Source organism: Streptomyces nogalater (assembly GCF_039532885.1).
GTDB lineage: Bacteria > Actinomycetota > Actinomycetes > Streptomycetales > Streptomycetaceae > Streptomyces > Streptomyces nogalater.
Window position 1 is genome coordinate 167,769 of the sequence record NZ_BAAASM010000075.1, and the last position, 55,318, is coordinate 223,086.

Annotated in this window: 53 protein-coding genes and 2 pseudogenes (1 of these 55 running past the window's edge); 24 read left to right on the plus strand and 31 right to left on the minus strand. The window is 73.0% G+C overall.

The window, feature by feature from the left end; translation table 11 throughout:
- Positions 1-411: the end of an L-glyceraldehyde 3-phosphate reductase gene (gene mgrA, locus ABD350_RS36855; protein ID WP_344353624.1), read on the plus strand. Its footprint begins 582 nt before the window's first position; the window shows 411 of its 993 coding nt (coding positions 583-993); the start codon falls outside the window, past its left edge; the stop codon is at positions 409-411.
- 147 nt (positions 412-558) lie between these two features.
- Here mgrA and ABD350_RS36860 read toward each other — a convergent pair whose 3' ends face one another.
- Positions 559-957: a nuclear transport factor 2 family protein gene (locus ABD350_RS36860; RefSeq protein ID WP_344353626.1), complete on the minus strand. Its 399-nt coding sequence runs from the start codon at positions 955-957 to the stop codon at positions 559-561.
- Positions 958-1,305: 348 nt separating this feature from the next.
- Between ABD350_RS36860 and ABD350_RS36865 the strand changes: the two genes are divergently transcribed.
- Positions 1,306-1,716, plus strand: coding sequence for a hypothetical protein (locus tag ABD350_RS36865; RefSeq protein WP_344353628.1), 411 nt, complete (start codon positions 1,306-1,308; stop codon positions 1,714-1,716).
- A gap of 171 nt (positions 1,717-1,887) precedes the next feature.
- The gene (locus tag ABD350_RS36870; RefSeq protein WP_344353630.1) at positions 1,888-2,343 is read left to right on the plus strand and encodes an ATP-binding protein; all 456 of its coding nucleotides are present in this window, start codon (positions 1,888-1,890) and stop codon (positions 2,341-2,343) included.
- A gap of 139 nt (positions 2,344-2,482) precedes the next feature.
- Here ABD350_RS36870 and ABD350_RS36875 read toward each other — a convergent pair whose 3' ends face one another.
- A complete protein-coding gene (locus ABD350_RS36875; protein ID WP_344353632.1) occupies positions 2,483-3,373 on the minus strand; it encodes an RNA polymerase sigma factor SigF in 891 nt (296 codons plus the stop codon).
- A gap of 296 nt (positions 3,374-3,669) precedes the next feature.
- Between ABD350_RS36875 and ABD350_RS36880 the strand changes: the two genes are divergently transcribed.
- The 4 genes from ABD350_RS36880 (at position 3,670) to ABD350_RS36895 (ending at position 6,380) form a co-directional block, all read left to right on the plus strand.
- On the plus strand, positions 3,670-4,059 hold the full coding sequence (locus ABD350_RS36880; protein ID WP_344353634.1) for a helix-turn-helix domain-containing protein: 390 nt from the start codon (positions 3,670-3,672) through the stop codon (positions 4,057-4,059).
- Positions 4,060-4,236: 177 nt separating this feature from the next.
- Positions 4,237-4,743 carry a VOC family protein gene (locus ABD350_RS36885; RefSeq protein WP_344353636.1) on the plus strand — a complete coding sequence of 169 codons (507 nt, stop codon included), beginning with the start codon at positions 4,237-4,239 and terminating at the stop codon, positions 4,741-4,743.
- Between the two features lie 103 nt (positions 4,744-4,846).
- Entirely contained in the window at positions 4,847-5,641 is a 795-nt protein-coding gene (locus ABD350_RS36890) for a VOC family protein (RefSeq protein ID WP_344353638.1), read from the plus strand.
- Positions 5,642-5,675: 34 nt separating this feature from the next.
- Positions 5,676-6,380 (plus strand): ribonuclease H family protein, encoded by a 705-nt coding sequence (locus tag ABD350_RS36895; protein WP_344353732.1) that lies wholly within the window; start codon positions 5,676-5,678, stop codon positions 6,378-6,380.
- Here the strand turns inward: ABD350_RS36895 and melC2 are convergent, their stop codons facing one another.
- Entirely contained in the window at positions 6,381-7,202 is an 822-nt protein-coding gene (gene melC2, locus ABD350_RS36900; protein ID WP_344353639.1) for a tyrosinase MelC2, read from the minus strand.
- Positions 7,203-7,236: 34 nt separating this feature from the next.
- Positions 7,237-7,341: pseudogene (locus ABD350_RS38125) on the minus strand (tyrosinase family oxidase copper chaperone); the annotation flags it as partial.
- Between the two features lie 394 nt (positions 7,342-7,735).
- Here ABD350_RS38125 and ABD350_RS36910 point away from each other — a divergent pair.
- The 6 genes from ABD350_RS36910 (at position 7,736) to ABD350_RS36935 (ending at position 13,908) form a co-directional block, all read left to right on the plus strand.
- Positions 7,736-8,932: an FAD-dependent monooxygenase gene (locus ABD350_RS36910; protein ID WP_344353643.1), complete on the plus strand. Its 1,197-nt coding sequence runs from the start codon at positions 7,736-7,738 to the stop codon at positions 8,930-8,932.
- A 206-nt stretch (positions 8,933-9,138) separates the two neighbouring features.
- The gene (locus tag ABD350_RS36915; RefSeq protein ID WP_417801509.1) at positions 9,139-9,696 is read left to right on the plus strand and encodes a lipase family protein; all 558 of its coding nucleotides are present in this window, start codon (positions 9,139-9,141) and stop codon (positions 9,694-9,696) included.
- 99 nt (positions 9,697-9,795) lie between these two features.
- Positions 9,796-10,683, plus strand: coding sequence for a LysR family transcriptional regulator (locus ABD350_RS36920; RefSeq protein WP_344353645.1), 888 nt, complete (start codon positions 9,796-9,798; stop codon positions 10,681-10,683).
- Positions 10,684-10,771: 88 nt separating this feature from the next.
- A complete protein-coding gene (locus ABD350_RS36925) occupies positions 10,772-12,316 on the plus strand; it encodes an AMP-binding protein (protein WP_344353647.1) in 1,545 nt (514 codons plus the stop codon).
- Positions 12,317-12,366: 50 nt separating this feature from the next.
- Positions 12,367-13,350, plus strand: coding sequence for an aldo/keto reductase (locus tag ABD350_RS36930; protein WP_344353649.1), 984 nt, complete (start codon positions 12,367-12,369; stop codon positions 13,348-13,350).
- 69 nt (positions 13,351-13,419) lie between these two features.
- On the plus strand, positions 13,420-13,908 hold the full coding sequence (locus tag ABD350_RS36935) for a DUF6328 family protein (protein ID WP_344353651.1): 489 nt from the start codon (positions 13,420-13,422) through the stop codon (positions 13,906-13,908).
- 43 nt (positions 13,909-13,951) lie between these two features.
- Here ABD350_RS36935 and ABD350_RS36940 read toward each other — a convergent pair whose 3' ends face one another.
- Positions 13,952-15,985, minus strand: a complete 2,034-nt coding sequence (locus ABD350_RS36940) for a DNA/RNA helicase domain-containing protein (protein WP_344353653.1) — start codon at positions 15,983-15,985, stop codon at positions 13,952-13,954.
- Positions 15,986-16,116: 131 nt separating this feature from the next.
- Here ABD350_RS36940 and ABD350_RS36945 point away from each other — a divergent pair, with 131 nt between their 5' ends.
- Positions 16,117-17,085 carry a protein NO VEIN domain-containing protein gene (locus tag ABD350_RS36945; RefSeq protein WP_344353655.1) on the plus strand — a complete coding sequence of 323 codons (969 nt, stop codon included), beginning with the start codon at positions 16,117-16,119 and terminating at the stop codon, positions 17,083-17,085.
- Between the two features lie 188 nt (positions 17,086-17,273).
- Here ABD350_RS36945 and ABD350_RS36950 read toward each other — a convergent pair whose 3' ends face one another.
- The 6 genes from ABD350_RS36950 to ABD350_RS36975 form a co-directional block, all read right to left on the minus strand.
- Entirely contained in the window at positions 17,274-17,702 is a 429-nt protein-coding gene (locus tag ABD350_RS36950) for an SsgA family sporulation/cell division regulator (RefSeq protein ID WP_344353657.1), read from the minus strand.
- A gap of 106 nt (positions 17,703-17,808) precedes the next feature.
- Positions 17,809-18,780 carry an LLM class F420-dependent oxidoreductase gene (locus ABD350_RS36955; RefSeq protein ID WP_344353659.1) on the minus strand — a complete coding sequence of 324 codons (972 nt, stop codon included), beginning with the start codon at positions 18,778-18,780 and terminating at the stop codon, positions 17,809-17,811.
- Positions 18,781-18,829: 49 nt separating this feature from the next.
- Complete coding sequence (locus tag ABD350_RS36960; protein WP_344353661.1) at positions 18,830-19,003, minus strand: hypothetical protein; 174 nt, start codon at positions 19,001-19,003, stop codon at positions 18,830-18,832.
- An 842-nt stretch (positions 19,004-19,845) separates the two neighbouring features.
- Positions 19,846-20,805: a threonine/serine dehydratase family protein gene (locus ABD350_RS36965; protein WP_344353734.1), complete on the minus strand. Its 960-nt coding sequence runs from the start codon at positions 20,803-20,805 to the stop codon at positions 19,846-19,848.
- Between the two features lie 198 nt (positions 20,806-21,003).
- On the minus strand, positions 21,004-21,681 hold the full coding sequence (locus ABD350_RS36970) for an AIM24 family protein (RefSeq protein ID WP_344353663.1): 678 nt from the start codon (positions 21,679-21,681) through the stop codon (positions 21,004-21,006).
- Positions 21,682-21,752: 71 nt separating this feature from the next.
- Positions 21,753-22,997, minus strand: coding sequence for a serine hydrolase domain-containing protein (locus ABD350_RS36975; RefSeq protein ID WP_344353665.1), 1,245 nt, complete (start codon positions 22,995-22,997; stop codon positions 21,753-21,755).
- A 311-nt stretch (positions 22,998-23,308) separates the two neighbouring features.
- Between ABD350_RS36975 and ABD350_RS36980 the strand changes: the two genes are divergently transcribed.
- The gene (locus ABD350_RS36980) at positions 23,309-25,093 is read left to right on the plus strand and encodes a M4 family metallopeptidase (RefSeq protein ID WP_344353667.1); all 1,785 of its coding nucleotides are present in this window, start codon (positions 23,309-23,311) and stop codon (positions 25,091-25,093) included.
- Positions 25,094-25,165: 72 nt separating this feature from the next.
- Here ABD350_RS36980 and ABD350_RS36985 read toward each other — a convergent pair whose 3' ends face one another.
- From ABD350_RS36985 to ABD350_RS36995, 3 genes are read right to left on the minus strand one after another with little or no spacing between them, the layout of a single operon-like run.
- The gene (locus tag ABD350_RS36985; protein ID WP_344353669.1) at positions 25,166-25,516 is read right to left on the minus strand and encodes a UBP-type zinc finger domain-containing protein; all 351 of its coding nucleotides are present in this window, start codon (positions 25,514-25,516) and stop codon (positions 25,166-25,168) included.
- Positions 25,513-26,964 carry an ATP-binding protein gene (locus ABD350_RS36990; RefSeq protein ID WP_344353671.1) on the minus strand — a complete coding sequence of 484 codons (1,452 nt, stop codon included), beginning with the start codon at positions 26,962-26,964 and terminating at the stop codon, positions 25,513-25,515. Before ABD350_RS36990 ends, ABD350_RS36985 begins: the two co-directional genes overlap by 4 nt.
- Positions 26,961-28,637 carry an FAD-dependent oxidoreductase gene (locus tag ABD350_RS36995; protein WP_344353673.1) on the minus strand — a complete coding sequence of 559 codons (1,677 nt, stop codon included), beginning with the start codon at positions 28,635-28,637 and terminating at the stop codon, positions 26,961-26,963. The genes ABD350_RS36990 and ABD350_RS36995 overlap by 4 nt, the downstream gene beginning before the upstream one ends.
- Before the next feature lie 156 nt (positions 28,638-28,793).
- Between ABD350_RS36995 and ABD350_RS37000 the strand changes: the two genes are divergently transcribed.
- A complete protein-coding gene (locus tag ABD350_RS37000) occupies positions 28,794-29,660 on the plus strand; it encodes a universal stress protein (RefSeq protein WP_344353675.1) in 867 nt (288 codons plus the stop codon).
- A gap of 50 nt (positions 29,661-29,710) precedes the next feature.
- On the opposite strand, the gene ABD350_RS37005 is transcribed toward ABD350_RS37000, so the two are convergent.
- From ABD350_RS37005 to ABD350_RS37015, 3 genes are all read right to left on the minus strand, one after another.
- Entirely contained in the window at positions 29,711-30,946 is a 1,236-nt protein-coding gene (locus ABD350_RS37005; RefSeq protein WP_344353677.1) for a DUF4032 domain-containing protein, read from the minus strand.
- 57 nt (positions 30,947-31,003) lie between these two features.
- Positions 31,004-31,756 (minus strand): MBL fold metallo-hydrolase, encoded by a 753-nt coding sequence (locus tag ABD350_RS37010; RefSeq protein WP_344353679.1) that lies wholly within the window; start codon positions 31,754-31,756, stop codon positions 31,004-31,006.
- Positions 31,757-31,841: 85 nt separating this feature from the next.
- Positions 31,842-32,471: an alpha-ketoglutarate-dependent dioxygenase AlkB gene (locus ABD350_RS37015; protein ID WP_344353680.1), complete on the minus strand. Its 630-nt coding sequence runs from the start codon at positions 32,469-32,471 to the stop codon at positions 31,842-31,844.
- A gap of 146 nt (positions 32,472-32,617) precedes the next feature.
- On the opposite strand from ABD350_RS37015, the gene ABD350_RS37020 reads away from it, so the two are divergent.
- Both ABD350_RS37020 and ABD350_RS37025 read left to right on the plus strand, forming a co-directional pair.
- On the plus strand, positions 32,618-33,247 hold the full coding sequence (locus tag ABD350_RS37020) for a TetR/AcrR family transcriptional regulator (protein ID WP_344353683.1): 630 nt from the start codon (positions 32,618-32,620) through the stop codon (positions 33,245-33,247).
- 113 nt (positions 33,248-33,360) lie between these two features.
- Positions 33,361-35,034: an FAD-binding dehydrogenase gene (locus ABD350_RS37025; protein WP_344353685.1), complete on the plus strand. Its 1,674-nt coding sequence runs from the start codon at positions 33,361-33,363 to the stop codon at positions 35,032-35,034.
- Between the two features lie 60 nt (positions 35,035-35,094).
- Here the strand turns inward: ABD350_RS37025 and ABD350_RS37030 are convergent, their stop codons facing one another.
- A complete protein-coding gene (locus ABD350_RS37030; protein WP_344353686.1) occupies positions 35,095-35,445 on the minus strand; it encodes a DUF488 domain-containing protein in 351 nt (116 codons plus the stop codon).
- A 169-nt stretch (positions 35,446-35,614) separates the two neighbouring features.
- On the opposite strand from ABD350_RS37030, the gene ABD350_RS37035 reads away from it, so the two are divergent.
- Both ABD350_RS37035 and ABD350_RS37040 read left to right on the plus strand, forming a co-directional pair.
- On the plus strand, positions 35,615-37,048 hold the full coding sequence (locus tag ABD350_RS37035) for a M1 family metallopeptidase (protein WP_344353688.1): 1,434 nt from the start codon (positions 35,615-35,617) through the stop codon (positions 37,046-37,048).
- Between the two features lie 121 nt (positions 37,049-37,169).
- Positions 37,170-37,619 (plus strand): DUF6098 family protein, encoded by a 450-nt coding sequence (locus ABD350_RS37040; RefSeq protein ID WP_344353690.1) that lies wholly within the window; start codon positions 37,170-37,172, stop codon positions 37,617-37,619.
- 76 nt (positions 37,620-37,695) lie between these two features.
- Here ABD350_RS37040 and ABD350_RS37045 read toward each other — a convergent pair whose 3' ends face one another.
- On the minus strand, positions 37,696-37,950 hold the full coding sequence (locus ABD350_RS37045; RefSeq protein ID WP_344353692.1) for a WhiB family transcriptional regulator: 255 nt from the start codon (positions 37,948-37,950) through the stop codon (positions 37,696-37,698).
- 250 nt (positions 37,951-38,200) lie between these two features.
- A complete protein-coding gene (locus tag ABD350_RS37050) occupies positions 38,201-39,088 on the minus strand; it encodes a LysR family transcriptional regulator ArgP (RefSeq protein WP_344353694.1) in 888 nt (295 codons plus the stop codon).
- A 66-nt stretch (positions 39,089-39,154) separates the two neighbouring features.
- Between ABD350_RS37050 and ABD350_RS37055 the strand changes: the two genes are divergently transcribed.
- Positions 39,155-39,769, plus strand: a complete 615-nt coding sequence (locus ABD350_RS37055; protein ID WP_344353696.1) for a LysE/ArgO family amino acid transporter — start codon at positions 39,155-39,157, stop codon at positions 39,767-39,769.
- 84 nt (positions 39,770-39,853) lie between these two features.
- Positions 39,854-41,155, plus strand: a complete 1,302-nt coding sequence (locus ABD350_RS37060) for an MFS transporter (protein WP_344353698.1) — start codon at positions 39,854-39,856, stop codon at positions 41,153-41,155.
- Positions 41,156-41,176: 21 nt separating this feature from the next.
- Here the strand turns inward: ABD350_RS37060 and ABD350_RS37065 are convergent, their stop codons facing one another.
- Positions 41,177-41,635, minus strand: coding sequence for a cyclic nucleotide-binding domain-containing protein (locus ABD350_RS37065; RefSeq protein WP_344353700.1), 459 nt, complete (start codon positions 41,633-41,635; stop codon positions 41,177-41,179).
- Positions 41,636-41,907: 272 nt separating this feature from the next.
- Entirely contained in the window at positions 41,908-42,150 is a 243-nt protein-coding gene (locus ABD350_RS37070; RefSeq protein ID WP_344353701.1) for a hypothetical protein, read from the minus strand.
- Positions 42,151-42,481: 331 nt separating this feature from the next.
- Here ABD350_RS37070 and ABD350_RS37075 point away from each other — a divergent pair, with 331 nt between their 5' ends.
- On the plus strand, positions 42,482-43,336 hold the full coding sequence (locus tag ABD350_RS37075) for an RNA polymerase sigma factor SigF (RefSeq protein ID WP_344353702.1): 855 nt from the start codon (positions 42,482-42,484) through the stop codon (positions 43,334-43,336).
- 4 nt (positions 43,337-43,340) lie between these two features.
- Here ABD350_RS37075 and ABD350_RS37080 read toward each other — a convergent pair whose 3' ends face one another.
- From ABD350_RS37080 to ABD350_RS37100, 5 genes and pseudogenes are all read right to left on the minus strand, one after another.
- The gene (locus ABD350_RS37080; protein ID WP_344353705.1) at positions 43,341-45,587 is read right to left on the minus strand and encodes an FUSC family protein; all 2,247 of its coding nucleotides are present in this window, start codon (positions 45,585-45,587) and stop codon (positions 43,341-43,343) included.
- 63 nt (positions 45,588-45,650) lie between these two features.
- Positions 45,651-45,791 (minus strand): annotated as a pseudogene (locus ABD350_RS37085) (DUF4287 domain-containing protein); the annotation flags it as partial.
- 4 nt (positions 45,792-45,795) lie between these two features.
- Complete coding sequence (locus tag ABD350_RS37090) at positions 45,796-47,172, minus strand: NAD(P)/FAD-dependent oxidoreductase (RefSeq protein WP_344353707.1); 1,377 nt, start codon at positions 47,170-47,172, stop codon at positions 45,796-45,798.
- 214 nt (positions 47,173-47,386) lie between these two features.
- On the minus strand, positions 47,387-47,821 hold the full coding sequence (locus ABD350_RS37095; protein ID WP_344353709.1) for an ATP-binding protein: 435 nt from the start codon (positions 47,819-47,821) through the stop codon (positions 47,387-47,389).
- Positions 47,822-47,963: 142 nt separating this feature from the next.
- Positions 47,964-49,859: an AMP-dependent synthetase/ligase gene (locus ABD350_RS37100; protein WP_344353711.1), complete on the minus strand. Its 1,896-nt coding sequence runs from the start codon at positions 49,857-49,859 to the stop codon at positions 47,964-47,966.
- A gap of 149 nt (positions 49,860-50,008) precedes the next feature.
- On the opposite strand from ABD350_RS37100, the gene ABD350_RS37105 reads away from it, so the two are divergent.
- Complete coding sequence (locus ABD350_RS37105) at positions 50,009-50,242, plus strand: DUF6480 family protein (RefSeq protein WP_344353713.1); 234 nt, start codon at positions 50,009-50,011, stop codon at positions 50,240-50,242.
- 19 nt (positions 50,243-50,261) lie between these two features.
- Here ABD350_RS37105 and ABD350_RS37110 read toward each other — a convergent pair whose 3' ends face one another.
- From ABD350_RS37110 to ABD350_RS37125, 4 genes are all read right to left on the minus strand, one after another.
- Entirely contained in the window at positions 50,262-51,350 is a 1,089-nt protein-coding gene (locus ABD350_RS37110; protein ID WP_344353715.1) for a glutamate--cysteine ligase 2, read from the minus strand.
- 94 nt (positions 51,351-51,444) lie between these two features.
- On the minus strand, positions 51,445-53,646 hold the full coding sequence (glgB, locus tag ABD350_RS37115; RefSeq protein ID WP_344353718.1) for a 1,4-alpha-glucan branching enzyme: 2,202 nt from the start codon (positions 53,644-53,646) through the stop codon (positions 51,445-51,447).
- Between the two features lie 3 nt (positions 53,647-53,649).
- On the minus strand, positions 53,650-55,014 hold the full coding sequence (locus ABD350_RS37120; protein WP_344353720.1) for a maltokinase N-terminal cap-like domain-containing protein: 1,365 nt from the start codon (positions 55,012-55,014) through the stop codon (positions 53,650-53,652).
- Positions 55,015-55,046: 32 nt separating this feature from the next.
- Positions 55,047-55,318 (minus strand): alpha-glucosidase C-terminal domain-containing protein (locus ABD350_RS37125; RefSeq protein ID WP_344353722.1); only part of this gene is annotated, 272 nt, incomplete at its 5' end.

The window sequence follows — 55,318 nt, forward strand, 5'->3', positions numbered from 1 at the left end:
TACTCGATGCTCGACCGGCGCCCCGAGGAGGAGGGCCTGCTCGACGCCCTGGACGAACTCCAGGTCGGTTCCATCGTCTACTCCCCGCTGGAGCAGGGCCTGCTCACCGGCCGCTACCTCGACGGCATCCCCGAGGACTCCCGGGCCGCGAGCGACAGCCCGTTCCTGAACTCGGACGCGGTCACCGAGGACCTGGTCGCCCGGCTGCGCGCGCTGGACGAGCTGGCCAAGTCCCGCGGCCAGACGCTCGCCCAGCTGGCGCTGGCCTGGGTGCTGCGCGGCGGCCGGGTGACGTCCGCACTGGTCGGCGCGAGCAGCCCCCGCCAAATCGAGGACAGCGTGGCCGCCATCGGGAACCTGGAGTTCGACGCCGGGGAACTGGCGCGGATCGACGCCCTCGTCAACCCGTGACGTCCTGTCCTGACCGAGTCGTACCCGGCTGAGCCGTACTCGATCGAGCCGTCTCGACCGAGCCGTACGCGACCGAGTCGCGCTCCGCTGAGCCGCACGAGCCCGGCCGCCCGTACCGGCGGCCGGGCTCGCCGCGTCCGCGCCTCCTCAGGCGTCGGCGGGCACCCGGTCGAGGAAACCGAGCACGGAGCGGATACGGCCGTCCGCGTCCAGCGTGATCACATCGGAGCCGGCGACCGGGGCGGACCCCTCCCCGGAGGCGTCCCCGGCCTCGTGCACCAGCTCCCAGGAGAAGCGGGCGGTGTCGTGGTGGCCGTCCACGGAGCCGAGGGGACGGAAGACGAAACCGGGGAACCGCTCGTGGACGGCGGCGATGACGGCAGCGATCCCGTCGTGCCCGCCGGCGTCGACCAGGGGATCGGTGTAGCGGCCGTCCTCGGTCCAGGCGGCGGCCACCGCCTTCGCCGTCCGCTCGGGCCCGGCCGCGTTCCAGGCGTCGAAGTAACGGGCCACGGCGGTCTGGTAGCGGTCGGTGGTCGCGGACATGGGCGATCGCCTCCATCGAGGATCGGAACTGGTCAGGGCCCGGATCCCCGCTGGGGTGACCCGGTAGCGCAACCATGCCCGGCGCGGCCCGGGACCGTCGATTACCCGCGGGGTCATGGCCGGCTGCCCCCTGTGCCGAGGGCCGTCACCGCATCGCCCGGTTCCGGCCAGGACGTGCGCGGAATATGCCCGGAGACTGGCCGGAAAGACATGGTGACAGTGGTTCAGTAGTGAACATACTCGACTGTGCGGGCTTCACTTCCAGCGAGGTCCCGATCACGCACCGCACACGAGCCGCAGCGAAAGCGAGGCCGGCCCGCAGGCGAACGACGCGACGGGGGAGTGCGCATGCACGACGAGTTCCTGTGCCATGTCACCGCATACGGCACCTGCGGCGGACAGCGCATCGGAGTACCGCTCGGCACCTACCGGGCCCCCACGCTCGCGCTCGCCCTGTGGTGGCTGCGCGACCGGGCGAGCTGGATCGCCGACCGGCTCGACCCCCGGCCCGAGGCCGCGCACTTCCCGCCCGGCGCGCTGGTCCCCGTCGCGGACACCGTGCCCGACGTGCCGGCCGTCCTGCGCGCCTGGTGCGGCGCCCCGGACCGGCAGGAACTGGCCGCCGACCACCTGGCCGCGGGCAGGCTGGTGCGGATCGCGACCGGCGACGACACCACCGAGTACGAGCTGCTCGCGGAGTCCGTCGACGCGGTGCGCATGCAGCGGACCATACCGGCGTTGGCCGCCCCCGTCGCCTGACCGTCCGGCGCGCCGCGGGCGGCGGGGCGCCCCCCGGCACGAGGCCGCGCCGCGACCGGTGCCCTGTGCGCGGTCGGCGAACGCAGCGGAGGGACTGCCGGGCCGGGCTCGGGGTACGAGGACTGGAGCGACGGCGACCGGCCGCACCGGGCCTTTCCGAGAGAGAACAGCATGACCGAGCACCTGGGCGGGGCAGTGATACCGACTGGCTTCGACGTACCCGTGGAGCCGCTGCGGCGCGCGGCGCACTACACCGGCGCACCGGGCTGCATCGCCGAGGCACGTGCTTTCGCCGCCCGGTTCCTCCAGCAACTGCGGACCGAGTGGTGCGCGGGCGTCGACGACCGCGCCGACGGCGAGCTGCTGCTGGTGGTGAGCGAACTGGTCACCAACGCCGACCAGCACAGCAAGGGGCCCTACATCCTGGAGCTGGAGGGCACGGACAGCTCGGTCGTGGTGTCCGTGTACGACAGCAGTACGGCCCTGCCCCGCCGTTTCCCGAAGAATCCCGAGCGTGTCGGGCGGCACGGGCTGGAGATCGTGCACGCGCTGGCCACCGAGGTCACCGTGGAACGCGTCCCCGTGGGCAAGCGGGTACGGGCCGTCTTCCCCCTGGGCCGGGGCTGACCCGGCCGGGGCCCATGCTCCGCCGCCGGTTGCCACCGTCGTTTGTCGTTGGTCACTGTTTTCGTTCCGGCCGAGCCCTCACCGCGGCCTCGGCCTACGGCGGGAGCCGGCCGGAACGTGATCCGGTCCCCGGATGTCGTCAGGCGCAGCCCAGTTCGCCGAGCATCCCCTGGCGCAGTCGGGTGATGATCCGCTTGATCAGCCGGGAGACGTGCATCTGGGAGCAGCCCAGCCGCTCCCCGATCTCGGCCTGGGTGGCCTCCTCCACGAACCGCAGGTGGATGATCTGCCGGTCGCGTTCGCTCAGTTCCGCCATCAGTGGGGCCAGCGCGTGGAAGTCCTCCACGAGCCGCAGCCCTTCCTCCTCCACGCCGATGAAGTCGGCGAGCACCGCCTCGCCGTCCTCGGGGCCGTCACCGGTGAGCGCGGCGTCCAGGGAGGCGGAGTTGTAGCCGTTCGAGGCGAGCTGGGCCTCGACCACCTCGTTCTCGGAGAGGTTCATCAGCGTGGCCAGCTCCGCCACCGTCGGATCCCGGTCCAGCCGGCTGGACAGCTCCTCGCGCGCCTTGGCCAGCTCCACCCGCAGCTCCTGGAGCCGGCGCGGCACATGGACGGCCCAGGTGGTGTCCCGGAAGAACCGCTTGATCTCGCCGACGATGTACGGCAGCGCGAACGACGTGAACTCGACCTCGCGCGACAGCTCGAACCGGTCGATGGCCTTGATCAGGCCGATCATGCCGGTCTGGACGATGTCCTCCATGTCGTCGCCGCGGCCCCGGAACCGTCCGGCCGCGAACCGCACGAGCGACATGTTCATCTCGATGAGTGTGTTGCGCGCGTACTGGTACTCGTGCGTTCCCTCTTCCAGCTCGGCCAGACGGCGGAAGAACTGCCGGGACAGCTCGCGAGCGTCGCGCGGGGCGACGGACGCCGGGTCCGTGATGCCAGGCAGTGACCCTTCGCCCGTGCTGCCCTGCTCGGTCTGCTCGACGACCTCGGCTTCCGAACGGATCCCGGCGGCGGTGTTCATTACCTCTCCCACGAAAGTCACGGTTCGACGTCTCCCTGTACGCGGCCTGCGAGCCGGCTCCGGGTGGTGCCGGGTCCAGTGTTTCAGGCGGCGCCTTCGGCGGGTACCCGCAACCCGGCGGATCATGCCTGCCCGCGGAGCCGCTCACGGCGCGGGTACCCATGGTGACGCCTCGCATGCCCCCGCCGCGGCGCACTGGCGGGAAACGACCGGTCGCGCGGGGTCCGGCCGGCGATTTCCCTCAGGGCGCAACGCCCGGTCCTTGCCCCGGACGGCACCGCTCCTAGGCTGACGGGATGACCAACCCGGTGAGCGACGAAGCCCGAGTGATCCCCCTGCGACCGGCGCCGGCCCGCCCCAAGGCGCCGGAGACCGAGCCCGCCCCCAGGGAGCCCCTGTGGCGTGATCTGGTCGGCGAGGTGCTGCGCCGCGAGCGGCGGGCGCAGCGGCGCACCCTGAAGGACGTGGCCGACACGGCCCGGATCTCGCTGCCGTACCTGTCGGAGGTCGAGCGGGGCCGCAAGGAGGCGTCGTCCGAGGTCCTCGCCGCCGCCGCGCACGCCCTCGGCCTGAGCCTCGGCGACCTGCTGGCGCGGGCGCACGGCGAGCTGTCCCGCCGTACGGCCGGCCACCGGGCGGCGGCCCCCCGTCACGGTTCGTACCGCGGCCTCTGCCTCGCCGCCTGAGCCCGGCACCGGGCGCGCCGGGGCCCGCCACGCGGCCCGGCCCCGGCGCCCGGGAATCTTTCACCTGTTCGAATGAACCGGTGGCCGGGCCGATGAGATGCGCGGCGCGGAGCGGTCTTCCCCTACGACCGTGTTCCCCGACGTTCCCCGACCCGATCCACGCCCCGGGAGGCACCCATGACCACCGACGGATTCATCACCTGCCTCTGGTTCGACGGCAAGGCGGAGGAGGCCGCGCACTTCTACGTGTCCGTCTTCAAGGACTCCCGCGTCGAGCGCGTCGTGCGCCGGCCCGAGTCCGAGTCAGAGTCAGCGGCGGAGGCCGGGCCCGGCCCGGCCGGTTCCGTGCTGACCGTGGAGTTCACGGCCAACGGCCAGCGGTTCGTCGCGCTCAACGGCGGCCCCGAGTTCACGTTCGACGAGGCCGTCTCCCTCCAGATCCTCTGCGCCGACCAGCAGGAGATCGACCACTACTGGACGAAGCTGACGGAGAACGGCGGCGAGGGCGGCCCCTGCGGCTGGCTCAAGGACCGCTACGGCCTGTCCTGGCAGGTCGTCTACGCCCCCTTGCTCGGCATGATCGCCGACCCGGACCCGGAGAAGGCCGGCCGGACCCTGCGCGCCATGCAGGGCATGGGCAGGCTGGACGCGGCCGGGCTGGAGCGGGCGTACGCGGGCGGGTAGCGGCCGCCCGGCACCGGCACGGGACCCGGCTCGCCGCGCGGGCCGGACCCCCGATGGCTAGCGTGAACAAACAGGGACACCTCACATCAGGAGGGCCGTCGGCATGGCCGTACAACCCGAAGGAACGCCCTGTTGGGCCGACGCGATGTTCAGCGACGTCGAGGGAGCCAAGCGGTTCTACGGCGACGTCCTCGGCTGGACCTTCGGCGAGTCCTCGTCGGAGTACGGCAACTACACCCAGGCCTACGCCGACGGCAAGGCCGTCGCGGCCGTCGTCCCGCCCATGCCGGGGCAGGAGGGCCAGTCGCAGTGGTGTCTGTACTTCGCCTCGCCGGACGCCGCGGCCACCGCCCGGAAGATCCGGGACAGCGGCGGGGAGGTGCTGCTGGAACCGATGCGGGTCGGCGACTTCGGCACGATGTGTCTGGCCCGTGAACCCAGCGGCGCCGTGTTCGGCGTGTGGCAGGCCGGCACCCACGAGGGCTTCGAGGCGACGGCCACACCCGGCGCCTACTGCTGGGCCGAGGTCTTCACCAGGGAACCGGAACAGGCGGACGCCTTCCTCTCCTCCGTCTTCCCCTACCGGATGAAGGAGATCGAGGACGACGCCGTGGACTTCCGGATGTTCGACATCGGCGAGGACACCGTCCTCGGCCGGATGCGGATGACCGACGACTTCCCGCCCGAGGTGCCCTCGTACATCAACGTCTACTTCACCGTCGACGACTGCGACGCGGCCGCCGACCGGGCCGTCGGGCTTGGCGGAATCCTCCGCTTCGGGCCGATGAGCAGCCCCTTCGGCCGGTTCGCGGCGCTCAGCGACCCGCAGGGCGCCGACTTCTCGGTGATCGACATCACCACCACCGAGGGACGGATGCCGAAGATCAGGGACGTCTGACCGGCCCCGGCACGGACCCGTCCGCGGCCATGGCATCATCGAGCGCATGCGTGAACGTGTGGTGGCCGCGTGCGACGGGGCTTCGAAGGGAAACCCCGGACCGGCCGGATGGGCGTGGGTGGTCTCGGACGGCGACGAGCGGACCCCCGCCCGCTGGGCGGCGGGCCCGCTCGGCCGGGCCACCAACAACGTCGCGGAACTGACGGCCCTGGAGCGGCTGCTCACGGCCGTCGACCCGGAGGTGCCGCTGGAGATCCGGATGGACTCCCAGTACGCGATGAAGGCCGTCACCACCTGGCTGCCCGGCTGGAAGCGCAACGGCTGGAAGACCGCCGCCGGCAAGCCCGTCGCCAACCAGGACCTGGTGGTCCGCATCGACGAACTCCTCGGCGGCCGGTCCGTCGAGTTCCGCTACGTGCCCGCCCACCAGGTCGACGGCGACCCGCTGAACGACTTCGCCGACCGCGCCGCCAGCCAGGCGGCCTCCGTCCAGGAGTCCGCCGGCAGCGAACTGGGCTCCCCCGAGCCCCCGCCGTCGCCCGACACCCCGGCGGCGGCCGGGGCACCGCGCCGGAAGACGCCCCGCCGCACCGGCGCCGGGGCCTCCTCGTCCGCCCGGACCATCAAGGCCAAGTTCCCCGGCCGCTGCCTGTGCGGCCGGTCCTACGCGGCCGGCGAGAAGATCGCCAAGAACGCGCAGGGCTGGGGCCACCCGGAGTGCCGTACCGCCGAGGCCTGATCAGGCGTCGAACGTGTAGTACGCGGTGTGGTCCAGCAGATCCGCCGGGCGCACGGTGTTCCACGGCTTCATGGTCTCGTCCAGGTCCACCACGTCCGGCGTGCCGCCCGCCGGCACATACGCGGAGTCCGGGTGCCGCCGCTGCCACTCGGCCCACAGCTTGTCGACGTAGGCGTGGTGCAGCCAGAACACCGGGTCGTTGGGGGAGACCCCGGTGGCCATCTGTCCGCCGACCCACACATGCACCCTGTTGTGCAGGTTGACCCCGCGCCAGCCCTCCAGGTGGTTGCGGAAGCCCTCCGAGGCGCTGTTGTACGGCGGCAGGTCGTACGCCGCTATCGCCAGGACCGACTCCACCTCGGCGCGCGTCGGCAGCTCGGCCACGCTCGTGCCGAGCGAGCGGCGCAGGAACGTCCGGCCGTCGACGCGCACGTTGATCGGCCAGTTGCCCGTGGACACGGCGAACGGGCCGTCCATCACCCGGCCGTCGGTGCTGCGCCCGGTGCCGCCGAGGAAGTCCGGCGCCCACAGCGAGGCCCGCACGGTGCGGTCGGCGGTCCAGTCCCAGTACGGCAGTGTGACGGAGGAGTCCACGGACTGCAGCGCCTGCTCGAAGTCGAGCAGGAACCTGCGGTGCCAGGGCAGGAACGAGGGGGAGCGGTGGCCGGTCCGCTCCCCGCCGTCGGTGTCCGACATGATGAACTCGTTGTGCGTGCGGACGAACTCGTCGTAGCGCCCGTTGCGCTTGAGTTCGAGGACGGCGGCGACGAACCGGCGCTTCTCGTCGGCGGTCAGGGCGGCCTGGTTCTTGCGTACGGTCATGGTGCGCGGTGCTCCGAAGTCCTTGCGGGGGCGGTCAGTTGGTGGGGAACGGCAGCAGCGGGGCGCCCTGCAGCTCGTCCACCGCGGCACGGGCGGCGGCGCGCGGGGTGGGCACCGGGTCGTAGTGGGTGACGGCCGCCGTGGCGGTCGCGGCGACGGCGGCCGCCGCAGTGAGCGCGCGGCGCCGGGTGATCTCGGGCATGCGGGTCCTCCGGAAGAGTGAAGATTTCGTGACGACGCATGCCTATCGACAGCACCCTGAACGGAAGAAATCCGCCGGAACCGGTTGGCTGTGATCCGGACAATTAACCACATGTCATACAGAGTTGAACAAAAGATGATCTTGCTGTGGCGGTGGCCGGATCCGCACCGGAACGGGGAATTCCTTGCCGGGGCGCCCCCGTTTTCCTTGATCCTTTCCGGCGGCGGCCCGCCCGAGTGGCGCGGCTCACCATGCCAGACTGACGCGATCATGCGGCGCGGCCCTGCTACCCTCCGGTTCCGTCCGGACACGGCCGGTGACAGTCAGGGGTGTGCGTGTGAAGGTCGTCTGCGTCGGAGGCGGGCCCGCCGGACTCTGCCTCGCCCTCCTGCTCAAACGGCAGGACCCGGCCCACGACATCACCGTCCACGAACGCGACCCCGAGGGCTCCACCTACGGCTGGGGCGTGACGTACTGGCGCGGCCTGCTCGACCGGCTCCGGGCCTACGACCCCCCGACCGCCCGCGCCATCGAGGAACACTCCGTCCGGTGGACGGACGGCGTCGCCCACGTCGGCGACCTGACCACCCGGCACCACGGCGACGAGGGCTTCGGCATCGGCCGGCACCGGCTGCTCGGCCTGCTCGCCGATCGGGCCCGCGCCCTCGGCGTCCGCCTGGAGTACGAGAGCGCGCCTGCCCGGCCGCCCGCCGGCGCGGACCTCGTCGTCGCGGCCGACGGTCTGCACAGCGCCCTGCGCACCCGCCGCGCCGACCACTTCGGCACCCGCGTCACCCCGGGCCGCAACCCCTACCTCTGGCTCGGCACCACCAAGGTCTTCGACGCCTTCACCTTCGCCTTCACCGAGACCGGGCACGGCTGGATCTGGGCCTACGGCTACGGCTACAGCGCCGACCGCAGCACCTGTGTCGTCGAGTGCTCCCCGGAGACCTTCACCGGACTCGGGCTCGGCCGGACCGGCCCCGGCGAGAGCCTCGCCCTGCTGGAGAAGCTCTTCGCCCGCGTCCTCGACGGCCACCCCCTCGTCGCCCGTCCCGGCGTCGCCTGGGGGACCTTCCGCACCCTCACCAACCGCACCTGGCACGACGGCAACGTGGTCCTGCTCGGCGATGCCGCCCACACCACCCACTACTCCATCGGCGCCGGCACCACCCTCGCCCTGGAGGACGCCATGTGCCTGGCCGACGCCCTGCGCGCGCACCCCCTGCCCGAGGCCCTCGCCGCCTACGAGCGCCGGCGCCGGACCGCACTGCTGTCCGCGCAGAGCGCCGCCCGCTACAGCGCCCGGTGGTACGAGAACCTGCCCCGCTACATCCACCTGCCCCTGCACCGGATGTTCGCCCTGCTCGGCCAGCGCCACTCACCGCTGCTGCCGTATGTCCCGCCGCAGCTGTACTACGGCCTGGACAAGGCGGCCGGCCGGCTGGTGCCCCTGCGCAGGTTCAAGCGCTGGCTCGGCCCCCGCGCCGCCCGCGCCCTGCACGCCCGTACCGAACGCACCCGCTGACCGCTTCCCACCACCCGGGCGTACCTCCGCACGCACAACCTCCGCACACACGCACACACGCACACAGACAAGGAACCCCCCATGGCCGTACCCGTCCAGTTCGACCACACCTCGTCCGGCTACAGCCTCCAGCGCGCCTACTGGCTGGCCCGCGCCGCCGAGCTGGCCTACAAGGACGAGGCCGCCATCGAGGAACAGGCCGCCCGGTGGGGATTCGAGGAGGTCCGCCACCACCACACCCGCTTCACCCCGCCCTTCCCGCTCCAGGACACCCAGGCGTACACGCTGGCGAGCGACCGGACCCGGCCGTCCACGCCACGCTCGCCGAACTGCGCACCGACGGCCAGACCGTCTACTTCACCGGGCACAGCCTCGGAGGCGCCCTCGCGATGCTGGCCGGCGCCCGGCTGTACCTGGAGGAGCCGTTCCTGGCCGCCGACGGCGTCTACACCTACGGTCAGCCCCGCACCTGCGACCGGCTGCTGGCGGAGGCCTTCCACCAGGGCTTCGGCGGCCGGATGTACCGCTTCGTCAACAACAACGACATCGTCCCGCAGCTCCCGCCAAAGCCGGTCTACACCCATGTCAGGGCGCTGCGCTACTTCGACTCCAAGGGCAGGCTGCACGAGTCGATGCCGCTGCTGTCGGCGCTGGGCGACCGGGCCGGGGGCCTGACCGCGGACCCCTTCGCGCCCGCCTCCGACGGCGTCCGCGACCACCTCATGCGCCACTACCTCGCCGCCCTGGAACACAACCTGGCCTGAGCCGCCCGCCCGGAGCCCGGCGGCCACCCGGCGCGGCGACCGCCCGCGCCGGGTGGCCGGCGCGGGCGGACCCGTACGGGATCCGGCGAGACTACCGGCATGGATCTGCTGTCCCTGCGCTATTTCCAGGCCGTCGCCCGGCACCAGCACATCAGCCGCGCCGCCGAGGAACTACGGGTCGCCCAGCCGTCGGTGAGCCGGACCATCCGCCGGCTCGAAACCGAACTCGGCGTCCCGTTGTTCGACCGGCAGGGCCGCCGCATCCGGCTCAACGATCACGGCGCCGCCTTCCTGGCCCGGGTGGACCGGGTGCTGGCGGAACTCGACGACGCGCGGCGGGAGCTGGCCGACGCCGCCGGACCCGGTCCCGGCCGGGTCGCCGTGGCCGCCGAGACCCTGCTCCAGCTGTCCGGCGTGCTGTCCGCCTTCCGCGCGCTGCGGCCCGGGGTGCGGGTGCGCCTGTTCCAGGCCCCGGTGGACGCCATGCACCGGCATCTGCGCACGGCCGAGGTGGACTTCGCCATCGCCTCCCAGCCGCTCGCCGGACCCGGGCTGTGCACGCTGGAATTGGTCCGCGAGGAGGTGCTGTTGGCCGTACCGGCCGGGCACCCGCTGGCCGGCCGGGCGAGCGTCACGGTGGCCGAGCTGGCCGGCGAGGACTTCGTCAGCACCCGCGCCGGCCACTGGCAACGGTCCCTGCTGGAACGGCTGTTCGCCCGCGAGGGACTGTCCCCGCGGGTGGTCTGCGAGGGCGACGAGGCGGCCGCCACCCCCGAGCTGGCCGGTGCCGGACTCGGCCTCTGCCTGCTGCCGGCCGTCGCCCGGCGGGCCATCGGCGAGGACGGACCGGTGGCCTGGCTGCGGCTGGACGCCCCGGACTGCCACCGCACGCTGACCCTGGTGTGGCGGCGCAACGCCCATCTCTCGCCCGCCGCCCGGGACTTCCGCCGGCTGGCCCGGGAACGGCTCATGTCCCTCGCGCCATGAGCACATGGCCGAACCGGTCGTGGAAGGTGCGAACGCCTCCGCACTAGCGTCACACCGTGCCCACCGCACAGGACGAGGGAGAACAGCGATGAGCGAACGACAAGCCCCGGTACAGGCCGGGTTCCGCAGCTACGCGGAGGCCGTCCTCGACGTGCTGTCCGCCCGGCCGGCACAGGCGGCGGTCACCACCGCCGAGGGGCGGGTGGTCGGCGCCGGGGAGTTCCGGGACCGGGTGTACCGGCTCGCCTGGGAGCTGGCCGGGCGCGGGACGGGCCGCGGGGCCACGGTCACCCTGCTCACCGGCAACACCGTGGAGGCCCTGGTGGCCCGTTACGCCGTCAACCTGACCGGCGCCCGGGTGGTCGTCCTCTACGAGGGCATGAGCCCGCCGGTCATGGCGCGGGTGATGGCGAGCGTGGACTGCTCCCTGCTGCTGGTGGACGACCGGCAGCGGGAGGCGGCACGGCACCTGTCCCGGCTCCCCGGCATTCCCGAAGTCCTCTGGCTGGGACCGGACGGTGACGCGGAGGACGTGCTCGCCGCGGCGGCGCGGCGGCCGGCCCGGCCGATGGGCGGCCGGGTGGGCCCCGACGACGACTGGTGCGTCCGGCACACCGGCGGCACCACCGGCATCCCCAAGGGCATCCGCATGACCCACGGTGCCTACCGGCTGAGCATGGACCAGGGGTTCGCCGTCGCCGGCGACCCGCCCCGCTTCCTGGCCTGCACCGCCCTCGCCCATCTCGCCGGGATCTTCACCGACCTGGCGCTGTACCAGGGCGGCTCGGTGGTGCTGCGGCACGGCTTCGAACCCGGGGACGTGCTGGCCACGGTCCAGCGCGAACGCGTCACCCACACGTGGCTGCTGCCGCCCCTGCTCTACCGGCTGCTGGACCACCCCGACCTGCCCCGCACCGACCTGTCCGCGCTGCGCCGCATCAGCTACGGCGGCACCCCGGCCTCACCGGCCCGGATACGGCAGGCCGCCCGGGTCCTCGGGCCGGTGCTGCACGGAATGTACGGGCAGGCGGAGGCACAACTCATCACCCAGACGGGCCCGGACGAACAGGGGATCACCGGCCACGGCGGGCAGCTGACCGTCGGCCGGGCCCTGCCGGGCGTGGAGATCACGATCCGGGACGCCGACGGCGCCATCCTGCCGCCGGGGGAGTGGGGCGAGGTGCGGGTGCGCTCGCCCTATGCGATGGGCGGCTACTGGAAGCAGCCGGAGCTGACCGCCGAGGTGCTGCGGGACGGCTGGGTGCACACCGGAGACGTCGGCTATCTCGACGAGGACGGCTACCTCTACCTGGTGGACCGGATCAAGGAGATGATCGTGGTCGTCGGGGGTCACGTCTACCCGGCGGAACTGGAGGAACTGCTGCTGGGCCACCCCGCCGTAGGCCGGTGCGCGGTGTTCGGCAGCCGGGACGACGACGCGGTGGAGCACGTCCACGCCGCCGTGGTGCCCGCCGCCGGACGGCGGCCCACGCTGGAGGAGATCCGGGACTTCGTCACCGCCCGCAAGGGACGCCTCTACGCCCCCGACACCCTGCACCTGGTGGAGGACATCCCGCTGACGGCGGCGGGCAAACCGGACAAGCGGCGGCTGAGCACCCTGCTGACCGGCTGAGCCGCGCCGCGACGTGCACGGGAAGCCGCGGCGGATGACAGACTGACGCCATGGACGAACGCGTGATCGGCAGGTCGGGTCAGTGGGCATCGGTGGTCGGGCTCGGCACATGGCAGCTGGGCGCCGACTGGGGAGACGTGGACGACAAGGTGGCCCTGTCCGTCCTTGAGGCGGCGGCCGAGGCCGGGGTGACCTTCTTCGACACGGCCGATGTGTACGGCGACGGGCGCAGCGAACAGACCATCGCCTCCTTCCTGCGGGGCCGGCCGGACCTGCACGTCCTGGTGGCCACCAAGATGGGGCGCCGGGTGGAGCAGATCCCGCAGAACTACGTCCTGGACAACTTCCGCGACTGGAACGACCGCTCGCGCCGCAACCTCGGTGTCGACCGCGTCGACCTGGTGCAGCTGCACTGCCCGCCCACCCCCGTCTACTCCTGCGACGAGGTGTTCGACGCCCTGGACACCCTGGTGGAGGAGGAGCGCGTCGCCGCCTACGGGGTGAGCGTGGAGACCTGTGAGCAGGCGCTCACCGCGATCGCCCGGCCGGGCGTGGCCAGCGTGCAGATCATCCTCAACCCGTTCCGCATGAAGCCGCTGTACGAGGTGGTGCCCGCCGCCCGTGAGGCCGGTGTCGGCATCATCGCCCGGGTGCCGCTCGCCTCCGGGCTGCTGTCCGGGAAGTACACCAAGGACACCGTGTTCGCGGCCGACGACCACCGCACCTACAACCGGCACGGCGAGGCCTTCGACCAGGGCGAGACCTTCTCCGGGGTCGACTACGCCACCGGGGTGGAGGCCGCCGCCGAGTTCGCCGCGCTCGCCCCGGAGGGGTACACCCCGGCCCAGCTCGCACTGCGCTGGATCATCGAGCAGGAGGGCGTCACCACCGTGATCCCCGGCGCCCGCAGCCCGGAGCAGGCCCGCGCCAACGCCGCCGCGGCCAAGCTGCCGCCGCTGCCGCCGCAGACGTTCACCGCGATCCGCGAGCTGTACGACCGCCGGATCAAGGACCAGGTCGAACACCGCTGGTAGCGGCCCCGCCCGGACCCGTGTCGCACGTCCGCCCGTTTGACGAACGGGCGGACGGTTACACGGCACCCCATGACGCGTGATGGGCGGCGCAGAGGGCGCGATGAAACCGAGGAAGAGCGGGCCGACCGGATGTGGGCGGAACTCATCCAGGAGGTCCGGGTCGCACAGACGGGCGTACAGATCCTGTTCGGCTTCCTGCTGACCGTCGTCTTCCAGCCCAAGTACGCCCGCCTGGCCGACACCGACCAGGTGATCTACATCGTGACCGTCGTCATGGGCGCGTGCGCCACCGGCGCCCTCGTCGGACCGGTGTCCCTGCACCGCCTGGTCTCCGGCCACCGGGTCAAACCGCGGGCGGTACGGCTGGCCTCCCGGATGACCCTGGTCGGCCTGGCCCTGCTGCTCGCCACGATGACCTCTTCCCTCCTCCTGATCCTCCGGGTGGCCACCCACAACGGCTACGTCCCCTACCTGGTGACGGCCGTAGTCGCCTGGTACGTCCTGTGCTGGTACGCCCTGCCTCTGTGGGCCCGCCGTCATTCGGGGTCGGAGGACTGAGGGGTCTCTCGTCCGGATCGGCGGGCGGGTCGCGGGGAGACGCTCAGGCGGCGCCTGCGGGACGGATCAGTGTCCGCAGCATGCGGTGGGTGGCGGGGTCGGTGGCGTGGATGCGGGTGGCATGTGTGCCGCGGGTGAGCAGGACGCGGTAGGTATTGAGGGCATAGCGGAGGTACTGCTCGGGGGGCAGGCCACGGAGGTGGCTGTCTTCGCTGTGTTCGGGACGGGCGTGCCAGTGGCCATCGTTCCAGATGAGGTCGGGGCCGATGATGACGCCGGAGTGGTGGTATTCGAGGCCTTGGGCGGTGTAGATGCAGCCGATCTGCTGGTGGCCGCCGGAGTGGCTGGCCCAGAGCTGGCTGCGGGGAGCGAGGACACGGCCGTCGTGGGGGTCGGTGAGGGCGGTGTCGGCGTTCCAGGCGGCGCGCCAGGTCCGGGCAGGTGTCGAGGGCCCCGCGGGGACCTCGATGCCGATGTCGAGGGGGAGGGCGGTGGCGCCGCGAGGGCGGTCGCGGGTCCAAGGCCAGCAGAATCCGGCGGTGGTGCGGGCGGTGTACCCGGCGGCGGTGGCGTGTTCGACCCACTCCTGGAGCTGGAAGGGGTCGTCGGACAGGCCGAGGTCGTATCCGGCGTGCCCGGTCCAGGGCACGGGTCTGCCGTACAGCAGGGCGTCGACCCAGGCGGTGTAAGCGGCTGAGCCGCCGCACCGGAAGGAACCGGTCAGCTCCAGGTGGTGGTGGGTCCGGCCCACGGCACGGGCGGCGGCGCTGATCTCTTCGACGGTGGTGCCTTCGTCGGGGCGGATGATCTGTCGTTCGTCCAGGAAGATCACGGCCAGCGGTACGTGCTCCACCACCACGGTCAAGTCCCGGGGCAGGCCACGCGCACCACCCCGCTTGATGCGTTGCGCCTCGTCGATGACGAGGGTGCCGGTCTGCCGTGCGACGCTGCGTATCAAGCTCGCCGCGGGGAAGAGTTCGCGGGCGGCACTGTGTTCGCGGGTGGCGTCCAGAAGGTGGGCGCGCAGGGTGCCGGAAGGAGTGATGAAGCGGGGACGGGCCGAGGGGTGGACGCGCATGAGGTGCCCCAGCAGCCGCGCGGCGAGGGCCGTCTTGCCGCTGCCCGGGCCGCCGCTGACGGTGACCACCGCTCCACCGGTCTTCCGGCCCCGCCCGTCGGGTGCCTGACCCGCGCCGGCGGAAAGGGCGGACAGGTGGTGGGTGGCAGCGGCACGGATCCGTACGAACGCTTCCTGCTGATCACCCACCAGCGCGAAGGCCACACTGCCCTCCAGGACGGAGCCGACGTGGTCCAGCAACCGGGTGGAGGGCGTCCACCGGATGCCCTCGAAAGCGGCTATGTCACCGCGGGACGGCGCGAGGACGTCCGCGCACCGCAGCAGCCCTGCCAGCGTCCCTGCGGGCGCCGACAAGTCCTCGCCGCCGAGCACCGGGATGTCGGCGACCGCGGGAGCGTCCGGCCGCAGGGCCTGGGTCTCGGCAGCAGTGGCGTTGTGCAGCACCACCACGGCGCGCACATCCAGCCGCGGGGCTCTCTCCGGCCGCCAGTGCTGAAAGAAGCTCCGGTAGGACGCGACCTGGAACACGGGGTGGACCGTTACCTGCCCATCGCCGCGCATCACCCGCTCCTGGTCGAGGACGCGGCACTGGTGCCACTGCTTGAGCTCGATCACGACCAGGACCAGTTCCCCGCCGGGCCCGGCACCGACCAGCAACGCGTCCAGGCGTCGGCTCCCACCGGGGGTCCCGTATTCCAGGTACACCCGCAGATCCGACAGCTCCGCCCGCAGCAGTGCTTCCAGCAGTGGCGGCCACGACCGGCGCCAGGCACGCACTTCCGCGTCGCCGGGTTCCCCGAACCCCGCTGCCCGGTACCGCGCGATGCACCGGTCGATGAACGACGGGTCCTTCAGCTCGTCGGCGACCTCTCGTACCCGCCCCGCGGCAGCGCAGGCCACGCCTGACCACGCTCCCGCGGGACCCGCCCGGTAGGTGCCCTGTGGCTCCGCCTCCGCCACGTCGTAGGACAGTGGGGCAGCCCGCTTCGGCTCGTCCACGTTCCCTCCCCCTCGTTCGCACACTTCAACGGCCTGCCCGTTTCAAGCAGTTCGGTATTCCGGACTCGTCGATCCGTCACCCGACACCCCGCTATAGAGGGCTGTGTAAGTGGGATCTTATGATGAACTGCATGACGATGAGTTCACAGTTCGTGATGGTTCACGTGGGCCAAAGCACCGAGGCGCAGCGGAACTTGGTGCACGGCATCGAGACGCGCTCGTGGGGGTTCCCGGAGTCCAAGGCCGAGTACGAGGGAGCGCGGCCAAGGTTCGCCCTGCTGGCGACGGGTGCGTCACCGCGGGTACAGCTCGAGCAGTGGCTGACGGGCACGGCGACCCTCTACCTCTTCGAGGTCCGGAAGGGCTTCTACACCGGTCATGCGCCGCACTGGCCGGATGAGGAGGCGGAGATGCGCGTGAAGTATCCGCTGCGCTTCGGTATCGAGCCCTTGGCGGTCCTGCATGACGTACCGCTGGGCCCTGACGGTCCGTTGACGGAGGCCGGCAGCGACGCGATCCGCCGCTCCGGAACCGATCGCGGTATGGGCAAGCTCGTCGACATGCCGGTCCTGCCCCTCCTGAACCTCGCCGACATCCCGGTCGACGCCGACGAACCGGAGAGTGTCCCGCTGGACAAGTCCCCCGGCTTCACCGGCGACCAGGTGGAGGGAAAGAAGAAACCGCAGCGCCGGCGTCGCGGCGCCGGCTACATATCCGATCCCAAGAAGCGCAAGGCGATCGAACTGCACGCCGAAGACCTGGCTGTCGCCCACTACGAGGCCGAGGGCTGGACGGTGGAGCGCCTCGGCAAGCCGTACGACCTGCGCTGCACGCGCGGGACCGAAGAGCGTCACGTGGAGGTCAAGGGCACCACCGGCGCGCCCACCAGCGTCGAACTGACCATCAACGAGGTGCTCCACGCTCGCGACAAGGACACCACGGTGGACCTGTACGTCGTCAGCGACATCACGATCGACACGCACACGGTCCCTTACACCACCAGTGGCGGGGAGGTCAGCCACTACCTCGACTGGGAACCGGCCGAGCAGGACCTCAGGCCCCGCAGGTACGAGTACCGTCTTCCGTTGACCAGTGACTGACCGAGGCCGATCCGGGTCGGCGCGTCCTCCTCGCCGCACTTCCAGCGGCCCGAAGCAGGCGCGAGCGTAGATTTCGTCACACCGTTTCGGGCGCCTCGTGCGGGGCTTCCTCCCGGCTGTGCCGGTCCGTGAACTGGTCGCCCGTGCCTCACCGTTGTGCGGCAGCGGGCGACCGACGACATGGGCGGCTACTCAGCCCCGGAGAGGATCGCCGCCAGCAGTTCGTCCACGTCGATCCGTTCCCGGCCCGGCGGGACGACCTGGTGCGTCTCGCGCAGGAACGCCGCCACCGCCGGCGCCCACGCCAGCACCACCGCACGGTGCCGGCTGCCGTCCGGACGGCTGTCCCCGAGGAACTCCAGCCGTAGTTCGTGGCACGGCCCGCTGCCCTGTGGCCGCAGCCGTACGTCGCCCACGCCGACCGGTCCGGCCAGCCCCGCGGCCAGCATCTCCCGGTCCAGCCGCCAGCACGCCAGCACCCGGCCGTCGTGGGCGAAGACGGCGGTGACGGCGAACGGGTCGTCGGCGGCGTAGCCGAGATGGGCCAGCACCGGACACCGCCCGGTGCCGGGCGCGAGGAGCTGGACCACCAGGGTCTTGTGCACGAACGGATTCACGCGGGGCCTCCGGCAGACAATCGGCGTAGAGACCCCTAGTACCCCGGCACCGCCCAGAATGCTCACTCGTGTGGCTGATTCCCGCGCCGCACCGCTGAACAGCCCGTCAGCCGAAGGCCTCCCGCAGCGCCGGCAGCAGGGTCTTCGCCGACCAGTCCAGGAACTCCCGCTGCGCGTCACCGCCGATCTGCACCAGCGCGACCTCCCCGAACCCGGCCTCCGCGTACGGTCGTACGGCCTCTACGAACGCCTCTGGATCGTCGCCGCACGGAATGGCGGAGGCGACGTCGTCCTCGGTGACGAACTGGGTCGCGGCCTCGAACGAGTCGGGGTGCGGCAGTTCGGCGTTCACCTTCCAGCCCAGGCCGAACCAGCGGAACTGGGAGTGGGCGCGCTTGACCGCCGTGTCCCGGTCGGGGTCGTAGCTCACCGGCAACTGGCCCACCCGGGGCTTGCCCTTGCCGCCGTGCCGGTCGAAGGCCTCCAGCAGGCCCGCCTTCGGCTCGGTCGCGATCACCAGGTCGGCGAGGTGCCCGGCGAGTTCGCAGGACTGGTTGCCGGAGACGGCGATGCCGATCGGCGGCGCCTGCTCCGGCAGGTCCCACAGCCGGGCCGACTCCACGTCGTAGTGCTGCCCGTGGTGGGTGACATGGCCGCCCTCGAACAGCGCGCGGATGATGTGCACCGCCTCCTCCAGCATCTCGTGGCGGACGTCCACCGGAGGCCAGCCGCCGCCCACGACATGCTCGTTCAGGTTCTCGCCGGCGCCGAGGCCGAGCCGGAACCTGCCCTCGGACAGCAACTGCACGGTCGCCGCCTTCTGCGCCACGATCGCCGGGTGGTAGCGCAGGATGGGACAGGTGACGTAGGTCATCAGGGGGATCCGGGAGGTGGCCTGGGCGGCGGCGCCCAGCACGCTCCACGCGTAGGAGGCGTGCCCCTGTGCGCGCAGCCACGGGAAGTAGTGGTCCGAGATCACCGAGAAGTCGAACCCCACCTCCTCGGCGCCCACCACGTGTTCCACCAGGTCCCGGGGACCTGCCTGCTCGGTCATCATCGTGTATCCGATTCGCACCATATCGGGCGAGTCCCCGGCTCGGCGTCCGGAAAACGGCCCATGGCGAGGGTCACTCCCGTGGTACCCGGAACGTCCGCAGGAACGTCGTCAGCGCCACCCGGTTCGCCGCGTCCTCCCAGGCCGCGGCCGGGGTGGTGAAGCGCAGCGAGTAGCCGCGCCGGCCGCCGAGCAGCAGGCCGCGCCCGAAGGGCCGGGGCGTGCGCTCCCGGGCCCGGCCAGCCACTCCAGGGCGGCGGCCCGGCGGCCCAGGTAGGCGGTGGCCCGGACCGCGCCGATCCGGCGGTAGCCCGGCAGCCGGGCCGGTTCAGGCTCGACGTCCTCACGCCGGACGGCGACCGGATCGGGGCCGACACGCTCGCTGTAGGTGACGGCGAGCGTGGGCGTGCCGCCGCTCCGGCCGGAGATCACGCGGTAGGCCAGGCCGCCCACCCGGAGGTGGCCGGCCGCCGCCACCCGCCGACCGCCGCCACCCGCCGGGCGGCGCCACGGAGAAGCCCTGGGATGCACGGTACGCGCGGTAGCCGGCCGGCAGCGCGGAGGAGGCGGAGGGGGAGGGCGTGAGGGAGGGGCGGGGGAGAGGGGGAGGCGGTACGGTCGGCGTGGGGCCGGGCGGGGCGCCGCCGGTGGGCCGGCCGGAGGGTGCGGCCGGGGTGTCGGCCGGGGGCGGGACGGCATACCGATGTGTGCCGGTCGGCACGCCGGTCGCGGCCCGCGCCACACCGGTCACACAGCGCGCCGCCTTCCACGACCGCGGCGACCCGGTCCGGGCGCGGCAGCCGCATGGTCTCGCCGGCGTGCAGGTCCCGTGCCGTGAGGCGGTGCGCGGAATCACCGGCGGACTCCGGCAGGACCGTCCGCGCCACCGGGCGGGGCCGTCCCGCCACCAGTCCTCCGCGTACCAGCACAGGCGGTTCGTCTCGCGGGAGAAGAGCTCCAGCAGCCGGTACCGCCCGGCGACCCCCTCGGATGCGAAGACGCGCGCCTCGGCCATGGACACCCCTCACACACCCCGCCCGGACTTTCCCGGAGGTACGCGGGGCGCACGGGGATGTGTTCAACAGGCGCTCACCACAGGCCGTACCGACTGGCCCAGCCCATGACTTCCTGGGGTGTCGTGTTGCCGCCGCACACCACGAGCCCGATCCGGGCGCCGTCACCGACCCGCTCCACCACCTGCCGGGCCGCGGGCAGCAGACAACCAGCCGCCGGCTCGGCCCACACCTTGGCGCGGTCGGCGAGATCCAGACAGCCGCGCACCGCGTCCCGGTCCGGCACCACCAGGACCTCCTCGACGAGCGCGGACACATGGTCGTACGTCAGCCGGGACACCGAGGGCGCGCTCAACGTGGTGACCAGGGACGACAACGGCACCCGCACCGGGCCGCCCGCCTTGAGCGCGCCGGACATCGCCTCCGCGCCCTCGGTCTCCACGCCCCACACCCGTACCCCCGGCCGCCGGGCCCGCAGGGCCGCCGCGACCCCGGCGATCAGACCACCACCGCCCACGCTGACGACGACATCGGTCAGCTCCCCGGCGTCCTCGGCCAGCTCCAGCCCCACGGTGCCCTGTCCGGCGATCACGGCCGGGTCGTCGAACGGGTGGACCAGGGTCAGCCCCTCGTCCCGCAGCCGCGTCACCAGTTCGAAGGCGCTGTCCATGCCGTCGGTCAGCCGCACCGACGCCCCGGCCTCCTCGGCGAGCGCGAGGGAACGGGCGGGCGCGGTGCGCGGCATGACGACGGTGGCCTTCACATCGAGGGCCGCCGCCATCACCGCGAGCGCGATCCCGTGGTTGCCGCCGCTCACCGCGACCACGCCCGCCGCCCGCTCGGCCGCGGTCAGCGACAGCAGCTTCGCCGTGGCCCCGCGCGCCTTGAACGAGCCGGTGCGCTGGAGCAGTTCGAGCTTGGCGGTGACGGGGGCGCCGAGCAGGGTGGTGAGCCCGGGGCTCGGCACCGTCGGCGTACGTACGACGTGGCCGGCGATCCGCCGGGCGGCGGCTTCGATGTCCGTCAGGCCGATCAGGGCGCTGTCCGAGTTGTCGATCAAGGCGCTTCATCCTTCCGGCACGGGTCGGGAGCCGTACCGGACGCACCTTGGCCCGCCGGACGGCCGGCGGTCAACGCCGTTTTGGATCACGGCCGGCGCCCGCGTCCCCGGAGCATGGCCGGCGTCCGTGCCCGCGTCCCCGGAGCCGGCGTCCGCGTCCGTGCGTCGGCGGGCTCAGTGCTGCTGGTTCTTCTGGGGTGTCAGCTCGCTCGGTCGCACCACCACGAACCCCTCGCCCTGGAACATCAGTTGCACGGCCTCGCCGGAGCCGCCGCGCAGCATCGAGCCGATGGACTGCGAGCGGTGCAGCGAGGTCTGCAGATGGGTGGTCCAGCCCACCACCGCGTCGGTGTCGACGTACACCGGCGCCTGCGCGGACACGGGGATGACCAGCGGGTTGCCGTCGCAGACCAGGCCGAGCCGGCCCTGCCCCGCGAACACGCTGTTGAAGAGGCCGCCGCCGCTGATGCCCGACCCCTTCACCGTCTTGATCTCGTACGACAGCGACGCGTCGAAACACAGCACGTGGCGGCCGTTGACGGTGAACTGGTCGCCGGGCTCGACGTCGACGATGAAGCAGTTCTGCGCCTCGTGCGCGAACCAGGCCTCGCCCTGTCCGCGCACCGTCATGAGGGGCAGTCCCTCACCGGTCACCGCGCGTTTGAGCATGCCGCCGACGCCCTGCCCCTTGCGCTCGAACCGCAAGTCGCCGCGGTAGGCGACCATCGCGCCCTGCCGGGCGTACATCTCGCCGTTCACCGCGTATTTGATGCACTTGGCGTTCTCGACGGACATGCCCGGCGCCACGGCCGGCTGCACCACGTGCTGACTGGAAAAGAGATCACCCTTCATACGGGGCATGGTGTCCCGGACGGCCTCGTTCCGCCAAGGTCACGGCACGTGTCGGCCGGGACACGGGCCGGTCACTTCCCGCAGAACGCCGACTCCAGCGCCCCGGCCAGGGTCCCGAGCACCTTGGCGTTGTTCGAGGTGTTCGCCATGGCCGTGAGGGTCCGCCCGCCGTCCTTCGTGCCGAACGCGTACGTGTAGTAGCCCTGCACCGCCCCCGTGTGCCCGTACACCGACACCCCGCAGGACAACTGGCGCCGCCGCAGCCCGAGGCCGTACGCCGTCGTGCTGTTCACCTTGGTGAACCGCTCCATGTCGGCGAGGCGCGCGGGAGACATCAGCCTGCCCTTGAGCAGCGCGCCGTAGAAGACGTCGAGGTCCCGGGCGCTGGAGATGAGCGCCCCGGCGCTCTGCGCCCAGGAGACGGTCTGGGCGGTCGCGTCGACCAGCGGGGCGCCGGCGCGGTCCGGGGTCAGGTAGCCGCGGGTGTGCCGGCCCGGGATCGCGGTGTCCGGGTGGACGTAGAAGGTGTCGGTCAGCTTCAGCGGCTTGATGATCCGGTGCTGGTAGGCGGTTCTCACCGGCTGTCCGGTGAGCTTCTCGACGAGCAGCCCGGCGACGACGAAGTTGGTGTTGGAGTAGGAATAGGCGGCGCCGGGCGCGTTGGTGCGGGGCTTCTTCAGGGAGAGGGCGACCAACTGCCGGTAGGTGAAGACCTTCTTGCGGACCGCCTCGAAGCCGGAGACGCTCACGGCGAACATGTCGTCGCTGTAGTCGTACAGCCCGCTGCGGTGGCTCAGCACATGGCGGACGGTGATCCGGTCGTCCGGCAGCAGACCCGGCAGATAGCGGTTGACCGGAGCGTCCAGCGACAGCCGGTGTTCGTCGACGAGCTGGAGCAGCACCACCGTCGTGAAGGTCTTGGTGACACTGCCGATCCGGAACCGGTCGCCGGTGCTGATGGCCCGCCCGGTGGCGCGGTCGGCGACACCGCGGGTGACCCGGTAGGTCCGGCCGTGGTCGTCGATCCGGGCCAGCGCCCCGGGCGCGCCCTGGGCCACCGCCGAGCGCAATACGGCGGCCAGGCCCGCGGTGTCCGGCGCCGGCAGCGCGGCCCCGGCCGGGGTGCGCGCCGCCGTCGGCCGCGCGGCTGCCGCCGGAGTCACCGACGCCCCAGTCGCCGCCGCCGGCCGCGCCGCTGCTGCCGCTGCCGCCGCCGGGGTGTCCGGCGTCCCGGCCGCCGCCTGTGCCGGGACCGCGAGCAGCGACAGCGCGACCGCGCCGAGTACCGCCGTCCGCCCCACAGTTGCCGAGTCCATCCCCTCACCACTCCCATCCGGTCGGTTGTTGATGCGATATCGGTCACATGTCGCCCTGGGAACCTAGGGGATGAGAACGCCGTCTCCCCAGCCGACACACGATTGGTCATGCTGTGATCACTCTGTGGCTCTCGTGTGTAAAAGATTGTCATAAAGGTTCGTGAAATGAAGCATTTCGGCTTTACGTGCCCATGACTGATCGGGAAGGGTTACCCCCCGGGGCCAGACCAGCCCCCGTGGCGCCCAACCGCGCCATGCCTCAGGGCGGTTGACGACCTCGGCCGCCTTCGTACGAAGGAACCCTGATCAGATTGCGTAGACCGCACATACGCACCGTGGCGGTCGCCGTCGCGGTGGCGACGGCTGCCACGGGCCTGGCCGGTACGGCCTTCGCGGGTCCCGACACGGGGGAGCGGCACGTCGCCGCCTCGGCCTCCTCGAACGCCGCGGTGGTGGTGGAGGCGGCACGCACCGCGGCCTTCGCGCACGCCTCGGCGACCGGCGTCTCCCAGGGCGACGAACTGCACGCCCAGGACGTCATGATCGACCCCGAGGGCGCGCGGCACGTCCGCTTCGTCCGCAGCAACAACGGCCTGCCGGTGCTCGGTGGCGACCTCGTCGTCCACCTCGACGGCAAGCTCGGCTACACCGGCGTGACCCGCGCGGCCGGCCACACGGTCAAGCCCGCCGCGAAGGCCCGGCTGACCGCCGCTCAGGCCGCCGCCTTGGCCGCCCGGGCGGCCAAGGGCGACGCGGACGGCGCCCAGCTCGTGGTGGACGCCCGGGCCGGTGCCTCCGCGCTCGCCTACCAGGTCACCGTCACCGGCCAGGAGACCGCCCGCACGGTCGTCGTCGACGCGGTCACCGGCAAGGTGCGCAGCAACACGCCCACCCGGGACGAGTTCCTGTCGCCGAAGCTGCTCGACGCCCTGCGCGAGCGCGGCGAGACCCTCGACCCGGCCACCGGCACCGGCTCCGCCGCGGCCGCCCCCGGCCTGGCCGGCTCCGGCGCCACCGGCGCCACGCGCTACCCGTCGGCCGCCAAGGGCACCGGCAAGACCCTCTTCGTGGGCAGCGTCGGCCTCACCACGACGCAGACCTCGCGCGGTCACTACCAGCTCAAGGACCCGAACCGGTACGGCACCGAGACCCGGGACGCCAAGGGCTCGTACACCGAGAAGTTCAGCGCCGGCACGAAGTTCACCAACACGACCAACGTGTGGGGCAACGGCAAGACCAGCAGCCGGGTCACGGTCGCCGCCGACGCCCAGTACGGCGTCACCAAGACACTGGACTTCTACAAGTCCACGTTCCAGCGCAAGGGCATCCGCAACAACAGCAAGGCCGCCCAGGCGATGGTCCACTGGGGCAAGAAGGTCGCCAACGCCTTCTGGGACCCCACCTGCAACTGCATGCTGTACGGCGACGGCGACGGCCAGATGTTCAAGAAGCCGCTCGTCGTCCTCGACGTCACGGGTCACGAGCTGACCCACGGCGTGGTGGAGGCGACCGCCAACCTCCAGCCGACCTTCGTCGACGCCGACGGCAACCAGTACGGCGAGCCCGGCTCGCTGAACGAGTCGCTCGCGGATGTCTTCGGCTCGAACGTCGAGTTCTACGCCAAGAACGCGAAGGACACCCCGGACTACCTGGTCGGCGAGAAGCTGGGCCTCGCGCAGAAGTTCCTGCGCCGCCTGGACCGCCCGTCGCTGGACAAGCTCGAGGGCACCGTCGACTACTGGTCGCCGAAGCTCTACGACACCGAGGTGCACGCCGGTTCCGGTGTCTCCTCGCACGCCTACTACCTGCTCGCCGAGGGCAGCGGCAAGAAGAAGATCGGCAGCGTCACCTACGACTCGCCGACCTACCGCAACATCAAGGTCAAGGGCATCGGCCGGGCCAAGGCGACCGCCATCTACTACCGGGCGCTCACCCGCTACATGGTCTCCAGCACCGACTTCCACCAGGCGCGCACCGCGACGCTGAAGGCGGCCAAGGACCTGTACGGCGCGAACAGCACCGAGTACAAGACGGTCGACACGTCGTGGGCCGCGGTGAACGTCACCGCCGCCAACACCCCGCGCGCCCGCCACTGACGGACGACGCCGGACCTCTCCGCACCACCGGATGCCCCGCCTCGCGCGGGGCATCCGCCGTCCGCCGTGGCGTCAGCGCAGGATCCGCGCCCAGTCGGCCGGCACCCGCCCCGCCGGGCCCGGTACCGGCTGGCCGGCGGGATGGCTCGCCGGGGGAGCGAGGTCGGGCCCGGAGGTGTACAGCTCCTCGGTGGCGTAGTTCCAGAACCAGCCCTCGCCCGGCTCGTAGCTGCGGATCACCGGGTGCCCGGTGGCCCGGAAGTGGGCGGTGGCGTGCCGGGACGGGGAGTCGTCGCAGCAGCCGATGTGCCCGCACCGCGCGCAGCGGCGCAGATGGAACCACCAGCCGCCCGTCTCCTCGCACTCCACACAGCCCGGCCCGCTCGGCGGCACACCGGGGTCGATCCCCTCCACGTCGTTCATACCGGCTCCTCCTCGGGCGGTCGGGCGGTCAGCGGCAGCAGCACCTGGAAGCGGGTGTCGCCGGGCACCGACTCCACCCGCAGGCTGCCGTGGTGCTTGTCGACGACGATCCGCCAGGAGATGTCCAGGCCGAGCCCGGTGCCCTCGCCGACCGGCTTGGTGGTGAAGAACGGGTCGAAGATCCGGTCCTTGATCTCCGGCGGGATCCCGGGCCCGGTGTCCCGGAACTCCACCAGCAGCCGCTCGTGGTCGCGTGCCGTCCGCACGGTGAGGGTGCCCTGCCCGCCCGCGCCGTTCATCGCGGACACGGCGTTGTCGACGAGGTTGGTCCACACCTGGTTCAGCTCCGCCGGATAGGCGGGCACCCGGGGCAGCGTCCGGTCGTAGTCCTTGACGACCTCGATGCCCGGCCCCCACTTCCCCGACAGCATCAGCAGCGTGCTGTCGAGGAGTTCGTGCACGTCCACCACCCGGTACGGCGCCCGGTCCAGCTGCGCGTACTGCTTGGCCGCGTCGACCAGGTGCGAGATGCGGGCGGTGGAGTCCTCGATCTCGTTCATCAGCAACTCGGTCTCGACGGTGTAGTCGAGCCAGCCCACCGCGTTCGGCAGGATCTCCTCGCCCACCGCCGCCGCGACCCGCTCCAGCCAGTCCACGTCGAGTCCGGCCTGCACGAAGGCGGGCGCCAGCTGCCAGCCGTGGCCGATGCCGTGCTCGTCCAGCCAGTCGGTGAGCGCGTCCTCCCGGTCGGACGCCTCCAGCGGGCTGAGCGCCGGCGCCTTCGCCACCCGCTCCGCGGTCCGCTCCTGGATCTCCACCAGGTTCGCCAGCACCTCCCGGGAGAAGGGGCCCTCGGCGATCAGACCGAGCTTGTGCCGCATCTTCGCGACCCGTTCGCGCAGCGCGGCCGTCGCCCGCACCGCTGCCGCCGCCGGGTTGTTCAGCTCGTGCGTGAGCCCGGCCGACAACGAGCCCAGCGCCAGCAGCCGTTCCCGCTGCCCGATCATCGCCTGGGTGTTCTTCGTGCCGAAGAACAGGCCCTCCAGCAGGTGCACGGCCATCGGGAACCACTCGCGCATCACGTCCGCGAAGGTGTCCGCCGGCAGCACGAAGAACCGCGTCGGCTCGGTGACCCGCATCGAGTTGCGGTAGACCTGCCGCACCCGGTCGCCGAGGTAGGCCTGCATCGCGCCGGCGTACACCCCGCGCTGCGAGGACCGGCTGACCTCCACGTCGTCGGCGCCGACCCGCCGGGACAGCACCACCGTGCCCTCGATCATCACGAAGAAGCAGGTGGCCGGGTCGCCCTCGGTGTACACCGGGCCGGGCTCGAACAGCTCCACCCGGCCCGCCGCGCACAGCCGGCCCAGCTGCTCGGGGCTCAGCTTCTCGAAGAGGAACAGGGAGCCGATCTCCCGGGGGCCGCACGGCACGACCCGGCCGCTCACGACTGCTCCAGATACCGGTGGACGAGCATCACGGCCATGGCTCCCTCTCCGACGGCGGACGCGACCCGCTTGGCGGACTCGGCGCGCGCGTCCCCCGCGACGAACACGCCGGGAACGCTGGTCTCCAGGTGGTACGGCGGCCGGTCCAGCTCCCAGCCGGCCGGCGGCCGTCCGTCGGCGGTCAGATCGGGTCCGGCCAGGATGAAGCCGCGCTCGTCGCGCAGCACCGTCTCGCCCAGCCAGTCGGTCGGCGGGGCGGCGCCGATGAACACGAACAGCCAGCGGGCGCCGACCCGTTCGCGCTCACCGGTCACCGTGTGACGCAGTGTCAGCTCTGCCAGCCGACCGGTGCCGTGCGCCTCGTCGACCACCGTGTGGCAGCGCACCGAGATGTTCGGGGCGTCCTCGATCTGCTGGATCAGGTAGTGCGACATCGACGCCGACAGGTCGGGTCCGCGCACCAGCAGCGTCACCGACTTCGCGAACCGGGACAGGTACATCGCCGCCTGGCCCGCCGAGTTGGCGCCGCCGACGATGTACACCTCCTGCCCCTCGCAGGAGGCCGCCTCGGTCAGCGCCGAGCCGTAGAACACCCCGCACCCGGTCAGGTCCGCGCAGCCCGCGGCCGGCAACTGCCGGTACTGCACCCCGGTCGCGAGGATCACGCTGTGCGCGGCGATCGCCGAGCCGTCCGCGAACCGTACGATCCGGGCGGCGCCGTTGGCCTCAAGTCCCGTCACCTCCCGGGCGGTCAGGAGTTCGGCGCCGAACTTGGCCGCCTGCCGCCGCGCCCGGTCGGTGAGCTGGGCGCCGGAGACCCCGTCGGGGAAGCCGAGATAGTTCTCGATCCGGGAGCTCTGCCCGGCCTGCCCGCCGGTCGCCGACCGCTCCACCAGCACCGTCCTGAGGCCTTCGGAGGCGCCGTACACGGCCGCGCCCAGCCCGGCCGGGCCGCCGCCGATCACCACCAGATCGTAGAAGCCGGCCGCCGGGGTCGTCGCGAGCCCCACCCGGGCCGCCAGCTCGGGCGCCTCGGGCTCGACCAGGGCCGTGCCGTCCGGGGTGACCACCAGCGGCAGCCGCTGCCCGTCCTGCCCGGCGGCGGCCAGCAGCCGCCGCCCCTCCGGCTCGTCCACCGAGTACCAGCGGTAGGGCACCTGGTTGCGGGCCAGGAACTCCCGCACCGCCGAGGACCGCGCCGACCAGCGGTGCCCGACGACCTTGGTGCTGGGCACCGGCTTGCAGGCGCCGCTCCGCCAGGCCTGGAGGAGATCGTCGAGGACCGGGTAGAGCTTCTCCTCGGGCGGGTCCCAGGGCTTGAGCAGATAGTGGTCCAGGTCGACGACGTTGATGGCGTCGATCGCCGCGTGCGTGTCCGCGTACGCGGTCAGCAGCACCCGGCGCGCGCCCGGGTACACGTCCAGGGCCTGTTCGAGGAACTCGATGCCGTTCATCCGCGGCATGCGGTAGTCGGCCAGGATCACCGCCACCTGGTCCCCGCGCAGCTTCAGCTCGCGCAGCGCGGCGAGCGCGGACTCTCCGGACTCCGCGCGGACGATGCGGTACGACCCGCCGTAGCGCCGCCTGAGGTCGCGGGCGACGGCACGGGAGACCCCCGGGTCGTCGTCCACGGTCAGGATGACGGTCCGCGCGGTCTCGGCGGCCTGTGCCATACGACTCCCCACCCATGTCACCAATACCAGGCCATCGTATGTTCGATCGCCCGGGCCCGCCGAGGACACCGCGGCAGCGGTGGCCGGGAGCGTGCACCATGATCATGAGCACACGACGACACGCTCGTGCGCGCAGGACGACGAGGAGGCCCACGGATGACACGCCCGATCACGGCAGGGGTGGACGGTACACAGGAGAGCCTGACCGCGCTGGACTGGGCGGCCAGGGAGGCCGTGCGCCGGGGCCTGCCGCTGCGCGTGGTGCATGCCTGGCGGTACGCCGAGGCGCTGGCCGCGGCCGACCGGGACACCCAGCACGGGTGGGTCTCCCAGGGTGTGGAGGACGCCGTGCGCTCCGTCACGGAGCGGCACCCGGGGCTGACGGTGACCACCGACCTGGTGGAGGGCGGGGCCGCGGACGCGCTGGCGCGGGCCGCGGCCGGGGCGGAGCTGCTGGTGCTCGGTTCGCGCGGGCACGGGCCCGTCGTCGGGTTCCTGCTGGGCTCGGTCGGTCAGCAGGTGATCGCGGAGGCCGCCCGGCCCGTGGTGCTGGTGCGGGCCGGGGACGAACCCGCGGCGGAGGCGGCCGGCCGGGACGTGGTGGTCGGCCAGCACGGCGGCCCCGAGGACAGCGCGGCGGCGCTGCGGTTCGCGTTCGAGACGGCGGCGGCCCGGGGCGCGGCCGTCCGGGCGGTCCGGGCCTGGACGCTGCCGCCGGTCTTCGCCTACAGCCCGGGTTCGCTGCGGCTGCTGGACGAGGCGGGCGGGCTCGAACCGTACGAGAAGCAGGCGCTGGCCGACGCCGTGCGGCCCTGGCGGGAGCGGTTCCCCGAGGTGCCCGTCGCCGAGCACGTCGAGATGGGCAGCGCCGGGCAGGTGCTGCTGGCGGCGGCGGCCCGGGCCCAGCTGCTGGTCGTCGGGCGCCGGGCGCGCCGTACGGCCGTCGGCGCCCGGATCGGTTCGGTGGCGCACGGCGTGCTGCACCACGCCGGCTGCCCGGTGGCCGTGGTCCCGCACGACTGACCTGCCGGTCTGCCCGGGCCGGTCTGCTCGGGCCGGTCTGCCCGGCCGGTCTACTCGGGCTCGGCCGGCTCCAGCGTGGCACGGGCCCGGGGCAGGACGTTCTCGATGTAGTCCCTGACGGCGGTGTCCAGCCCGATGTCGTGCTGGGCCCGCTCGGACAGGTACCAGCGGTGTTCGAGGAGCTGGTGGTAGATCTCCGCCGGGTCCATCGTGCCGCGCAGCTCCGGCGGAACGGCGCGCACGGTGGGCCGGAACACGTCCCGGACCCAGCGGTGGGCCAGCACCTCGGGGCGGGCGGCACGGGGATCGTCGGGGACGTAGTCGTCCTGGGTGGCCATCCAGCTCTCCAGGTCGCTCAGCAGCCGCCGCGCCTGGTTCTCCTCGGTGTCCAGGCCGGTCAGCCGCAGCAGCTGCCGCTGGTGGTGGCCGGCGTCCACGACCTTCGGCACGAAGGTGACCGTGTCGCCGCCCGAGGAGTGCTCGATCTGCATCTCGGCCACGTCGAAACCGAGGTCGTTCAGCCGGCGGATCCGGCGCTCGATGTAGTGGTACTTGCCCGCCGGGTACACCGAGGTGCGGGTCAGCTCCCGCCACAGCCCCTGGTAGCGGGTGCAGATCTCGTGGCCGAACTCCACCGGGTCCACCGACGGGTGCAGCGCGCCGGACGCCTCCAGGTCCAGCAGCTCGCCGCTGATGTTCACGCGGGCCAGGTCCAGGTCGTAGTCGCGCTGCCCGGGGCTGAGCCGCGGGTGCAGCTCGCCGGTCTCGGCGTCGACCAGATAGGCCGCGTAGGCGCCCGCGTCGCGCCGGAACAGGGTGTTGGACAGCGAGCAGTCGCCCCAGGCGAAGCCGGCCAGGTGGAGGCGGACCAGCAGCACGGCGAGGGCGTCCATCAGCCGGTGCATGGTCGCCGGGCGCATGGTCGTCTCGAACATCGACCGGTACGGCAGCGAGCCGCGCAGATGCCGGGTGATCAGCACCGGTTCCAGCGGGGCGCCCGAGCGGTCGGCGCGGCCGGTGACCACGGCGAGCGGGTCGACGGCCGGGATGCCGAGCCGGTCCAGGTCGCGCAGCAGCCCGTACTCGCGCAGCGCGGGCCGCTCGGCCAGCTCCTTGACGGCGATCACCTCGTCACCGGCGTGCGCGTAGCGCACCACGTGCCGGGAGATGCCGCGCGGGAGCGGCACGAGGTACTCCTCGGGCCACTCCTCCAGCGGGGTGTCCCAGGGCAGGGCGAGCAGGAGCGCGGGGTGCTCCGGGTTGGTGGCGCTGATCTGCAAGGACATGACACGAACCCTAAGGCCCCGCCCGGGCGTTCCGGGGGCCCGCTGCCGTGGGTGTGCTCAGGAGGCTCGCTCCCGGGCCCGTTCGGCCGCCGCGCGCACCGGGCCCCGGTGCACCGGCCCGTGGCCCGGCAGCAGGACGTCGCCGTCGAGCGCGCCGATCAGGTCCAGCGAGGCCACGACCCGGGCGCGTTCGTGGTGGAAGAAGTCCGGCAGGATCTGCGGGCCCTTGATCCGCGAGGTGGCGTGCCCGCTGACCAGCGCGTCCCCGGAGATGACGATCCCGGCCCCGGGCAGGTGGTAGACGCAGTGGCCGTCGGTGTGGCCGGGCGTGTGCACGGGCACCGGGCGGCCGGGCAGGTCCAGCGGGGCTCCGCCGGCCGCCGGGAACGGCTCGGGCGCGGTGACCGGGTGGTGCTCGGTGCCGCCGGCCTTGATCACGTGCACCGCCCAGGGCACGACACCGGGCCGCCAGGCGTTGCGTATGACGTCGCCGATGGTGGCCTGCTGGAGGAAGTCCCGTCGTGCGTGCGGTACTTCGGCCGGGTGCAGATACACCGGCGTGCCGTGGGCCGCGCGCAGGTACTCGGCCGAGCCCAGGTGGTCGTTGTGCGCGTGGGTGATCAGTACGGCGGCGACCGACTCGGGGGCGGCGCCCACCCGCGCGAGCGATTCCAGCAGCGCCGGGCGGTCTCCCGGATAGCCGGTGTCCACGAGGGTGACGGCGTCGCCCTCCTTGAGGATCACCCAGTTGACGTGGTTGCCGTGCACCAGGTAGGTGCCGTCGGCGACTTGGCGTACCTCTGCCCGCATGATCTCCCCGAGCCCCGTGTGATCGTTGGTGGAAGGACAGCCAATCAGACCGGCCGCCTCCTCGCGCAAGGGCGGGACCGGTCGGTCACCGTACGCCGTGCGGCCGGAACTGGACGCTGATGCGCGGTCCGGTGGCCCGGCCGGTCTTGGGGACGCAGTGCTCCCAGGTGCGCTGGCAGGAGCCGCCCATCACGATCAGATCGCCGTGTCCGAGCGGTCGGCGCACGGTGGAGCCGCCCCCGCCGGCCGGGCGCAGCAGCAGGTCCCGGGGCGCGCCGACGGAGAGGATCGCGACCATGGTGTCCTCGCGGGCGCCCCGTCCGATGCGGTCCCCGTGCCAGGCCACGCTGTCCCGGCCGTCCCGGTAGAAGCACAGTCCGGCGGTCGTGAACGGCTCGCCCAGCTCCTCGGCGTAGTGCCCAGAGAGTGCGGCCCGGGCCTCGTCCAGCACCGGGTGGGGGAGCGGGTCCCGCTCGCCGTAGTGGGCCAGCAGCCGGGGTACGGCGACCACGTTGTCGTACATCTTCCGGCGCTCCGCCCGCCAGGGCACCTCGGCCGCGAGCCGTTCGAAGAGCGCGTCGGCCCCGCCGAGCCAGCCCGGCAGGACGTCGATCCAGGCCCCCGCCCCCAGCTCGGTCCGGCGCAGCCCGTCCAGGGGACCGAGCCGCAGCTCGTCGGTCTGGTCGAACAGGGAGCCCTGGAGGTGCGTGGCCATGAGGCCAGCGTACTCCGTTAATCGAAAATACGTTCCCATCTGATCAACGGGTGCCCTGTGATCCCCCGCGCCGGACCCCTTTCGATACACAGGTGTATCCGATACATTCGCGTATCGAACGACAGCACGGTCGGGAGGGCGGTCGGATGGAACCGGCGGAACAGTCGCCCGCGCGCGTCACCCGGCGCCGGGTGCGCACCCGGGCCCGGCTGCTCGACGCCGCGTTCGCCGTGTTCGCGGCGAAGGGGTTCGGGCGGGTCACCATCGAGGAGGTCTGCGAGGCGGCCGGATTCAGCCGGGGCGCCTTCTACTCCAACTTCGCCACCCTGGACGAGCTGTTCTTCGCCCTCTACCGGGAGCGCGCCGACCTGATCGCCGGCCAGGTCGCCGACGCGCTCGCCCGGGGCGGGCCGGACCTGGACGTGCCGGCCTCCGTGGACCGGGTCACCGAGGTACTGCTGCTCGACGTGGACTGGCTGCTGGTGAAGACCGACTTCCTGGTGCACGCCGCCCGCGACCCGGCCGTCGCCCGGGCCCTGCTCGACCACCGCGCCCGGCTCCGCGCGGCCATCGCCGACCGGCTCGCCCGGGCCCGGGGGCACACCGCCCTGCCCGCCGTCCTCGGCGATGCGGACGGTGCCGCGCGCGCCGTCGTCGCCGCCTACGACGGCGTCACCACCCAACTGCTGCTGGACCGTGACGTCGAGGCCGCCCGGGCCTGGCTGAAGCATCTGCTCACCGCGCTGCTGACGGACGGCGGCCACATCCCGTCGTAACCCGGGAAGCCCTCCCCCCGCGGGCACCCGGAGGGCCCGGCGCGCCCCCGAAGCCCGCCGGAACGCGCCCCCGAGCACCCCCGACGCGCACCCCCGAGGAAGGACACACACCCATGGACGCGGACGTCATCGTCGTCGGAGCGGGCCTCGCCGGGCTCGTCGCCGCGCACGAACTCACCAGCCGGGGCCGCCGGGTGGCGCTGGTCGACCAGGAGAACGCCGCCAACCTCGGCGGCCAGGCGTTCTGGTCCTTCGGCGGGCTCTTCCTCGTCGACTCGCCCGAACAGCGCCGCCTCGGCATCAAGGACTCCTTCGGTCTCGCCTGGAGCGACTGGCAGGGCAGCGCGCGCTTCGACCGACGGGCCGACGAGGACTCCTGGGCGGTGCGCTGGGCCCGCGCGTACGTCGAGTGGGCCGCCGGGGAGAAACGCTCCTGGCTCGCCGGGCACGGCATCGAACTGCTGCCCACCGTCGGCTGGGCCGAACGCGGCGACCTGCGGGCCGACGGACACGGCAACTCCGTGCCCCGCTTCCACATCGCCTGGGGCACCGGCACCGGTGTGGTCGAACCCTTCGTCCGCTCGGCCCGGCAGGCCGCCCGGGACGGCCTGCTGACCTTCCATCACCGGCACCGGGTGGACGAACTGGTCGTCGAGGACGGCACGGCACGCGGGGTGCGCGGCACGGTCCTCACCCCCGACGACTCCCCGCGCGGAGTCGCCTCCGGCCGCGACCGCGCCGGCGACTTCGAACTGACCGCCCAGGCCGTCGTCGTGACCACCGGCGGCATCGGCGCGAACCACGACATCGTCCGCCGGTACTGGCCCGAGCGGCTCGGCACGCCCCCCGCCCGGATGGTCACCGGCGTCCCGGCCTACGTCGACGGCCGCATGCTCGACATCAGCGCCGAGGCCGGCGTACGGCTCGTCAACCGTGACCGCATGTGGCACTACACCGAGGGCCTGCACAACTGGGACCCGGTCTGGCCCGGCCACGGCATCCGCATCCTGCCCGGCCCGTCGTCCATCTGGCTCGACGCCCTCGGCCGCCGCCTGCCCGACCCCTGCCTGCCTGGCTACGACACGCTCGGCACCCTGAAGTACCTGCGCACCACCGAGGACATCGCCGGCTACGACCACTCCTGGTTCATCCTCACCCGGAAGATCATCGAGAAGGAGTTCGCCCTCTCCGGCTCCGAACAGAACCCCGACATCACCGCCAAGGACCGCAAGGCCGTGCTGCGCGACCGGCTGCTCGGCAAGGGCGCCCCGGCACCCGTGCGGGCCTTCCTGGACCACGGCGAGGACTTCGTCACCGCGGACAGCCTGGAACGGCTGGTGGAGAAGATGAACGGCCTGACCGGCGAGCCGCTGCTGGACGCCGCCGAGGTGCGCCGGCGGATCGAGGCCCGGGACGCGCAGCTCGCCAACCCCTACAGCAAGGACTCCCAGATCCAGGGCATCCGCAACGCCCGCCGCTTCATCGGCGACCGGCTCGGCCGGGTCGCCGCCCCGCACCGCATCCTCGATCCGGCCGCCGGCCCCCTCATCGGCGTCCGGCTGCACGTGCTGACCCGCAAGACCCTCGGCGGCATCCAGACCGACCTGGACTCCCGGGCCCTCGGCACCGACGGCACCCCGATCGAGGGGCTGTACGCGGCGGGCGAGGTCGCCGGGTTCGGCGGCGGCGGGATGCACGGCTACAACGCCCTGGAGGGCACCTTCCTCGGCGGCTGCCTGTTCTCGGGCCGGGCGGCGGGCCGGCACGCGGCCCGGCACACGGGCTGAACCCCGGCCTCGGACAAGGGAGGCGCGTCAGCCTCGCTCGGCCCCTACAGGGGTCGCTCCTCAGCCCCGTACCAGCTCCAGCAGCACCCGCGCGTGGCTCTCCTCCGGCCGCTTCGACGCCGTCAGGAGCGTCACGCGCCCCTTGCGGGCCGACGCGCGCAGACCGTCGAGCAGTCCGGCGGCCTCGGGCGCGTCCAGCTCCGCCTCGTAGCGCCGGCGGAACTCCTCGTACGACCCCTCGCCGGCGTGGTACCACGTGCGCAGCTCGGCCGACGGCGTCAGCCCCTTGGGCCACTCGTCCACGTGCGCCTCGTCCTTGGCGAGGCCGCGCGGCCACAGCCGGTCCACCAGCACACGCAGACCGTCGTCGGGCTCGGGCGGTTCGTAGATCCGGCGCAGGCGCACGCTCACGGCACGAGGCTCCTTCCGGGACGGGGACGGTGCCGCGAGCGTACTGCGCGCCGCCCGGCCCACCGGGCGGCGACGCGACACGACTTGACCGGAAGAAGGGGGAATCCGGGGCGACGGCCCGCCTACGCTGACGGCCAGTCGATCACCGGCCACTTCCCGAGGAGCACATGTGACGCCACCGCGCAGCCGGCCCGCCCACCGCCGTACCGCCGTCCTCGCCACCGTCCCCGTCGCCCTGGCCGCGCTCCTCGCCACCACCGGGGCCGCGGCACCCGGCGATACCCGGCCCACGGCACCCGGCACCCCCGGCGCGCCGGGCGCGGGCGACCCGTACTTCCCGCTCAGCGGCAACGGCGGCTACGACGTGCGCCACTACGACCTGACGCTGCGCTACGACCCCGCCGCCCGGCGCCTGGACGGCACCGCGGTCCTCACCGCCCGCGCCACCCAGCGCCTGAACCGCTTCGACCTCGACCTGTCCGGACTGACCGTCACCCGGGTCACGGTCGACGGCCGGACCGCCCGCTTCGCCCGCGACGGACGGGAACTCGTCGTCACCCCGACCACCGCGCGGCCCAGGGGCCGAGACTTCCGGGTCGCCGTCACCTACCACGGCACCCCGAAGCCGGTCACCGACCCCGACGGCTCCGAGGACGGCTGGATCCCCACCGACGACGGCGCGTTCGTGGCCGGCGAACCGCAGGGCGCCATGACCTGGTTTCCCGCGAACGGCCACCCCGCGGACAAGGCGTCGTACGACTTCACCCTCACCGTGCCGCGGGGCCACACCGCCGTCGCCAACGGCGTCCTCCTCGGGCAGCGCACCGCCCACGGCCGGACCACCTTCCGCTGGCGCCAGGCCGAGCCGATGGCCGCCTACCTGGCCACGGCCACCGTCGGGAAGTTCCGCACCGAGCGGTACACCACCCGCGACGGCGTCCAGGTGTACAACGCCGTGGACGCCCGCGAGGCCCGCGCCGCCGCGCCCGTGCTGAAGAAGCTGCCGTCCGTACTGGAGTGGGAGAGCCGGCTCTTCGGGCCGTACCCGTTCCGGGCGGCCGGCTCCATCGTCGACCACGCCCCGGACGTCGGCTACGCCCTGGAGACCCAGACCCGCCCGGTCTACGACTCCGCGCCCGACCTCGACACCCTCGTCCACGAGAGCGCCCACCAGTGGTTCGGCGACTCCGTCTCCCTCACCACCTGGCAGGACATCTGGCTCAACGAGGGCTTCGCCACCTACGCCGAGTGGCTCTACGCCGAGCAGCACGGCGGCCCCCGCGCCCAGGAGACCTTCGACGACCTCTACGCCCGCCCCGCCCGCGACGCGCTGTGGGCCTACCCGCCCGGCGACCCGGGCAGCGGCAAGCGCCTGTTCGGCACGCCCGTCTACGAGCGCGGCGCCATGGCCCTGCACGCACTGCGGCGGGCCGTCGGCGACCGGGACTTCTTCCGTATCCTGCGCGCCTGGGCGGACGGGCACCGCGGCGGGCACGGCACCACCGCGCAGTTCGTCGCGCTCGCCGAGCGGACCTCGGGGAAACGGCTCGCGGGGCTGTTCCACACCTGGCTGTACGCGCCGGGCAAGCCGGCCGGCGCCTGACCGGGGCCGGCCGCCGCCACCCGCCGCACCCGCGGCTTCCGGAATGCAGCCGTCCGATTTCCGGAGCGCGGCGGGGGTACTCCGGTCGCGTCGCGTACGCGCAGCACAGGGAGGTCAAGCCATGAGCGCACCGGACGACCTGCCGGTCGTGACCACGCTCGCCGACGCGGCCGGTCTGGTGCGGCGCCACCGGGGCCTGTACGTGCGGTGGTCCAAGGGACCCGGCACCGATCTCCACAAGGTGTCCAGCACCGACGAGCTGACCGGCGTGCCCCTGCCCGGGCTGTCCGCCAACCCGCTCGACGTGCCGGAGTGGTGGAACGGCCGGTCGGTCGAGCTGTGGGTGGCCCGTCGGCTCTACGACTACGCGCACCTGCCGCACGACAAGGGACCCGGCGTGCGGGCCTGGGTCCTCAGGGGCCGGGAGACCGGCCGGGGCCCCGACAACGAGCCGCTCGTGGCCGACGTCGAGCCACTGTGCTGGATCGCCGAGAACGTGATCGAGGCGGCCCGGGGCGAGGTGACCCGCCAGGAGCGGGAGTGGGGGACCCTGCGCCGCAAGGGCGGCTGAGCCGCGCGCCGGGGAGTCCCCGGGCCGCGCGGGCCGCCGGGCCGCGCGGGGCGCCGGGCCCCCTCCCGGCCGGCGGTCAGCCGGAGCGGGGCCGGGAGCGGGCCCGGCGCCGCTGCAGCGCCCGCCGCTCCAGCTCCGTGGTGCCGCCCCAGACGCCGATGCTCTGACCCGTCTCCAGCGCCCAGTCCAGGCACTGCTCCCGGACCGGGCAGTGTCCGCACACCGCCTTCGCCCGCTCGGTCTGGACCTGCGCCGGGCCGGTGGTCCCGATGGGGAAGAACAGATCGGGATCCTCGTGGCGGCAGGCGGCATGGTCGCGCCAGTTGTCCATCGGAAGTCTCCTGGATCGGTGGAAGTCGTCCGTGCCTGTCGTATGCGTTCTCGCGTCCGGGTGACCGGTCGGCAGGACGTGAAACGGAACAACCGGCGGGCGATCCGGGGACGGTGGCGTTCTGGCGGGCCCGGGCCCCGGCCGCGCGGACGGCCGTGGGCGGTCAACGGGCAGGGCTCCGGGGCGGGTTGGGGCCCCGCACGGGCGACCGGCCGCTCCCGCCGGGCAGTTCGGACGGCCCCGGCGCCCCTCAGCGGCGCAGTGCCCGTGCCGCCGTGGCCGTCACCGCGTCGGCCAGGGCCGCCAGCGCGGGGGAGTCGAGTTTCCACTGCTGCCAGTAGAGGGCGACGTCCATGTACGCGCCCGGGACGAGCAGGGCGAGCCGCCCCCGCTCCAGCAGCGGTCCGGCCTGGGCCTCGGGGACCATGCCCCAGCCCAGCCCGGCGGCGACCGCGTCGAGGAACCCCTCCGAGGTGGGCACCCGGTGCCGGAACGGGCCGGCCGAGCCGAGGCCGAGCCGGCGCGCGAAGCCGTCCTGGAAGTCGTCGTTGCGGTCGAAGACCACCACGGGCGCCCGGTCCAGCGCCTCCGCCGCCGGCCGGCCCGCCAGCCGGTCCTCGGTGAACTCCGGCGCGGCCACCGGCAGATACCGCATCCGGCCCAGCGGGCGGACCGTGCAGCCGGGAACCGGGTCGGGCGAGGAGGTCACCGCCGCCATCACCAGTCCTTCGCGCAGCAGTGCCGCCGTGTGATCCTCGTCCTCCCGGTGCAGTTCGAAGCAGAGGTCCGCGACTTGGGTCAGGGCCGGCAGGAACCAGGTCGCCAGCGAGTCGGCGTTCACCGCGACCGACACCCGCGTCGGCTCCCCGGTGCCGTGCAGCCCCAGCTCGCCCCAGGCGTCCCGCTCCAGCCGGGCGAGCTGCCGGGCGAACCGGACCAGCACCGCGCCGGACTCCGTGGGCCGTACCGGTTTGGTGCGCTGGAGCAGCACCCGGCCGGTGCGCTGTTCCAGGGCCTTGATCCGCTGGCTGACCGCCGACGGGGTCACATGCAGCGCGGCGGCGGCAGCGTCGAAGGTGCCCTCGTCCACCACGGCCAGCAGGGTCCGCACCTGCTCCAGGGGAAGCTCGCTCATCATGCGTACTAAGGATACGTAAAAATCATTAGCTGTACTTGAGAGTGCCCGTTCTCTAGCGTCGTCGGCATGAACCACGCCCTGACCGCCGCTGCCGCCGGATTCGGCACCGGCCTCTCCCTGATCGTCGCCATCGGCGCCCAGAACGCCTTCGTCCTCAGGCAGGGGGTGCGCCGGCACGCCGTCCTCGCCGTGGTCGGCATCTGCGCCCTGTCCGACGCGGTGCTCATCGCGCTCGGTGTCGGCGGGGTCGGCGCGGTGGTGGTGGCCTGGCCGGGGGCGCTCCGCGCGATCGGCGTCGTCGGCGGCCTGTTCCTGCTGTGCTACGGCGCCCTGGCCGCCCGCCGGGTGCTCCGGCCGGGCACCGGGCTCACCACGGAGGGCGAGACGGCCGGCTCCCGGCGCCGGGCCGTGCTCACCTGCCTGGCGCTGACCTGGCTGAACCCGCACGTCTATCTGGACACCGTGTTCCTGCTCGGCTCGCTGGCCGCCGACCGGGGCCCGCTGCGCTGGACGTTCGGACTCGGTGCCGCGCTCGCCAGCCTGTGCTGGTTCACCGCCCTCGGTTTCGGCGCCCGGCTGCTGGGCCGGTATCTGGCCCGGCCCGGGGCCTGGCGGGTGCTGGACGGTCTGGTCGCCGCCACCATGCTGGTGCTGGGCGTGAGCCTGATCGCGGGATCCTGATCACATCCGTTCGGTGTCCGCGGCTCGCTGCTGCGATAGTCGGCTTCTCGACTCAAGAAGATGTAACGAGCAACCAGGACACCCGTGGACACGAACGAGAGCAGCAGCACCGAGACCACGACCGGCGCGCCGGCGGCCGGGGAGGCGCCCCGGCGCGGCTGGCGCCGCTGGGCGATGGACACCCGCCCGCTGCGCATCCCCGCCTACCGGCGGCTGTGGTCGTCGACCATCGTCACCGCCGTCGGCAGCCAGCTGACCGCCGTCGCGGTACCCAAGCAGATCTACGACATCACCCACTCCTCCGCCTGGGTCGGCTACGCGAGCCTGGCCGGCCTGGTGCCCATGGTCGCCTTCGCGCTGTGGGGCGGGGCGGTCGCCGACGCCGTCGACCGGCGCAAGCTGCTGCTGGTGACCAACACCGGCATCGCGGCGACCTCGCTGCTGTTCTGGGCGCAGGCCGTCACCGGTCTGGACTCGGTCCCCGTGCTCATGGTGCTGCTCGCGCTGCAACAGGCCTTCTTCGGGCTCAACGCGCCCGCCCGCAGCGCCTCCATAGCCCGGCTTGTCCCGGCCGAGCAGCTGCCGGCCGCGAACGCGCTCGGCTCCACGGTGATGCAGACCGCGCTGGTGGCCGGCCCGCTGCTCGCCGGCGCGCTGATCCCCGTCATCGGACTGCCGGAGCTGTATCTGATCGACGCGCTGGCGCTGTGCGTGACCGTGTGGGCCGTCGTCCGGCTGCCCGCCCTGCCGCCGCTCGGCGGGACCGGTGCCCGCCGGGCCGGGCTGCGCGAGATCGCGGACGGGTTCCGGTACATCTCCCGGCACAAGGTGCTGCTGCTGTCCTTCCTCGCCGACATCGTCGCCATGGTCTTCGGCATGCCCCGCGCCCTGTTCCCGCAGCTGGCCGCGGAGACCTACGGCTCCTACGGCGAGGGACTGGCGCTCGGCGTGCTGTTCGCCGGCATCCCGGTCGGCGCGGTGCTGGGCGGGCTGTTCTCCGGCGTCTTCTCACGGGCCCGCCGGCACGGCTGGATGGTCACCGGGGCGGTCGTCGGCTGGGGCGTGGCCATCGCCGGGTTCGGACTGAGCGGCAACCTCTGGCTCGCGCTGGTCTTCCTCGCCGCGGCCGGCGTCGCCGACATGGTCTCCATGGTCTTCCGCGGCGCCATCCTGCTGTCGGCCGCGACCGACGAGATGCGCGGCCGGATGCAGGGGGTGTTCACGGTGGTCGTCGCGGGCGGGCCGCGACTGGCCGACGTGCTGCACGGCACCGCCGGAGCCGCGTTCGGCCCCCGGGCCGCCGTCGCGGGCGGCGGCGCCCTGGTCGTGGTGGCGATGCTGGCCCTGGCCGGCGCCGTCCCGGCACTGCGCCGCTACCGCGTCTGACCGACAGGGCGCGGCGCAGGCCTAGAGGGGGCCGACCCGCCGCCGCATCGTGTACTGCTCCAGCAGCTTTCCGCGGGTCGTCTCCAGCCGGTGGGCGAGGATCTCGGCCACCGTCCGCACCACCGAGAGCCCGAGCAGCGGATCCTCCACGCACAGCGCGAGCACCGACGGCCCGTCGAACTCGTAGGCGCGTACGTCGGTGAAGGCCACCGCGCCGAAGTCCCACTCGTACGGCGGGAACAGCCAGGACCAGCCGAGCAGGTCGCCCGCGCCGAGCGTGGCCACGGTCACCCGCTGCCGGGAGGTCACCTGGGTGTCCAGGTGGACCGCGCCCGAGCGCACCACCCAGAACCGGTCGGCCGTGCCACCCGCCTCGAAGATGCGGCTGTCCTCCGGGAAGGAGACCTCCTTGGCCACCTCCATCAGGCGTTCGCGCTGCGCCTGGGGGAGCGCGGTGAGCAGTTTGATCGCTTTGGTCATGGCGCGGGGCTCCTCGCCGGCGGCGGTTGCGGTCCGGGTGCTGTGCTCAGTCCCATTTCAGCCGCTGCCGCCGCCCCGGGCACCTCGAAGCGGGGCGCCTGCCGTCCTCCGGCCCCTTCCGGGCAGGGAAAAGCCCTGGCTGGACGGGGGAGGCCAGCCAGGGCCGTCTGTGGTGACGCCGGGAGGGGCGAAGATCGGCTCCGCGCCGCTCCCGCATCACGTATGGATGAACGGTAAACCATTTACCGGGCCTCCCCATAGCCCACATCGGGTCAGGTGACCTGTTTCACTCCGTCCGTCCGCACGGGAGTCCCGCCCGGGCGGACGATCTCCTCCAGCACCCGCAGCACCGCCTCGAAGGCCCGCGCCCGGTCCGCCGCCTCCGCGGCGCCCTCCGGATCCGTCGCCGCCAGGCTCCGGGCCCGCTCCCGCCATGCCTCCTCCTGCGCCGCCGCATGCTCCCGGCCGCGCCGGATGCGGCGCAACAACTCGTCCGCGTCCACGACATCCGTCATGTACGGCGGGTACCCGCGAGCTCCCGGGTAATGACACCCGTACCGAGAGTGCCGGCCTGCGAAGGCGCCCCGGCCCGCGTTCCACTTGAGCGGAAGCGGTTGACGAAGTTCCGCTCATGGGGGTGTTTGCCCGCTGGGCGAGGGGGCAGGCGGAATCTCGTGCTTCGGACCGGAGGCGCGCGCCCAGCGGGGAAGAGACCCGCTGCCTGGGCCCCTCCCGCCGGGCCCCGGCGGCTCACCCGCGGCGAAACCCTGACACCACCGTTCGGGCCGAAACCCGGAACCACTGTTTCCGGAGGTGCCCTGCAACCACGTTCAGGAGCGATTCCGCATGCTGACCGACATGTCGACAAGCCGTCCCGGCACGACCGCTCCCGCCACCGGCGGGCCGTCCGCCCGCCGCAACCACGACGACGCCCCCGACACCGTGGCGCTGTTCGCCCGGCTCGCGGAACTGGAGGACGGCCCCGAGCGGGACGCCGTACGCGACGAACTCGTCACCGCCTGGCTGCCCATGGCCCATCGGATCGCCGGCCGGTTCCGCGACCGCGGCGAGTCCGTGGAGGACCTGCGCCAGGTGGCCGCGCTGGGACTGGTGAAGGCCATCGACCGGTTCGATCCGTCCCGCGGCGCCTTCGAGAGCTACGCCGTGCCGACGATCACCGGAGAGGTCAAGCGGCACTTCCGCGACCGGATGTGGGCCCTGCGGGTGCCCCGCCGGGTCCAGGAGCTGCGCAACCGGGTCCGGGTGGCCCGGCGGGAACTCACCCAGAACCCCGGCAGCCCCGAGCCCACCGTCGCCGACATCGCCGCTCACACCGGGCTCACCGAGGAGGAGGTCGGCGCCGGCATGGAGGCGCTGGAGAGCTTCAGCACCCTCTCCCTGGACGCCGAGCTCTCCGCCGGCGAGGACGGCTACAGCCTCGCCGACACCCTCGGCGAGACGGACACCTCCTACGACGTCGTCGTGGACCGGGAGGCCGCCAAGGAGGGGCTGCGCCGGCTGCCCGAGCGGGAGCGGGCCATTCTCTACATGCGCTTCTTCGAGGACATGACACAGAGCCGTATCGCCGACCGGCTCGGCATATCGCAGATGCACGTCTCCCGGCTGATCAGCCGCAGCTGCGCCCGCATCCGCGAGGAGGCGCTCGGCACCCGCCGGCCCGGCTCCGCCCAAGGGCGGTAGGCGCTCAGCGGGCCGGCCCGCCGGCCACGCCGAGCGGACGCGCCAGACCGGAGACCGCCTCGTCCAGCCGCTGCAGATGGCGCAGGACCCGGTCGGTCACCCGGCCGTAGCGCGGGGTGCGCAGGGTTCCCGGCTCCAGCATCGACGCGATGCTGGAGCCGCTCTCGATCTTCGCGGCGGCCCGCGGGTCCGCCACGTGCGCCGCGATCGCCTCGATGTTGTGCACGATCCGCCCGCACGCCCCGCGCAGCCGGGGATCGGCCGCGATCGAGGGGTGCGTCGGCAGCAGCTCGGCCGTGGCCGCGAGGGACCGCCCGTGGTACGCGCACGTCTCCAGCAGCGCCACCACGTACCGCACCGAGTCCCGGCGCGAACGCAGCGGAGTGATCGGATGGGTCAGCGGCTGGGTGGCCGCCCGCAGATCCGCCAGCGCCTGGTCCAGTTCCCGTGCCCGCTCCACCAGATCGCCGCCGGCCCCGCCGCTCAGCTGGTCGACGGCGCCCCGCGTGACGTCGGCGAGCCGGTCCAGGACCGCCACCAGCAACTCGTTGGTACGACGGTCGGTGTGCACCGGCAGCACCACCGCGGCGGCCAGCACTCCGCAGGCCGCGCCGAGCGCCGTCTCCTCGATCCGCAGCACCAGCACCTCGGCGCTGTAGGTGTGCAGCAACGTGTACAGCAGCCCCAGCATCGCGGTAACGAAGAAGGACATCAGGGTGTACGACAGCGGCGCGGTGTAGAACATCGCGAAGATGAACAGCAGCACCAGGGCGAACGCCGTCCAGGTGTGGTGCCCGACCAGCCCGGCGAGCCCGATGCCGGCCACCACGCCGAGCACCGTGCCCAGCAGCCGCCGGTAGCCCTTCACCAGGATCTCGCCCGTGGACGCGGTGTTCAGGAAAACGATCCAGCAGGTCAGCACCGCCCAGTACCAGCGCTGGCTGGACAGCAGCTCACCGCCGACGATGGCCAGAGAGGAGCCGACGGCCACCTGGAGGGCGGCCCGGGTGGTGGGCCGCCGCAGCCCGGTCGGCTCCGCCGCCTCGGGCGCCCGCTCCTCGCTGACCTCGATCGCGGTGTCCTCCGCGTCCAGTTCCTCGCGCGAGCGGGTCGTCGCCGGGGAGTCGTCGGACTCGTCCTGCGGGCCGTCCAGGGCCAGCCGCAGACCGAGCGAGGCCCGGGCCGCCTCGCCGAGCCCCCGGAAGACGTCCTGCACGGCCGGCGACGCCTCGGGCAGGTTCTCCTCCTCGCGGTAGCCCAGCAGCCGGTTGCGCACCTGGGCGAGCGCGGTTCCGGACGCCTCCCCGGCCGGCCGCAGCATCAGCACCCGCAGCGCCCGCAGATCCCGGCGCAGCGCGGCCGCCGCCCCGTCCCGCACCGGCGACTCCACCCCCGAGGGCACCGGGGCCCCGGGCAGGTGCAGGGTGAGGGTGTCGGTCCGCTCGGCACTGCGCGCGGTGAGCAGCAGCAGCCCGAGCCGCTCGGCCGCGATCTCGGCGTCCGCGACCCGGCGCTGGAGCAGCCGGGCCACCGCCGGGTCCGAGGTGCCGTCCTCCAGCCGGCCCTGGATCATCAGCGCCGTCTCGTGCAGCCGGGCGGTGCGCACGCGCAGCTCCTCCAGTACCTTCTCCACCTCCTCGGGTCCGGCGTCCGGCAGCTTCGCCTGGCTGGCGATCAACTGGGCGAGCCGGGCGCGGAAGGCCCGCCGCAGCCGGTCCAGGGTGCCCGCCGGGGTCTGCGGCAACAGCACGAACCGGGCCGTCGCGCTGCACGCGAACGCCACCGCGAGGACGCCGTACAGCGCGGGCAGCACGTCCGGCGTGGCCTGCACGAACAGCGACAGGAAGTAGATCTGGAACCCGATCAGCCCGAGCGCCGTGCCGCGGTCGCCGAACCGGCGGCCGTAGACGGCGCTGAAGATCAGGGCGACGAAGAACAGGTCGCCGGCGACGACGTGTTGGTTGAGCAGCGCGCCCAGTGACACCGAGGCCAGCGCCACCGGCAGACCGAGCGCGAGCGTGCCGGCCTGCGCCGCGGGCTGCTTCTCCCGGATCGCGAAGGTGGCGACCATCGCCGCCATGGCCCCGGCGACCAGATGGGGCACCGGAACGGCGGCACCGGCCAGGACGGCGAGGGTCAGGGCGATGGCGGTGACCGTGCGCAGTCCCGCCGTCAGCCGCAGCAGCCCGGGGTCCGACGCCGCGATCCGGTCCCAGATCCGTACCCGTACCGACCGTCCCCGTTCCCTCACTTGGCCGCGCTCTCTCCCGTACCGGACATCGATCCGCGACCCAGCATCGCATGCGGGCCCGGACTACCCGCCCTCGGCCGGGGTGGCGGCCACCAGGGCGTTCGTATGCCCGTGGCCGAGCCCGTGCGCCGACTTCAGCCGGCCGACCAGCTCCATGTGCCGGGTCAGCGGCGAGGACCGGATCAGTTCCTGCCACTCGCCGACCGCATCAGGACGGTCCGACGGCCGCGCCCTCCACCCGGGCCCGCACCTGTTCCGGTGTCAGATAGGAGTCGGTGAACTCGAAGTCCTTCAGCCGGGCGGGCTTGCGGGCCTGGAAGCCGGTGCGCACGAAATCGTCGCCCGCCACCGCGTTCAGCAGCCAGTTGGTCATCACCCGGGTCTTGGCGACGTTGGTGCGCAGCGCCGACCAGTGGTAGCCGCGGGCCACCGCCTGCGCGGGCACCCCGCGCAGCTCCACACCGAGCGGCTTGGACACCGCGTCCTTGCCGCCGAGGTCGACGACCAGGCCCAGGTCCTTGTGCTCGTAGGGCCGCATCGGCGCTCCGCGCAACGTCGCGATGACGTTGTCGGCGACCACCTTGCCCTGCCGCATGGCGTGCTGGGCGGTCGGCGGGCAGACCGCGCCCTCGTCGCCCTTGGCCAGGTCCGGTACGGCCGCCGAGTCGCCGAGCGCGAACACCCCGTCGTGGCCCGGCAGGCACATCTCCGCGGTCACCGCGAGGCGCCCCTTGACCGTCTCCGCGCCGAGCGTGGCGATCAGCGGGCTGGCGACCACCCCGGCCGTCCAGATCAGGGTGTGCGTCGGCACCACCCGGCCGTCGGTGAAGGTGACCTCCTCGGGGCCGGCCTTGTCGATCGACACCCCCAGCGAGACCTCGATACCGCGCCGGCCGAGGATCTCCTGCGCGCTGCGGCCCAGCTTCTCGCCCAGCTCCGGCATCAGCTTGGGCGCGATGTCGATCAGGTGCCAGCGGATCAGGCCCGGGTCCAGACGCGGGTAGCGCTGCACCGCGGCGTGGGTCAGGCGTTGCAGACAGGCCGCGGTCTCCGTCCCCGCGTAACCGCCGCCGACCACCACGAACTGCAGCCGCGCGGCCCGTTCGGCCGGGTCGTCGCTGGCGTCCGCCAGATCCAGCTGGGAGATGACGTGGTCGCGGATGTAGGCGGCCTCGGCGAGCGTCTTCATCCCGAAGGCGTGGTCGGTCAGGCCCGGGATGTCGAAGGTGCGGGTCACACTGCCCGGGGCCAGCACGATGTAGTCGTAGGGCTCGTTGACGATCTTGTCGGTGATGGTGCGGACGACGCACACCTTGGACCTCAGATCCACCCCGATCGCACCGCCCGGGATGATCCGGGTGCGGTACTTCTTGCTGCGGCGCAGCGACAGGGCAATCGACTGCGGCGTGAGCACGCCGGAGGCGACCTGGGGCAGCAGAGGCAGATACAGCTGGTAGGAGAACGGCGTCACCAGTGTGACGTCGGCCTCGTCGGGGGCGAGTTTCCGCTCCAGGCGGCGGACGCACTCGACTCCGGCGAAGCCTGCGCCCACCACCAGGATCCTGGGTCGTGTCACGGTGTTCATCCCTTTCTGCGGCTCCAGGCGGTCCGGCTCGACGCTGTTCGCATGCCCTGGATCGCCGTGCGCCAACTTCGATCCCACCGCGCCCGCGGCCACCCCGCCAGCCGGGTGCGGCAGGCAGACGAACGCGTGGGGGGCACCTCGCCCCCACTGCCCGGTGGAGTAACCGGTGCGCGCCCGCCTACACGTCGTACGGCCGGCCGCCGCGGCCCCGGCGTCACCAGGGCAGGAACGCGTGGATGTCCTTGCCGGTGTCGTGCACGACGACGCTGACCTGGCTGCACAGCGTGTGCACCAGATGCCAGCCGATCCCGCCGCCACCGGTGCGCGGATGGAAGGGCCGCGGCTCCGGCCGGGCCGGATTGGTGTCGCGCATCGTCACGTGCACCCCGTCGAAGGTGCGGCGCATCCGCAGGTCGAACGGGCCCGGCGCGTACTGGATGGCGTTCGCGGCCAATTCGGTCACCACCAGCAGGATGTCGTCCCAGTACTCCTGGGCGCCCGGTGGCGCCTCGCGGGAGAGGGCACGCAGGAACCCCTCCGCGGCGAGCCGCGCCCCCGTGACGTTGCGCAGCTCACCGGGGAAGGAGAACGTACGCTCGTACCTCTCCTCTGACGGTGGTGTGTCGTCCCAACGCGGCTCCGTCGCCATCTCGCTTCCCCGGCCCCGACCGGCTCCGCCGGTCCGGGCGGTCGTAGTCAACTGATCTCTTCGCTGCGCTGCGGGTTCCCCCTGCCGCGCGGACTATCCGTCTGCTCTCGCGCCCCACGGCACCCGGGGGGCGCCCGCCTCCTCAGCGGAACACGTCGTCCGTGTCGTCCCACTCGGCCGGCTCCCGCACCACCGGCCGCGGCCGGGACCGGGCCTCGTACATCGCCTCGATCTCGGCGGCGTAGTGCCGTACCACGGCGTCCCGGCGCAGCTTGAGGGACGGCGTGAGCAACCCGCCGACCGCGGCGAACCGTTCCGGAAGGACACGGTAGACCCTGACGGACTCCGCGCGGGACACCGCGCTGTTGGCGGCGGCCACCGCCCGCGCGATCTCCTCCCGCAGCGCGTTCTCCTCCCGCGCCTCCCGGGCCGGGGCGTCCCCGGGCAGCGCCAGCGCGGCCCGCCAGTGCGCCAGGAAGTCCGGGTCCAGGGTGATCAGGGCGCCGACACACGGCCGGCCGTCGCCGATCACCACCGCCTCGTGGACGAGCGGGTGCGCGCGCAGCCGCTCCTCCAGCAGGGCCGGCGACACGGTCTTCCCGCCGCTGGTGACGATGACGTCCTTCTTGCGGCCGGTGATCGTCAGGAAGCCGTCGGCGTCCAGCCGCCCGAGGTCCCCGGTGGCCAGCCAGCCGCCGCGCAGCGCCGCCCGGGTCGCCTGCTCGTCACCGGCGTAGCCCTGGAACACCGAGGGCCCGCGGACCAGGATCTCCCCGTCGTCGGCCACCCGGATCCCGGTGCCCGGCAGCGCGGTTCCCACGGTCCCGGACTTCTCCCGGCCCAGCGGCTGCATGGTGATCCCGCCGGAGGTCTCGGTCAGGCCGTAGCCGTCGTGCACGAACACCCCGATGCCCTCGAAGAACAGCGCCAGTTCACGGCCGAGGGCGCAGCCGCCGGAGGCCCCGCGCACCACCCGGCCGCCGAGCGCCGCCCGCAGACCCCGGTACACCGTCCGCTCGTACAGGGCGTGTTGCAGCCTCAGCTCCAGCCCGGGACCCGGCCCGGCACCCAGCCGCCGGCGCTCCTCGGCCGCGGCGAACTCCCGCGCCGTGCGCGCGGCCCGCTCGAACAGCGCGCCCCGGCCCGCCTGCCGGGCGGTGTGCAGGAAGGTCTTGTAGAGCCGCTCGAACACCGACGGCACGCCGTACAGGTACGTCGGCCGGAACGTGCGCAGGGCCGAGGCCAGCGCCTCCTCGGTCGTCTCCGGCTCGTGTGCCAGCAGCACCCCGCCGCGCACACACGTCAGCATGATCATCAGGCCGTACACATGGGAGAACGGCAGGAAGGCCAGGACGGACGGCCGCTGCCCCGGGGGCGCGGCGGTGTGCGCCCAGCCGGCCAGCAGGGTGTCGCACGGGTAGGCCAGGTTGCGGTGGCTGAGCGCGCAGCCCATCGGCCGGCCCGAGGTGCCGGAGGTGTGGACGACGGCCGCCGTGGCGTCCGGCGGCACCAGCCGGCGCAGCGAGTCCACGGATGTGTACGGCACCGCCGTGCCGCCCGCGACGAGATCGGCGAGGGCGCCCGCGTCCAGCTGCCAGACGTGCCGCAGCCGGGGCAGCCGGGCGCACACCGTGCCGACGGTCATGACGCCCTGCTCGTCCTCCACGAGCACGGCGACACAGCCCGTCCCCCGCAGGATCCACTCGACCTGGTCGCGTGAGGAGGCCGGGTGGACGGGCACCAGCTCGGCGCCGACGGCCCACAGCGCGTGGGCGAACACCGTCCACTCGTGCCGGGTCCTGGACATCAGGGCCACCCGGTGGCCGGGCGCGATCCCGGCGGCGACCAGTCCCCTGGCCACGGCCGCCACCTCGTCCCGCAGCCCGGCCGCCGTCACCGTGAGCCAGCCGTCGGCGGTCCCCGCGCGGTAGGCCAGCACCGGCAGCGTGGGATCCCGGTCCGCCGCGGCGAAGACGCTGTCGGCGAGGCCGCCGGTGAGCGGCGGGGCGGCGGCCGGAGCGAGGGCGACATTCCGCATGCGCTGCTCCCGGGGTACGGAGGGTCACTCCGCCGATCGGCTCGGTGTCGGCGGTGCTCGAATGTAGCTCAGGGAGAAGCGTTCGGTGACCGGATCGGAGAAGTCGTGATCGGCTGATGATGTGGGCGTGTCCGGGGGACTCGGGGGACATGAGTCATGTGAACCCCGATCCGGAGCCCGAGCGCAGCACCGGGCTGGAACCCGGTGGCGGAGTCCCGCCCGGCGAGACCCCGCCCGCCGAGAGCAGCATGCCCGAGGCCGGGCCCCGGGAGACGCACAATCCGCCGAAGGGCTGGGGGAAGGCGCCGCTGACCGTGATCCTGATCCTGGTGATCCTGATCGCGGCGTTCTTCCTGGCCTACGCGCTGGCCCTGATCCTGTGACCGCCGCCGGGCGGGGCGCTCAGCCCTGGGTGCGCCGGACGCACTCGGTGACGACGTCCCGCAGGCTGCCGGTGTGCTCCAGCAGCAGGCGCTGCTCCCGCGCCCCGTTGCCGCGGCGCAGCAGTTCCTCGATGCCCCGTGCGGCACGGTCGGCGTCACCGCTGCCGGCGAGCGCGTCCCCGGTGTGCTCCAGCAGGGACTCCAGCACCCGCGCGGCGGGCAGGGGCCGGAAGGTGACCGGGTCGAGCAGGTCCTTCTCCAGGCCGGACCGGGCGGCCTGCCAGTCGGCCATCCTGATCAGGCTCACCCCGGCGTCGGGCACCGGCCGGCCCGCCCGCCAGTCGGCCGCGGCCGTCTCCACCAGGGCGCGCACCAGCGTCGCGAGCAGGACGGCGGTCTCCGCGCTCAGGCACACGTCCGCCACCCGGACCTCCACCGTGGGGTAGCGGGCGGACAGCCGCGCGTCGAAGTAGACCATGCCCTCGTCCAGCACCACGCCCGTGTCCACCATGTCGGCCACCCGCCGGTGGTAGCGCTCGGCGGTGCCGAACGGCTCGGTCGGCCCGGCCGACGGCCAGCGGTTCCACACCCGGCTGCGATAGCTGGCGTAACCGGTGTTGCGGCCCTGCCAGAACGGGGAGTTGGCGCTGATCGCCCGCAGCACCGGCAGCCACGGCCGGAGCCGGTCCAGGACGGCGATCCCCTCCTCGTCCGACGCCACCGACACATGCACATGGCAGCCGCAGACGAGCTGGTCCCAGGTCGGGATCCCGAACCGCTCGGCCAGCCACTGATAGCGCCCGTTCACCGTGAGCGAGGGGCTGACCGGCAGCGGCGAGGTGGCCAGCGCGGCGACTCCGCAGCCGATCTCCCCGGCGTGCCGGGCCGCCTCCTTGCGGCAGCGGACGATCTCGTCCCCGAGCCGCGCCATGTCCGACTGCGGATGCGTGGCGAACTCCAGCATCTGCCCGAACAGCTCCTTCTCGAAGACATCCTGTCCGGGATCGTCCTGGGCGGCGCGGGCGAGGACGGCCGTCGCCAGCGCCTTCGGGTCGCCGCTGTCCGGATCGACCAGGAGGAGTTCCTCCTCCACTCCTACGGTGCGCACGTGATGCCGCCCTTCCATGTCGTGCCGCGAGGGGCAGTCGGGAGTCTGTACGACCTCGAATGCCCCCCGGACGGCTGCCGACACCTGCGGCGTCTCAGCCCTCCGGCACCAGCCACACCGTGGCCAGCGGCGGCAGCGTCAGGGTGAGGAACCCGTCCTCCGCCTTCACCGGCCCGCCGGCGCCGACACCACTGCCGCCGTAGCGCACCTCGTCGGTGTTCAGCTCCTCCCGCCAGACGGCGCGGCCGTCGGGCACCCACAGGCGGTAGCCGTGCCGGACCACCGGGGAGAAGTTCGATACCGCCAGCAGCGGATCGCCGTCCGCGGCGAACCGCAGGAACGCCAGCACGTTGTCGTCCGCCGCGTCGCACAGCACCCACCGGAAGCCGCCCGGGTCGGTGTCCCGCTGCCACAGCGCCGGCGTCGCCCGGTACACCCTGTTCAGGTCCCGGACCAGCGACTGCACGCCCCGGTGGTCACCGGCCGAGTGGTAGTCGTCGCCGAGCAGCCACCACTCCGGGCCGTGCGCCTCCGACCACTCCGCGCCCTGCGCGAACTCCTGTCCCATGAACAACAGCTGTTTGCCGGGGTGGGCCCACATGAACCCGAGATAGGCGCGGTGGTTGGCGCGCCGCTGCCACCAGTCGCCGGGCATCTTTGACACCAGCGCCCGCTTGCCGTGCACCACCTCGTCGTGGGAGATCGGCAGGACGTAGTTCTCGCTGTAGGCGTACACCATCGAGAAGGTCATCTCGTGGTGGTGGTACCTGCGGTGCACCGGCTCCTTCCGGATGTACTCCAGCGAGTCGTGCATCCAGCCCATGTTCCACTTCAGCCCGAAGCCCAGCCCGCCGCCGTCGGTCGGCCGGGTCACCCCCTCCCAGGCCGTGGACTCCTCGGCGATGGTCACCACCCCGGGGCAGCGCCGGTAGACGGTGGCGTTCATCTCCTGCAGGAAGGCCACCGCGTCCAGGTCCTCCCGGCCGCCGAACACGTTCGGCTCCCACTGCCCGGAGTCCCGCGAGTAGTCCAAGTAGAGCATGGAGGCGACCGCGTCGACGCGCAGCCCGTCGATGTGGAACTCCTCGCACCAGTAGACGGCGTTGGCGACGAGGAAGTTGCGCACCTCGGTGCGGCCGTAGTCGAACTCGTACGTCCCCCAGTCCGGGTGCTCGGCACGGGAGGCGTTCCCGGGCTCGTACAGCGGGTCCCCGTCGAACCGGGCCAGCGCCCAGTCGTCCTTCGGGAAGTGCGCCGGCACCCAGTCCATGATCACACCGAGCCCGGCCCGGTGGCAGGCGTCCACGAAGTACCGGAAGTCGTCCGGGGAACCCAGCCGGGGCGTCGGCGCGTAATAGGAGGTGACCTGGTACCCCCACGACCCGCTGAACGGATGCCCGGCCACCGGCATCAGCTCGATGTGCGTGAAGCCCATCTCCCGCGCGTAGGCGGGCAGTTCCCCGGCGAGCTGCCGGTAGGTCGCGCCGGGCCGCCAGGACGGCAGGTGCACCTCGTACACCGAGAACGGCGCCTGGTGCACGGGGGTGTCACCGCGGTGCGCCATCCACGCGTCGTCGCCCCAGGTGTAGTGCGAGGCCGTCACCACCGACGCGGTGTCCGGCGGGACCTCCGCGCACCGCGCCATCGGGTCGGCCTTCAAGAACCGGTGGCCGTGCCGGGAGGTGATCTCGAACTTGTACCGGGTGCCCTCGCCGATCCCCGGCAGGAACAGCTCCCACACCCCGGACGCGCCCAGCGAGCGCATCGGGTACTGCGTGCCGTCCCAGTACGTGAAGTCGCCGGCCACCCGCACCCCCCGGGCGTTCGGCGCCCACACCGTGAACCGGGTGCCGGCCACGCCCTGGTGGACCATCGGCTCCGCCCCGAGCGCCCGCCACAGCTGCTCGTGCCGGCCCTCCCGGATCAGATGCAGGTCCAGTTCGCCCAGGGCGGGCAGGAAGCGGTACGGGTCGTGCACCTCCCGCTCCCCGTCGTCGTACGTCACCAGCAGGGTGTACGACGGGACGTCCGGGCAGGGCAGCACGCCGGCGAACAGCCCGTCGCCCTCCGAGCGCAGCTCGGTGCGGTCGCCGTCGACCAGGACGCTCACCGCGCGGGCGTTCGGGCGCAGGGCCCGCAGCAGCGTGCCGCCCGGCACCGGGTGGGCGCCCAGCAGGGCGTGCGGATCATGGTGGGCCCCGGCCAGCAGCCGGCCGCGGTCGGCCGCGTCCAAGGGGGCGGCCACGGGCGGCACGGGGCCCGCGGCCTCGGGACGCGCGGTGTCGCGCAGTGCCATGCGTCAGCCTCCCCACACGGCGAGCCGCTTGATCGCCGCCATCGGTACCGGCAGCCAGTCCGGCCGGTGTCTCGCCTCGTACAGCACCTCGTACACCGCCCTGTCCGTCTCGTGCGCGCGCAGCAGCGCGTGCTTCTTGCGTGGATCCCAGCCCGCGCGGGCCGCGTAGCCCGCGCAGAACGCCTCCCGGCAGCGGCGCGCCCACTCGGGTCGCCAGGGGCGGCGCTGCCGGGCCGCGTAGTCGAAGGAGCGCAGCATCCCGGCGACGTCCCGCACCGGGGACTGCGGGGTGCGCCGCGCGGCGAGCGGACGGGACGGCTCGCCCTCGAAGTCGATGACGAACCAGTCGCGGCCGGCCCGCAGCACCTGCCCCAGGTGCAGGTCGCCGTGGACCCGCTGGGCGGGCGGCCCGGTGTCGCAGGTGGCCAGTGCCGCGAACGCGGTCCGCAGGCCGGGTACGAAGGGCAGCAGCCCCGGCACGGCGTGCGCGGCGGCGTCCAGCCGCGCGCGCATCGCCTCGGCGGTACGGCCGTTCTCCCCCGGCCCGGCCGGTGGGAAGGCCTCGGCCAGCGCCAGGTGCACCTCGGCCATGGCGCGGCCCAGCGCGCGGGCCTCGGCGGTGAAGTCGTCGCCCGCGGCGAGCGCGCCCAGCGCCAGCGACCAGCCGTCGGTGGCGTCGGGGAGGAAGGGCTGGAGCACCCCGAGGGTGGCCGGGCGCGGGTCGGCCGTGGTGAACCAGGCCACCGGTGCCGGCACCCGGGAGCAGCCGAGGGCGGCCAGCGCCGCCGGCACCTCCAGGTCCGGGTTGACGCCCGGCTGGATCCGGCGGAACAGCTTCAGGATGTACGCGTCGCCGTACACGATCGAGGAGTTGGACTGCTCGGCGTCCAGCAGCCGCGGCGGCAGTCCGCCGGGCACCCGGGCGGCCGGGTCCGCCTCGAACCGCAGCGGGCCCGCCGTGCCGGGGTGCCGCAGCCGCTCCAGCAGCAGATGGGCCGAGCGCGGGTCGTGCAGCGCGTCGTACACCGCGAGACCGGCCAGCGGTCCGTCCACGGCCCGCCCGAGGAACGCCCGCTCCAGGCGCGGCGCGAGGTGCGGGCGCAGCCCCAGCAGCAGTTGGTAGCAGTCCCCGGGCGGGGGTGTGCCGCCGGGGGTGGGCACCGGCACGTGGGAGGCGTGCACCAGCAGGTGCAGACAGCCCGGGAACAGCTCGGTCACGGACAGCACCGACAGCTCGGTGACGGGCCGGTCCTTGCCCGCGAACCAGCGTTGCCTCGGCAGCCATTCACGCAGCAGCCCGCCGAGCGAGTCCAGGAGCCCGTCGAGCCCGGTCGCGGTGCGCGGTCGGGGGGTGATGGTCTTCGGCATGGTGACGCGTCCTTTCCTCGGCGCCGGACGGGTCAGCGGCGGCGGCCGATGCGGGATGCGACTCGGGTGAGCCGGAACCAGTAGAAACCGTGGCCTTGCAGGGTCAGCAGGTAGGGCAGTTCACCGATGGCGGGGAAGCGCACCCCGCCGATCAGCTCGACGGGGTGCCGTCCGTCGTAGGCCCGCAGGTCGAGTTCGGTGGGCTGGGCGAAGCGGGAGAAGTTGTGCACGCACAGCACGAGGTCGTCCTCGTACTCCCGCAGGAAGGCGAGCACCGCCGGGTTCGACGACGGCAGTTCGGTGT

What these genes read in the sequence shown, in the direction of transcription:
- ABD350_RS36860 (WP_344353626.1), bottom strand. Translation starts at nt 957, where the DNA reads ATGTCCGCGACCACCGACCGCTACCAGACCGCCGTGGCCCGTTACTTC.
- ABD350_RS36865 (WP_344353628.1), top strand. Translation starts at nt 1,306, where the DNA reads ATGCACGACGAGTTCCTGTGCCATGTCACCGCATACGGCACCTGCGGC.
- ABD350_RS36870 (WP_344353630.1), top strand. Translation starts at nt 1,888, where the DNA reads ATGACCGAGCACCTGGGCGGGGCAGTGATACCGACTGGCTTCGACGTA.
- ABD350_RS36875 (WP_344353632.1), bottom strand. Translation starts at nt 3,373, where the DNA reads ATGAACACCGCCGCCGGGATCCGTTCGGAAGCCGAGGTCGTCGAGCAG.
- ABD350_RS36880 (WP_344353634.1), top strand. Translation starts at nt 3,670, where the DNA reads ATGACCAACCCGGTGAGCGACGAAGCCCGAGTGATCCCCCTGCGACCG.
- ABD350_RS36885 (WP_344353636.1), top strand. Translation starts at nt 4,237, where the DNA reads ATGACCACCGACGGATTCATCACCTGCCTCTGGTTCGACGGCAAGGCG.
- ABD350_RS36890 (WP_344353638.1), top strand. Translation starts at nt 4,847, where the DNA reads ATGGCCGTACAACCCGAAGGAACGCCCTGTTGGGCCGACGCGATGTTC.
- melC2 (WP_344353639.1), bottom strand. Translation starts at nt 7,202, where the DNA reads ATGACCGTACGCAAGAACCAGGCCGCCCTGACCGCCGACGAGAAGCGC.
- ABD350_RS36920 (WP_344353645.1), top strand. Translation starts at nt 9,796, where the DNA reads ATGGATCTGCTGTCCCTGCGCTATTTCCAGGCCGTCGCCCGGCACCAG.
- ABD350_RS36925 (WP_344353647.1), top strand. Translation starts at nt 10,772, where the DNA reads ATGAGCGAACGACAAGCCCCGGTACAGGCCGGGTTCCGCAGCTACGCG.
- ABD350_RS36930 (WP_344353649.1), top strand. Translation starts at nt 12,367, where the DNA reads ATGGACGAACGCGTGATCGGCAGGTCGGGTCAGTGGGCATCGGTGGTC.
- ABD350_RS36935 (WP_344353651.1), top strand. Translation starts at nt 13,420, where the DNA reads ATGACGCGTGATGGGCGGCGCAGAGGGCGCGATGAAACCGAGGAAGAG.
- ABD350_RS36945 (WP_344353655.1), top strand. Translation starts at nt 16,117, where the DNA reads ATGACGATGAGTTCACAGTTCGTGATGGTTCACGTGGGCCAAAGCACC.
- ABD350_RS36955 (WP_344353659.1), bottom strand. Translation starts at nt 18,780, where the DNA reads ATGGTGCGAATCGGATACACGATGATGACCGAGCAGGCAGGTCCCCGG.
- ABD350_RS36970 (WP_344353663.1), bottom strand. Translation starts at nt 21,681, where the DNA reads ATGAAGGGTGATCTCTTTTCCAGTCAGCACGTGGTGCAGCCGGCCGTG.
- ABD350_RS36975 (WP_344353665.1), bottom strand. Translation starts at nt 22,997, where the DNA reads ATGGACTCGGCAACTGTGGGGCGGACGGCGGTACTCGGCGCGGTCGCG.
- ABD350_RS36985 (WP_344353669.1), bottom strand. Translation starts at nt 25,516, where the DNA reads ATGAACGACGTGGAGGGGATCGACCCCGGTGTGCCGCCGAGCGGGCCG.
- ABD350_RS36995 (WP_344353673.1), bottom strand. Translation starts at nt 28,637, where the DNA reads ATGGCACAGGCCGCCGAGACCGCGCGGACCGTCATCCTGACCGTGGAC.
- ABD350_RS37000 (WP_344353675.1), top strand. Translation starts at nt 28,794, where the DNA reads ATGACACGCCCGATCACGGCAGGGGTGGACGGTACACAGGAGAGCCTG.
- ABD350_RS37005 (WP_344353677.1), bottom strand. Translation starts at nt 30,946, where the DNA reads ATGTCCTTGCAGATCAGCGCCACCAACCCGGAGCACCCCGCGCTCCTG.
- ABD350_RS37010 (WP_344353679.1), bottom strand. Translation starts at nt 31,756, where the DNA reads ATGCGGGCAGAGGTACGCCAAGTCGCCGACGGCACCTACCTGGTGCAC.
- ABD350_RS37015 (WP_344353680.1), bottom strand. Translation starts at nt 32,471, where the DNA reads ATGGCCACGCACCTCCAGGGCTCCCTGTTCGACCAGACCGACGAGCTG.
- ABD350_RS37020 (WP_344353683.1), top strand. Translation starts at nt 32,618, where the DNA reads ATGGAACCGGCGGAACAGTCGCCCGCGCGCGTCACCCGGCGCCGGGTG.
- ABD350_RS37025 (WP_344353685.1), top strand. Translation starts at nt 33,361, where the DNA reads ATGGACGCGGACGTCATCGTCGTCGGAGCGGGCCTCGCCGGGCTCGTC.
- ABD350_RS37040 (WP_344353690.1), top strand. Translation starts at nt 37,170, where the DNA reads ATGAGCGCACCGGACGACCTGCCGGTCGTGACCACGCTCGCCGACGCG.
- ABD350_RS37045 (WP_344353692.1), bottom strand. Translation starts at nt 37,950, where the DNA reads ATGGACAACTGGCGCGACCATGCCGCCTGCCGCCACGAGGATCCCGAT.
- ABD350_RS37050 (WP_344353694.1), bottom strand. Translation starts at nt 39,088, where the DNA reads ATGATGAGCGAGCTTCCCCTGGAGCAGGTGCGGACCCTGCTGGCCGTG.
- ABD350_RS37055 (WP_344353696.1), top strand. Translation starts at nt 39,155, where the DNA reads ATGAACCACGCCCTGACCGCCGCTGCCGCCGGATTCGGCACCGGCCTC.
- ABD350_RS37065 (WP_344353700.1), bottom strand. Translation starts at nt 41,635, where the DNA reads ATGACCAAAGCGATCAAACTGCTCACCGCGCTCCCCCAGGCGCAGCGC.
- ABD350_RS37070 (WP_344353701.1), bottom strand. Translation starts at nt 42,150, where the DNA reads ATGACGGATGTCGTGGACGCGGACGAGTTGTTGCGCCGCATCCGGCGC.
- ABD350_RS37075 (WP_344353702.1), top strand. Translation starts at nt 42,482, where the DNA reads ATGCTGACCGACATGTCGACAAGCCGTCCCGGCACGACCGCTCCCGCC.
- ABD350_RS37090 (WP_344353707.1), bottom strand. Translation starts at nt 47,172, where the DNA reads ATGAACACCGTGACACGACCCAGGATCCTGGTGGTGGGCGCAGGCTTC.
- ABD350_RS37095 (WP_344353709.1), bottom strand. Translation starts at nt 47,821, where the DNA reads ATGGCGACGGAGCCGCGTTGGGACGACACACCACCGTCAGAGGAGAGG.
- ABD350_RS37100 (WP_344353711.1), bottom strand. Translation starts at nt 49,859, where the DNA reads ATGCGGAATGTCGCCCTCGCTCCGGCCGCCGCCCCGCCGCTCACCGGC.
- ABD350_RS37105 (WP_344353713.1), top strand. Translation starts at nt 50,009, where the DNA reads ATGAGTCATGTGAACCCCGATCCGGAGCCCGAGCGCAGCACCGGGCTG.
- glgB (WP_344353718.1), bottom strand. Translation starts at nt 53,646, where the DNA reads ATGGCACTGCGCGACACCGCGCGTCCCGAGGCCGCGGGCCCCGTGCCG.
- ABD350_RS37120 (WP_344353720.1), bottom strand. Translation starts at nt 55,014, where the DNA reads ATGCCGAAGACCATCACCCCCCGACCGCGCACCGCGACCGGGCTCGAC.